The 54,852-nt window shown below is 73.4% G+C and carries 57 protein-coding genes, 1 pseudogene and 1 riboswitch (2 of these 59 cut by a window edge); of the genes and pseudogenes, 25 read left to right on the forward strand and 33 right to left on the reverse strand.

Annotated features, from left to right (window positions below; translation table 11 throughout):
* Together ABZ479_RS10290 and ABZ479_RS10295 are read right to left on the reverse strand one after the other, a co-directional pair.
* On the reverse strand, positions 1-219 hold the 5' end (the start) of the coding sequence (locus ABZ479_RS10290) for an HAD family hydrolase (RefSeq protein ID WP_500461121.1). It extends 426 nt beyond the left edge of the window; only the first 219 of its 645 coding nucleotides appear in the window; it begins with the start codon at positions 217-219; its stop codon lies off the left edge, out of view.
* A gap of 10 nt (positions 220-229) precedes the next feature.
* On the reverse strand, positions 230-1,078 hold the full coding sequence (locus tag ABZ479_RS10295) for an HAAS signaling domain-containing protein (protein ID WP_500461122.1): 849 nt from the start codon (positions 1,076-1,078) through the stop codon (positions 230-232).
* 763 nt (positions 1,079-1,841) lie between these two features.
* Between ABZ479_RS10295 and ABZ479_RS10300 the strand changes: the two genes are divergently transcribed.
* Both ABZ479_RS10300 and ABZ479_RS10305 read left to right on the forward strand, forming a co-directional pair.
* Complete coding sequence (locus ABZ479_RS10300; RefSeq protein ID WP_500461123.1) at positions 1,842-4,259, forward strand: helicase-associated domain-containing protein; 2,418 nt, start codon at positions 1,842-1,844, stop codon at positions 4,257-4,259.
* 140 nt (positions 4,260-4,399) lie between these two features.
* Positions 4,400-6,031, forward strand: a complete 1,632-nt coding sequence (locus ABZ479_RS10305) for a DNA repair helicase XPB (protein WP_499599851.1) — start codon at positions 4,400-4,402, stop codon at positions 6,029-6,031.
* Positions 6,032-6,050: 19 nt separating this feature from the next.
* Here ABZ479_RS10305 and ABZ479_RS10310 read toward each other — a convergent pair whose 3' ends face one another.
* Positions 6,051-6,224 carry a hypothetical protein gene (locus tag ABZ479_RS10310; RefSeq protein ID WP_499599849.1) on the reverse strand — a complete coding sequence of 58 codons (174 nt, stop codon included), beginning with the start codon at positions 6,222-6,224 and terminating at the stop codon, positions 6,051-6,053.
* A 261-nt stretch (positions 6,225-6,485) separates the two neighbouring features.
* On the opposite strand from ABZ479_RS10310, the gene ABZ479_RS10315 reads away from it, so the two are divergent.
* On the forward strand, positions 6,486-8,558 hold the full coding sequence (locus tag ABZ479_RS10315; RefSeq protein ID WP_500461125.1) for a HelD family protein: 2,073 nt from the start codon (positions 6,486-6,488) through the stop codon (positions 8,556-8,558).
* Positions 8,559-8,563: 5 nt separating this feature from the next.
* Positions 8,564-8,728: a type II toxin-antitoxin system VapB family antitoxin gene (locus ABZ479_RS10320; RefSeq protein WP_500461127.1), complete on the forward strand. Its 165-nt coding sequence runs from the start codon at positions 8,564-8,566 to the stop codon at positions 8,726-8,728.
* Positions 8,729-8,944: 216 nt separating this feature from the next.
* Here the strand turns inward: ABZ479_RS10320 and murQ are convergent, their stop codons facing one another.
* Complete coding sequence (murQ, locus tag ABZ479_RS10325) at positions 8,945-9,880, reverse strand: N-acetylmuramic acid 6-phosphate etherase (RefSeq protein WP_500461129.1); 936 nt, start codon at positions 9,878-9,880, stop codon at positions 8,945-8,947.
* Complete coding sequence (locus ABZ479_RS10330) at positions 9,877-10,773, reverse strand: MurR/RpiR family transcriptional regulator (protein ID WP_499600273.1); 897 nt, start codon at positions 10,771-10,773, stop codon at positions 9,877-9,879. The genes murQ and ABZ479_RS10330 overlap by 4 nt, the downstream gene beginning before the upstream one ends.
* Positions 10,774-10,856: 83 nt before the next feature.
* Here ABZ479_RS10330 and ABZ479_RS10335 point away from each other — a divergent pair, with 83 nt between their 5' ends.
* Together ABZ479_RS10335 and ABZ479_RS10340 are read left to right on the forward strand one after the other, a co-directional pair.
* Complete coding sequence (locus ABZ479_RS10335; protein WP_499599842.1) at positions 10,857-11,243, forward strand: DUF8819 family protein; 387 nt, start codon at positions 10,857-10,859, stop codon at positions 11,241-11,243.
* 1 nt (position 11,244) lies between these two features.
* The gene (locus ABZ479_RS10340; protein ID WP_499599841.1) at positions 11,245-11,517 is read left to right on the forward strand and encodes a DUF4031 domain-containing protein; all 273 of its coding nucleotides are present in this window, start codon (positions 11,245-11,247) and stop codon (positions 11,515-11,517) included.
* Positions 11,518-11,541: 24 nt separating this feature from the next.
* Here ABZ479_RS10340 and ABZ479_RS10345 read toward each other — a convergent pair whose 3' ends face one another.
* A complete protein-coding gene (locus ABZ479_RS10345) occupies positions 11,542-12,153 on the reverse strand; it encodes a maleylpyruvate isomerase family mycothiol-dependent enzyme (protein ID WP_500461130.1) in 612 nt (203 codons plus the stop codon).
* 105 nt (positions 12,154-12,258) lie between these two features.
* The gene (locus ABZ479_RS10350; protein WP_500461131.1) at positions 12,259-12,954 is read right to left on the reverse strand and encodes an HD domain-containing protein; all 696 of its coding nucleotides are present in this window, start codon (positions 12,952-12,954) and stop codon (positions 12,259-12,261) included.
* A 51-nt stretch (positions 12,955-13,005) separates the two neighbouring features.
* Between ABZ479_RS10350 and ABZ479_RS10355 the strand changes: the two genes are divergently transcribed.
* On the forward strand, positions 13,006-13,707 hold the full coding sequence (locus ABZ479_RS10355; RefSeq protein ID WP_500461132.1) for a copper homeostasis protein CutC: 702 nt from the start codon (positions 13,006-13,008) through the stop codon (positions 13,705-13,707).
* A 113-nt stretch (positions 13,708-13,820) separates the two neighbouring features.
* Here the strand turns inward: ABZ479_RS10355 and groL are convergent, their stop codons facing one another.
* From groL to thrC, 4 genes are all read right to left on the reverse strand, one after another.
* The gene (gene groL, locus ABZ479_RS10360; RefSeq protein ID WP_089222503.1) at positions 13,821-15,443 is read right to left on the reverse strand and encodes a chaperonin GroEL; all 1,623 of its coding nucleotides are present in this window, start codon (positions 15,441-15,443) and stop codon (positions 13,821-13,823) included.
* A gap of 360 nt (positions 15,444-15,803) precedes the next feature.
* Positions 15,804-16,010: a cold-shock protein gene (locus ABZ479_RS10365; RefSeq protein ID WP_005486335.1), complete on the reverse strand. Its 207-nt coding sequence runs from the start codon at positions 16,008-16,010 to the stop codon at positions 15,804-15,806.
* A 423-nt stretch (positions 16,011-16,433) separates the two neighbouring features.
* Positions 16,434-16,712, reverse strand: coding sequence for a MoaD/ThiS family protein (locus tag ABZ479_RS10370; RefSeq protein ID WP_499599834.1), 279 nt, complete (start codon positions 16,710-16,712; stop codon positions 16,434-16,436).
* A 44-nt stretch (positions 16,713-16,756) separates the two neighbouring features.
* Positions 16,757-18,043: a threonine synthase gene (thrC, locus tag ABZ479_RS10375; RefSeq protein WP_499599832.1), complete on the reverse strand. Its 1,287-nt coding sequence runs from the start codon at positions 18,041-18,043 to the stop codon at positions 16,757-16,759.
* A gap of 18 nt (positions 18,044-18,061) precedes the next feature.
* Positions 18,062-18,189, reverse strand: a riboswitch (SAM riboswitch).
* Between the two features lie 157 nt (positions 18,190-18,346).
* On the opposite strand from thrC, the gene ABZ479_RS10380 reads away from it, so the two are divergent.
* Positions 18,347-19,318 (forward strand): glucosyl-3-phosphoglycerate synthase, encoded by a 972-nt coding sequence (locus ABZ479_RS10380; RefSeq protein ID WP_500461133.1) that lies wholly within the window; start codon positions 18,347-18,349, stop codon positions 19,316-19,318.
* 103 nt (positions 19,319-19,421) lie between these two features.
* Positions 19,422-20,882 (forward strand): alpha,alpha-trehalose-phosphate synthase (UDP-forming), encoded by a 1,461-nt coding sequence (locus tag ABZ479_RS10385; RefSeq protein WP_500461135.1) that lies wholly within the window; start codon positions 19,422-19,424, stop codon positions 20,880-20,882.
* A gap of 116 nt (positions 20,883-20,998) precedes the next feature.
* Here the strand turns inward: ABZ479_RS10385 and ABZ479_RS10390 are convergent, their stop codons facing one another.
* Positions 20,999-21,403: a hypothetical protein gene (locus ABZ479_RS10390; RefSeq protein ID WP_500461136.1), complete on the reverse strand. Its 405-nt coding sequence runs from the start codon at positions 21,401-21,403 to the stop codon at positions 20,999-21,001.
* Positions 21,400-21,792, reverse strand: a complete 393-nt coding sequence (locus ABZ479_RS10395; protein ID WP_499599818.1) for an ATP-binding protein — start codon at positions 21,790-21,792, stop codon at positions 21,400-21,402. The genes ABZ479_RS10390 and ABZ479_RS10395 overlap by 4 nt, the downstream gene beginning before the upstream one ends.
* A 114-nt stretch (positions 21,793-21,906) precedes the next feature.
* On the opposite strand from ABZ479_RS10395, the gene ABZ479_RS10400 reads away from it, so the two are divergent.
* The 6 genes and pseudogenes from ABZ479_RS10400 (at position 21,907) to ABZ479_RS10425 (ending at position 25,119) form a co-directional block, all read left to right on the forward strand.
* Entirely contained in the window at positions 21,907-22,722 is an 816-nt protein-coding gene (locus ABZ479_RS10400) for a helix-turn-helix domain-containing protein (protein ID WP_500461137.1), read from the forward strand.
* Entirely contained in the window at positions 22,719-22,919 is a 201-nt protein-coding gene (locus ABZ479_RS10405; protein WP_500461139.1) for a DUF397 domain-containing protein, read from the forward strand. Before ABZ479_RS10400 ends, ABZ479_RS10405 begins: the two co-directional genes overlap by 4 nt.
* 108 nt (positions 22,920-23,027) lie before the next feature.
* The gene (locus ABZ479_RS10410; protein WP_500461141.1) at positions 23,028-23,936 is read left to right on the forward strand and encodes a hypothetical protein; all 909 of its coding nucleotides are present in this window, start codon (positions 23,028-23,030) and stop codon (positions 23,934-23,936) included.
* Between the two features lie 28 nt (positions 23,937-23,964).
* Positions 23,965-24,180, forward strand: a complete 216-nt coding sequence (locus ABZ479_RS10415) for a type II toxin-antitoxin system VapB family antitoxin (protein ID WP_500461142.1) — start codon at positions 23,965-23,967, stop codon at positions 24,178-24,180.
* Positions 24,177-24,483 (forward strand): annotated as a pseudogene (locus ABZ479_RS10420) (PIN domain-containing protein). Before ABZ479_RS10415 ends, ABZ479_RS10420 begins: the two are co-directional and overlap by 4 nt.
* A 222-nt stretch (positions 24,484-24,705) precedes the next feature.
* Positions 24,706-25,119 carry a hypothetical protein gene (locus tag ABZ479_RS10425; RefSeq protein WP_500461143.1) on the forward strand — a complete coding sequence of 138 codons (414 nt, stop codon included), beginning with the start codon at positions 24,706-24,708 and terminating at the stop codon, positions 25,117-25,119.
* Positions 25,120-25,201: 82 nt separating this feature from the next.
* On the opposite strand, the gene ABZ479_RS10430 is transcribed toward ABZ479_RS10425, so the two are convergent.
* Positions 25,202-25,414 carry a hypothetical protein gene (locus tag ABZ479_RS10430; protein WP_500461144.1) on the reverse strand — a complete coding sequence of 71 codons (213 nt, stop codon included), beginning with the start codon at positions 25,412-25,414 and terminating at the stop codon, positions 25,202-25,204.
* 134 nt (positions 25,415-25,548) lie between these two features.
* Here ABZ479_RS10430 and ABZ479_RS10435 point away from each other — a divergent pair, with 134 nt between their 5' ends.
* The 3 genes from ABZ479_RS10435 (at position 25,549) to ABZ479_RS10445 (ending at position 28,239) form a co-directional block, all read left to right on the forward strand.
* A complete protein-coding gene (locus ABZ479_RS10435) occupies positions 25,549-26,637 on the forward strand; it encodes a sensor histidine kinase (RefSeq protein WP_500461145.1) in 1,089 nt (362 codons plus the stop codon).
* Positions 26,638-26,639: 2 nt separating this feature from the next.
* Positions 26,640-27,314, forward strand: coding sequence for a response regulator (locus ABZ479_RS10440; RefSeq protein ID WP_500461288.1), 675 nt, complete (start codon positions 26,640-26,642; stop codon positions 27,312-27,314).
* A gap of 64 nt (positions 27,315-27,378) precedes the next feature.
* A complete protein-coding gene (locus ABZ479_RS10445; RefSeq protein WP_500461146.1) occupies positions 27,379-28,239 on the forward strand; it encodes an SDR family NAD(P)-dependent oxidoreductase in 861 nt (286 codons plus the stop codon).
* On the opposite strand, the gene otsB is transcribed toward ABZ479_RS10445, so the two are convergent.
* A complete protein-coding gene (otsB, locus tag ABZ479_RS10450) occupies positions 28,200-29,096 on the reverse strand; it encodes a trehalose-phosphatase (RefSeq protein WP_500461147.1) in 897 nt (298 codons plus the stop codon). The two genes, ABZ479_RS10445 and otsB, sit on opposite strands and share 40 nt — an antisense overlap.
* Positions 29,097-29,850: 754 nt before the next feature.
* Positions 29,851-30,159 (reverse strand): DUF3263 domain-containing protein, encoded by a 309-nt coding sequence (locus ABZ479_RS10455; RefSeq protein ID WP_500461148.1) that lies wholly within the window; start codon positions 30,157-30,159, stop codon positions 29,851-29,853.
* A gap of 147 nt (positions 30,160-30,306) precedes the next feature.
* Between ABZ479_RS10455 and ABZ479_RS10460 the strand changes: the two genes are divergently transcribed.
* The 3 genes from ABZ479_RS10460 to ABZ479_RS10470 all read left to right on the forward strand — a co-directional run bounded on the left by ABZ479_RS10460 (position 30,307) and on the right by ABZ479_RS10470 (position 33,388).
* Positions 30,307-31,221 (forward strand): ROK family protein, encoded by a 915-nt coding sequence (locus tag ABZ479_RS10460; RefSeq protein WP_500461150.1) that lies wholly within the window; start codon positions 30,307-30,309, stop codon positions 31,219-31,221.
* On the forward strand, positions 31,164-32,357 hold the full coding sequence (nagA, locus tag ABZ479_RS10465; RefSeq protein ID WP_500461151.1) for an N-acetylglucosamine-6-phosphate deacetylase: 1,194 nt from the start codon (positions 31,164-31,166) through the stop codon (positions 32,355-32,357). The genes ABZ479_RS10460 and nagA overlap by 58 nt, the downstream gene beginning before the upstream one ends.
* 89 nt (positions 32,358-32,446) lie before the next feature.
* Positions 32,447-33,388, forward strand: coding sequence for a 1-phosphofructokinase family hexose kinase (locus ABZ479_RS10470; RefSeq protein WP_500461153.1), 942 nt, complete (start codon positions 32,447-32,449; stop codon positions 33,386-33,388).
* Positions 33,389-33,424: 36 nt separating this feature from the next.
* Here the strand turns inward: ABZ479_RS10470 and ABZ479_RS10475 are convergent, their stop codons facing one another.
* Complete coding sequence (locus ABZ479_RS10475) at positions 33,425-34,417, reverse strand: carbohydrate-binding protein (RefSeq protein ID WP_500461154.1); 993 nt, start codon at positions 34,415-34,417, stop codon at positions 33,425-33,427.
* Between the two features lie 216 nt (positions 34,418-34,633).
* Between ABZ479_RS10475 and ABZ479_RS10480 the strand changes: the two genes are divergently transcribed.
* Both ABZ479_RS10480 and ABZ479_RS10485 read left to right on the forward strand, forming a co-directional pair.
* The gene (locus tag ABZ479_RS10480) at positions 34,634-35,647 is read left to right on the forward strand and encodes an SAM-dependent methyltransferase (protein ID WP_500461156.1); all 1,014 of its coding nucleotides are present in this window, start codon (positions 34,634-34,636) and stop codon (positions 35,645-35,647) included.
* 20 nt (positions 35,648-35,667) lie between these two features.
* Complete coding sequence (locus ABZ479_RS10485; RefSeq protein WP_499599796.1) at positions 35,668-36,810, forward strand: NADH-quinone oxidoreductase subunit D; 1,143 nt, start codon at positions 35,668-35,670, stop codon at positions 36,808-36,810.
* Between the two features lie 39 nt (positions 36,811-36,849).
* Here the strand turns inward: ABZ479_RS10485 and ABZ479_RS10490 are convergent, their stop codons facing one another.
* The 4 genes from ABZ479_RS10490 to ABZ479_RS10505 all read right to left on the reverse strand — a co-directional run bounded on the left by ABZ479_RS10490 (position 36,850) and on the right by ABZ479_RS10505 (position 40,347).
* The gene (locus ABZ479_RS10490; RefSeq protein ID WP_500461158.1) at positions 36,850-37,839 is read right to left on the reverse strand and encodes a hypothetical protein; all 990 of its coding nucleotides are present in this window, start codon (positions 37,837-37,839) and stop codon (positions 36,850-36,852) included.
* Between the two features lie 155 nt (positions 37,840-37,994).
* Positions 37,995-38,960, reverse strand: coding sequence for an ABC transporter substrate-binding protein (locus ABZ479_RS10495; RefSeq protein ID WP_500461159.1), 966 nt, complete (start codon positions 38,958-38,960; stop codon positions 37,995-37,997).
* Positions 38,957-39,667: an ABC transporter permease gene (locus tag ABZ479_RS10500; RefSeq protein WP_499599790.1), complete on the reverse strand. Its 711-nt coding sequence runs from the start codon at positions 39,665-39,667 to the stop codon at positions 38,957-38,959. The genes ABZ479_RS10495 and ABZ479_RS10500 overlap by 4 nt, the downstream gene beginning before the upstream one ends.
* A complete protein-coding gene (locus tag ABZ479_RS10505; RefSeq protein WP_499599788.1) occupies positions 39,667-40,347 on the reverse strand; it encodes an ABC transporter permease in 681 nt (226 codons plus the stop codon). Before ABZ479_RS10505 ends, ABZ479_RS10500 begins: the two co-directional genes overlap by 1 nt.
* A gap of 170 nt (positions 40,348-40,517) precedes the next feature.
* On the opposite strand from ABZ479_RS10505, the gene ABZ479_RS10510 reads away from it, so the two are divergent.
* Positions 40,518-41,702: an ABC transporter ATP-binding protein gene (locus ABZ479_RS10510; protein ID WP_500461290.1), complete on the forward strand. Its 1,185-nt coding sequence runs from the start codon at positions 40,518-40,520 to the stop codon at positions 41,700-41,702.
* 13 nt (positions 41,703-41,715) lie between these two features.
* A complete protein-coding gene (locus tag ABZ479_RS10515) occupies positions 41,716-42,330 on the forward strand; it encodes a GPP34 family phosphoprotein (protein ID WP_500461161.1) in 615 nt (204 codons plus the stop codon).
* A gap of 713 nt (positions 42,331-43,043) precedes the next feature.
* Here the strand turns inward: ABZ479_RS10515 and ABZ479_RS10520 are convergent.
* The 12 genes from ABZ479_RS10520 to dacB all read right to left on the reverse strand — a co-directional run.
* The gene (locus ABZ479_RS10520; protein WP_499600271.1) at positions 43,044-43,538 is read right to left on the reverse strand and encodes a DUF3180 domain-containing protein; all 495 of its coding nucleotides are present in this window, start codon (positions 43,536-43,538) and stop codon (positions 43,044-43,046) included.
* Between the two features lie 54 nt (positions 43,539-43,592).
* On the reverse strand, positions 43,593-44,183 hold the full coding sequence (folK, locus tag ABZ479_RS10525) for a 2-amino-4-hydroxy-6-hydroxymethyldihydropteridine diphosphokinase (protein WP_500461163.1): 591 nt from the start codon (positions 44,181-44,183) through the stop codon (positions 43,593-43,595).
* Positions 44,180-44,539, reverse strand: a complete 360-nt coding sequence (gene folB, locus ABZ479_RS10530; RefSeq protein ID WP_500461164.1) for a dihydroneopterin aldolase — start codon at positions 44,537-44,539, stop codon at positions 44,180-44,182. Before folB ends, folK begins: the two co-directional genes overlap by 4 nt.
* A 226-nt stretch (positions 44,540-44,765) precedes the next feature.
* Positions 44,766-45,251: a nuclear transport factor 2 family protein gene (locus ABZ479_RS10535; protein WP_499599779.1), complete on the reverse strand. Its 486-nt coding sequence runs from the start codon at positions 45,249-45,251 to the stop codon at positions 44,766-44,768.
* Positions 45,248-46,102, reverse strand: coding sequence for a dihydropteroate synthase (folP, locus tag ABZ479_RS10540; RefSeq protein WP_499599778.1), 855 nt, complete (start codon positions 46,100-46,102; stop codon positions 45,248-45,250). Before folP ends, ABZ479_RS10535 begins: the two co-directional genes overlap by 4 nt.
* A gap of 23 nt (positions 46,103-46,125) precedes the next feature.
* A complete protein-coding gene (locus ABZ479_RS10545) occupies positions 46,126-47,883 on the reverse strand; it encodes a phosphatidylglycerol lysyltransferase domain-containing protein (protein WP_500461165.1) in 1,758 nt (585 codons plus the stop codon).
* A 154-nt stretch (positions 47,884-48,037) separates the two neighbouring features.
* The gene (gene folE / locus ABZ479_RS10550; protein WP_499599774.1) at positions 48,038-48,646 is read right to left on the reverse strand and encodes a GTP cyclohydrolase I FolE; all 609 of its coding nucleotides are present in this window, start codon (positions 48,644-48,646) and stop codon (positions 48,038-48,040) included.
* Positions 48,647-48,779: 133 nt separating this feature from the next.
* Complete coding sequence (gene ftsH / locus ABZ479_RS10555; RefSeq protein WP_499599772.1) at positions 48,780-50,831, reverse strand: ATP-dependent zinc metalloprotease FtsH; 2,052 nt, start codon at positions 50,829-50,831, stop codon at positions 48,780-48,782.
* 192 nt (positions 50,832-51,023) lie between these two features.
* Positions 51,024-51,563, reverse strand: a complete 540-nt coding sequence (gene hpt / locus ABZ479_RS10560; protein WP_499516875.1) for a phosphoribosyltransferase — start codon at positions 51,561-51,563, stop codon at positions 51,024-51,026.
* A gap of 36 nt (positions 51,564-51,599) precedes the next feature.
* On the reverse strand, positions 51,600-52,586 hold the full coding sequence (tilS, locus tag ABZ479_RS10565; protein WP_499599771.1) for a tRNA lysidine(34) synthetase TilS: 987 nt from the start codon (positions 52,584-52,586) through the stop codon (positions 51,600-51,602).
* Positions 52,587-52,764: 178 nt separating this feature from the next.
* On the reverse strand, positions 52,765-53,943 hold the full coding sequence (locus ABZ479_RS10570) for a zinc-dependent metalloprotease (RefSeq protein WP_500461167.1): 1,179 nt from the start codon (positions 53,941-53,943) through the stop codon (positions 52,765-52,767).
* A 79-nt stretch (positions 53,944-54,022) separates the two neighbouring features.
* On the reverse strand, positions 54,023-54,852 hold the 3' portion of the coding sequence (dacB, locus tag ABZ479_RS10575) for a D-alanyl-D-alanine carboxypeptidase/D-alanyl-D-alanine endopeptidase (RefSeq protein WP_500461169.1). It continues 580 nt past the right edge of the window; only the last 830 of its 1,410 coding nucleotides appear in the window; its start codon lies beyond the right edge, outside the window; it ends in the stop codon at positions 54,023-54,025.

A 54,852-nucleotide genomic window follows, 5' to 3' on the forward strand; every position in this document is an offset into this window, starting at 1 on the left:
GTCGGCGGCCGCGGGGATGTCCGCCGCGGGGAACCAGTGCGCCAGCTCCCAGTCGAGCGGCGGCCCGAGACGGGTGACCGCGAGCGCGGCGTCGATGTGGACGCCGGTCTCCTCGGTGAGGCGCTCGTACGTGGCCCTGATGCCGGGCCGTGAGTCGATCAGGGTCATGTCGAGGTCGAAACCGACCGTTATCGGGGACGGCGGCAGGGAAGCGGGCATGGCAGCCACTCTAACGAGGCGGCCGGCGGGCCCTGCTCCCCCGCCAGAGCAGGAAGGCGGCGGAGGCGACCGCCGCGATCCGCACGACCGTGGGCAGCGCGTCGGCGATCGCGGAGTCCAGGCCCCCCTCGGGGATCGGCTCGCCCCACCGTCCGGCGAAGCGGCCCCATATCCAGGTGAGCGCGGCCGCCGCCGTCAGCCCGGGCAGGCCCAGCGCGGCGAAGCGGGACGCGCGGCGCGACAGGCGGCGTGAGCCGTACGCCACGGCCCAGCCGGCGAGGAGCGCGATCCAGGAGCCCAGGACGGCCCCGGCCAGCAGCAGCAGCGCGGCGGCGGTCTCCAGGACCCCGGCCCGCCACCGAAGCCGCGCCCGGGCCTTGGCCGGGGCGGCGGCTGCGGCCTCCGGTTCCGGCGCGGACCCCGGTTCCTCCTTCCCGTCGGCCGGGACGGCCTCCGGTTCCTCCTCCTCGGGATCGACGGGGATGATCAGGCCGCCGGTCATGCCGGGCAGCCCGGCCACTTCGTCCCCGGGCACGGGCCTCCGCGACGGGGACCGCGTGGGCTGCGTGCGCTGTTCGGGCAGCCGCCACCACTCCGGCTCCGCCGGTGCGGGCTCCTGCGGGGTGCGGGGCGCGGGCACCGCGGCGGCCTCCTGCACCACGGTGTCGGGCGCGCCCATGCGGCCCAGGATCCGCCGCACCACGGCGGGGTTGTCGCTGCCGTGCCGCTCCCGGTCGATGTCCTTGCGCAGCTGTGCCACGAGGTCCCGCCGGCGGTCCGCCGGCAGGGCCGTCTGCGCCAAGTCCCCCACCTTGCTGAGGTAGTCCAGAACCAGCCGGTCGCTCTCCTCCGCACCCATGCCCCGACGCTACCGCCCCCCGGCCCGACCCCGGGCACGGATGCGTCCCGCCCCCGCCCCGGACGCCGTTGCACGGAGGTACACCGCGACAGGTCACCGCCCAAGCCCGCACCCCACCCACCGGCACGGTCGCGTCCCGGCCGCCCACCGGAAGCCCGAGGCGGCCAGGCAGCAGGCCGCCACCACGTACCCCCAACGGAAGCCGCAGGCCGCGCCGACCGCACGCCGGAAACCGGGAGCGGGGGTGGCTCTGCCACCACGTAAGCCTCGCCACCAGGGCTCCGCCGCCCGGCGCACCGGCACGGTCGGGTGCCGACCGCCCACCGGAAGCCGCAGGCCGCGCCGGCCCGCGGCACGAGGCACGAGGCCGCAATGCCTCTACCGCCCACAGCCCGTCACGCCCACCCCCACCCCCACTGACGCCACCACCCTCGGGCCGGCCATGGGCACCGTTACGCGCCGACCGCCCGCGGGAGACGAGAGCGGCCCACACCCCGCGCACCCCTACTCACCCGTCGACGCCGTCACCCTCCGGGCCGGCCATGGGCACAGTGCGCACCGGCCGCCCACCGGAGGCCGGAGGCGTCGCCGTTGCGGTGGCGACCGGCTCATGGGGCCGCCGCCCTCCAATGCGGCCACCACCCACCCGCACGGTCGCGTGCCGAGCGCGCACCGGGAAGCCTCGGCGCAGCCGGTGAGGCTTGGGGAAAACCGGGGACGACGCCCACGTGGCTCGGGGGCGGGCAGGGCTAGTGTGGGGGAGATGAGCACTGACGGCCCTGCGGCGGCGCCGCGCACGCTCGCGGAGGACCTGCGCGCCCGCGGCGACGACGCGTTGACCGCACTGCTCCGGGCGCGCCCGGACCTGCTGAACCCGGTCCCGAACGACCTCTCACAGCTGGCGACCCGCGCCGGCACGCGTGCCTCCGTCGTCCGCGCCCTCGAACGCCTGGACCGGTTCACGCTGCAGACCGCCGAGGCACTGGCCGTCGCGGCGGACGGCGCCCCCTACGACGCGCTCGCCGCGCTGATGGGCCCGGAGGCGGCGGAGGCGCTGCCCGGCGCCGTGGAGAGGCTGCGGGCGCAGGCACTGCTGTGGGGCGGGGACGAGCGGCTGCGCCTGGTGCGCACCGCGCGCGACATCCTGGCCCCGGCCGCGGGGAGCCCGTCACCGACCGGTCTCGGGCCGTCGGTGGCGGAGGCGACGTCCGGCATGTCGCCGACGCGGTTGCAGCAGGTCCTCACCACGGCAGGGCTGCCGCCGACGCACGACCCGGTGAGCGCGGTGGGGGCGCTGACGGCGCTCTTCGCGGACCGCTCGCGGATGGCGGCGCTGCTCGACGGGGCGCCCCCCGAGGCCGTGGCGGTGCTGCGCCGGCTGACGTGGGGTCCGCCGTACGGGGAGGTGGCCGACGTGTCGGTGCCGCCGCCCCCGGTGGCCTGGCTGCTGGAGCGGGGGCTGCTGCTGCCGGCCGGGGCGCGCAACGTCGTGCTCCCCCGCGAGGTGGCCCTGCACCTGCGCGACGGCAGGGCGCACCAGGTTCCCGAGCCGGTCGCACCGGACGTGGCGCCGAAGGAACACGATCCACAGGCTGTGGACAACACCGCCGCGGGCCAGGCCTTCACGGCGGTCCGCACGGTCGAGGAACTGCTGAAGCAGTGGGAGACCGGCGGCCCGCCGATGCTGCGCGCCGGCGGGCTGAGCGTGCGGGACCTGAAGCGGGTGGCCACGGCGCTGGACGTGGCGGAGCCGCCGGCCGCGTTCTGGCTGGAGCTGGCCTACGCCGCGGGCCTGGTCGCCTCCGACGGGGAGGTGGACGAGGCGTACGCGCCGACCCCCGCGGCCGACGTGTGGCTGGCCATGCCCGCCGAGGACCGGTGGGCGGCCCTGGTCACGGCGTGGCTGGCCGCCACCCGTGTGCCCGGTGTCGTCGGCACGCGGGACGCGAAGGGCCGTGCGCTGGCCGCGCTCGGCCCCGACCTGGACCGTTCGCTCGCCCCCGAGGTGCGCCGGCGGACGCTGGAGCTGCTGGCCGCGCTCCCCGAGGGCGCGTCGGCGGACCAGGACGCGCTGCTGGCCCGGCTGCGCTGGGAGCGCCCGCTGCGGGGCGGTGCCGCGATGGACCCGCTCCGCGCCGACCTGGTGCGCTGGACGGTGTCGGAGGCGGAGCTGCTGGGGATCACCGGCCGCGGCGCGCTGTCGGCGCACGGCCGTGCGCTGCTGCGGCGTTCCGGGGACGTCGCAGCGGCGCTGCTCGGGCCGCTGCTGCCGGAGCCGCTGGACCATGTGCTGCTCCAGGCGGATCTGACCGCGGTCGCGCCGGGCCCGCTGCAGCCGCACCTGGCCGAGACGCTGCACGTGCTGGCGGACGTGGAGTCCAAGGGCGGCGCGACGGTCTTCCGCTTCACCCAGGGGTCGGTACGCCGGGCGCTGGACGCCGGGCGCACCGCCGCCGACCTGCACGCCTTCCTGGCCACGCACTCGCGCACCCCCGTGCCGCAACCACTGAGCTACCTCGTGGACGACGTCGCCCGCCGGCACGGCCGGCTGCGCGTGGGCGCGGCCTCGGCGTACGTGCGCTGCGACGACGACGCCCTGCTGAGCGAGCTGCTGGTCGACCGCCGGGCGGCCGGCCTCGGGCTGCGCAGGCTGGCGCCGACGGTGCTGGCGGCGCAGAGCGACCCGGCGACGCTGCTGGAGCGGCTGCGCGCGCTGGGCCACGCACCGGCCGCCGAGTCCGCCGAGGGCGATGTGCTGATCACCCGCGCGGACGCCCGGCGAACGCCGCCGCGCAGCGCGCCGGTGCCCGTGGTGGACGGTCCACCGACCCCTGACGGCACCCTGCTCGGGGCGGCCGTGAAGGCGATCCGGGCGGGTGACCGCGCCTCGACCGCGGTGCGCCGGGAGTCCGCGGACCGCCCGGGCGCGGGCGCCGACGGCCGGCTGCCGCGTACGGCGGCGGCCGAGACGCTGGCGACGATGCAGGCGGCGGTGCTGACCGGCGAGTCGGTGTGGATCGGCTACGTCAACGCGGAGGGCGCGGCGAGCCAGCGCGTGATCGGCCCGATGCGGGTGGAGGGCGGCTTCGTCACCGCGTACGACCACACCGCGGACGAGGTCCGCACCTTCGCGCTGCACCGGATAACGGGTGTCGCCGAGCTCGCCGACGACCTGGCCTGACCGGCCACCGGGGCGCCCGGCGGGCGGGCCCGCGGTATCGATCGCGGGGACCGGGGCGTTTCCACAGCGGGATGGGGGACCATGGATAGTTCAGCCCGGCCCCTCTCCCGGTCCCGGCCCGCCCATTCGCGGAGGTTTGCGTGTCCTGCCTGATCGTCCAGAGCGACAAGACCCTGCTCCTGGAGGTCGACCACGAGCTCGCCGACGAGTGCCGGCGTGCCATCGCCCCCTTCGCGGAACTGGAGCGGGCGCCCGAGCACATCCACACCTACCGGATCACGCCGCTGGGGCTGTGGAACGCCCGCGCCGCCGGGCACGACGCGGAGCAGGTCGTGGACGCGCTCGTGCAGTACTCCCGCTACCCGGTGCCGCACGCGCTGCTGGTGGACGTGGCCGAGACGATGGCCCGCTACGGCCGGCTGACGCTGAGCAAGCACCCGGCGCACGGCCTGGTGCTGACCACCACGGACCGTCCGGTGCTGGAGGAGATCCTCCGCTCGAAGAAGGTCGCGCCGCTGGTGGGCGCCCGGCTCGACCCCGACACGGTGGTCGTCCACCCCTCCGAGCGCGGCCAGATCAAGCAGGTGCTGCTGAAGCTGGGCTGGCCGGCCGAGGACCTCGCCGGGTACGTGGACGGCGAGGCGCACCCGATCGAGCTGGACCAGGACGGCTGGAAGCTGCGCCCCTACCAGGAGCAGGCGGTGGACGGCTTCTGGCACGGCGGCTCCGGCGTGGTCGTGCTGCCCTGCGGCGCCGGCAAGACGCTGGTGGGCGCGGGCGCGATGGCGCAGGCGAAGGCGACGACGCTGATCCTCGTGACGAACACGGTCTCGGCCCGGCAGTGGAAGCACGAGCTGGTGAAGCGGACCTCGCTGACCGAGGACGAGATCGGCGAGTACAGCGGCACCCGCAAGGAGATCCGCCCGGTCACCATCGCCACCTACCAGGTGCTGACGACCAAGCGGAAGGGCGTCTACCCGCACCTGGAGCTCTTCGACTCCCGCGACTGGGGCCTGATCGTCTACGACGAGGTGCACCTGCTGCCGGCGCCGGTCTTCAAGTTCACCGCGGATCTGCAGGCCCGCCGCCGGCTCGGCCTGACGGCGACGCTGGTGCGCGAGGACGGCCGCGAGTCGGACGTCTTCTCGCTGATCGGCCCCAAGCGTTTCGACGCCCCCTGGAAGGAGATCGAGGCGCAGGGCTACATCGCGCCCGCCGACTGCGTGGAGGTGCGGGTCAACCTGAGCGACTCCGAGCGGCTGGCGTACGCGACCGCCGAGCCGGAGGAGAAGTACCGCTACTGCGCGACGACGGAGACCAAGCGCAAGGTCACCGAGGCGCTGGTGGCCAAGCACCGCGGGCAGCAGACCCTGGTGATCGGCCAGTACATCGACCAGCTCGACGAGCTGGGCGAGCACCTGGCCGCGCCGGTGATCAAGGGCGAGACGACGAACGCACAGCGCGAGAAGCTCTTCGACGCGTTCCGGCGGGGCGAGATCTCGGTGCTCGTGGTCTCGAAGGTGGCCAACTTCTCGATCGACCTGCCGGAGGCGACGGTCGCCATCCAGGTGTCGGGCACCTTCGGCTCCCGCCAGGAGGAGGCGCAGCGCCTCGGCCGGGTGCTGCGGCCGAAGGCCGACGGCCACGAGGCCCGCTTCTACTCCGTGGTCGCCCGCGACACCATCGACCAGGACTTCGCCGCGCACCGGCAGCGCTTCCTGGCAGAGCAGGGGTACGCGTACCGCATCGTCGACGCGGACGAGCTGCTGTAGCGGCCGCGGGGCCGCCGCGTCAGTCGCGCGCGGCGGCGCCGTCCTGGCCCAGCACCACCACGCGGAAGGCCGTGGCGACGAAGACCCGGAAGGCGCGCAGGGCGTCCCCCACGGGGTGGACCGGATGCCGGTGCGCGCCGTCCTCGGCGATGGCGGTGCTGCCGCGGACGCGGGAGACCACTGGTCGTGCCATGCCCCCAATGTACGCATCCGTGACGCTTTGGGCAGAGGTCCGGACCACGGGCGGGTGGAATAACGGTTAGCGCCGCCCGTCGGCGAAGCGTAAGATCCTGCGTCTTGCCGCCCGCCCCCGAGGGGGACGGTGCCACCGGCCGGACGGAAACCGGTCGGCCCGAGTCGTGATCCGTATCAGGACAGCGCCCCGCCCCGCGCCCCCGTGCGCGCCGGTCAGGGGCCGGCTGAGCCATGCCCTACGTGCCGCCGGAGGCAACCCGTGCCAGGGGAACAGTCCCTCACCGCCGACAATCCGCTCGACCGCGAACGCTCCCACCTCGCCGAGTCCCGTTCCGCCCTGCGCGCGATGCGCGCCGACGTCGAGGCCCTCGACATCCGGGACGTGACCGCCAACTGGGTGAACGCGGAAGTGCTGCAGTCCGAGATCGACGCCCGCATCAAGGCGCTCGCCGATCTCGCGCACACCCCGCTCTTCTTCGGCCGCCTCGACTACGAGGAGGGCGAGGCCTTCGGCGGGGAGGAGGTCGGGCACCGCTTCTACATCGGCCGCCGCCACGTCCACGACGCGGACGGCGACCCCATGGTCATCGACTGGCGCGCGCCGGTCTCCCAGCCCTTCTACCGGGCCTCCCGCACCGACCCGCAGGACGTCGCGCTGCGCCGCCGCTTCGGCTACACCGGCGGGGAACTGACCGCGTACGAGGACGAGCACCTCACCGACCCGGCCGAGGCGCAGACCTCCAGCAAGCTGCTCCAGCAGGAGATCGAACGGCCGCGCGTCGGCCCGATGCGGGACATCGTCGCCACCATCCAGCCCGAGCAGGACGAGATCGTCCGTGCCGGGGTCGGCGGCACGGTCTGCGTGCAGGGGGCGCCCGGCACCGGGAAGACCGCCGTCGGCCTGCACCGGGTGGCGTACCTGCTCTACGCGCACCGCGAACGGCTGGCCCGCGCGGGCACCCTGGTCATCGGCCCCAACGCGTCCTTCCTGCACTACATCGAGCAGGTGCTGCCCGCCCTGGGCGAGCTGAGCGTCAAGCAGGCCACGGTCGACGACCTGGTCGCCCACGTCCCGGTCAGGGGCACCGACTCGGCGGCCGCCGCCGGCGTCAAGGGCGACGCGCGCATGGCCGAGGTGCTGCGGCGCGCGGTCCGCTCGGGCATCACGATGCCCACCGAGCCGGTGGTCGTGGTGCGCGGCTCGCGCCGCTGGCGCATCCCGGCCCACGAACTGGAGGAGCTGGTCCGCGAGCTCCAGGAGCGCGACATCCGCTACGGCGCCGCCCGCGAGGCGCTGCCGCAGCGGATCGCACACGCCGTGCTGGTCCTCATGGAGGCGGCCGGCGAGGCCCCCGACGACCGGGTGCAGGACGCGGTGGCGCGCAACGCGGCCGTCAAGGCGGCCGTCAAGGAGCTGTGGCCGCCGGTGGACCCGGCGAAGACGGTGCTGCGGCTGCTGTCCGACCCGGAGTTCCTGGCCGCGTGCGCGGAGGGCTTGCTGACCGCGGAGGAGCAGAAGGAGATCCTCTGGGAGAAGCCCGCCCGCTCGGTGGCCTCCGCGAAGTGGTCGGCCGCCGACGCGGTGCTGGTCGACGAGGCCAACGACCTGGTCCACCGCACGGCCTCGCTCGGCCACGTGGTGCTGGACGAGGCCCAGGACCTCTCCCCCATGCAGTACCGGGCGGTGGGCCGCCGCTGCTCCACCGGCTCCGCGACCGTGCTGGGCGACCTCGCCCAGGGCACCACCCCGTGGGCGACCGGGACGTGGGAGGAGGCGCTCACGCACCTCGGCAAGCCCGGTTCGCGGATCGAGGAGCTGACCCAGGGCTTCCGCGTCCCGCTGGAGGTCATCGCCTACGCGTCCCGGCTGCTGCCGGAGATCGCCCCCGGGCTCAAGGAGGCGACCTCCGTCCGGGAGAACCCGGGCGCCTTCTCGGTGACCGGGGTCCCGGCGGCGGAACTGACCGCGGCCGTGCTCGACGCCTGCCGGCAGGCGCTGGACCGCGAGGGCTCGATCGGCCTGATCGCCGCCGACGCGCGCCTGCCCGAACTGGCCGGGGCACTCGCGGCGGCGGGGCTGCCCTACCTCTCCCCCGGCGAGGAGACCACCACGGAGGTCCGCCTCACGCTGGTCCCGGCCTCGCTGGCCAAGGGCCTGGAGTACGACTACGTGGTCCTGGACGAGCCCGCCGCCGTCGTCGACGGCGAGCCCGACGAGCGCACCGGCCTGCGCCGCCTGTACGTCTCCCTCACCCGCGCGGTCTCGGGCCTCGCCGTCCTCCACGCGGCGCCCCTGCCGGAGGCGCTCCGGCCGGCCCCTGGCGCACGGTGACCGACGTGGACGACGCGCTGCCCCCTCCGGCCGCGGACGCACGGGGCAGCGCGCCGAAACAGGCGACGGTCAACGGAGCGCCGGCGGAATCCGTGGCCACCGGCGAACGGCGGCGGTTCATCGAAATGCTCGACGAGGGTGCCTTCGAGACCTCAGGGACGCCGAGGTAGCGGCGGACGCGTGGCGGTGACCCGGTATCCGGTCGGCAAGTGCGCCTGGGCGCGCGAAGCAACCGGTGGTGAGAACGGCTCTGGGCGAGACCGCGCCCGCGCGCTTCGCTCGCGGATCTGCTGATCGCCACCACCGCCGAGCAGTACCGGATCAGCGTCCTGCACTACGACGTACGCGGAGCGCCCGGGCGGCAGCCCGGCGCGGCCCGCGCCCGCTCAGCCGCGGGCGTCGGCGACCGCCACCAGCAACGCCGCGCGCAGATGGCCGTCGGCCTCCGCCAGGAGGCGGGCGGCCGTCGGGGCGTCCACGCCGCCGAGGACGACGAGGATCGCGTCCTTGACCTCGCCGCCGGTGGCGGTGAGCGCGGCCTCGATCTCGTCGTCGGGCGCGCCGGTGGCCAGCGCCACGATCCGCCGGGACCGGGCGCGCAGCTTGTCGTTGGAGGCGCGCACGTCGACCATCAGGTTCCCGTAGGTCTTGCCGAGCCTGATCATCGTGATCGTCGACAGCATGTTGAGGACGAGTTTCTGCGCCGTGCCGGCCTTGAGCCGGGTGGAGCCGGTCAGGAACTCCGGGCCGGTGACGACCTCGATGCCGTGGTCGGCCGCCGCGGCCAGCGGGGAGCCCGGGTTGCAGGACAGCCCGACGGTCAGGGCGCCCAGGGCGCGGGCGTGCTCCACGGCGCCGACGGCGTACGGGGTGCGGCCGGAGGCGGAGACGCCGACCACGGTGTCGTCCGGGCCGACCCCGAGCGCGTCGAGGTCGGCGGCGGCCAGCTCCCCGCTGTCCTCGGCGCCCTCGACCGCGTCCACGATCGCCGCGGGGCCGCCCGCGATGAGCCCGCTGACCCGGCCCGGCGCGGTGTTGAACGTGGGCGGGCACTCGCTGGCGTCGAGCACGCCGAGCCGTCCCGCGGTGCCCGCGCCCGCGTAGACCAGGCGGCCGCCGCGGGCCATGCGCGCGGCGATGCCGTCGACGGCGGCGGCGATGGCGGGCAGTTGCTCCGCGACGGCGGCCGGCACGGTGGCGTCCTCGGCGTTCATCAGCCGGGCGATGTCGAGCGTCGGGAGCCGGTCGACCTCGGCGAGCTCGGCGCGGAAGGCCTCGGTGGTGAGGTGGTCCAGCTCGCGCCGGAGCTCGGTGTGCGTCATCGCTGATGGTTCCTTCGCGGGCTGTGGCGGTGGGCGAGGGCCTCGTACGAGGCGGACAGGGCGGGGGCCGCGGTGTCGTACGTGTGCTGGGCGACCCCGACGAACAGGCAGTCCACCACCAGCAGCTGACTGGTGCGGCTGGCCATGGCGGCGGGGCGCAGTTCGCTCTCCCGGCCGCTGGAGGTGAGCAGCACGTGGTCGGCGTAGTGGGTGACGGTGCCGTCCGCCCGGCCGGTCACGGCGATCGTGGTGGCGCCCCGGTCGAAGGCGGCGCGCAGCGGTTCGACCACGTCGTGGGTGTGGCCGGAGTGCGTGATGGCCACGGCGACGTCGCCCTGGCGCAGCTGGACCGCGTTGGTGAGGGTGAGGTGCGGGTCGCCCAGGGCGTGCGCGACCAGGCCGATCCGCAGCAGTTTCTGCACCAGGTCCTGGGCGACCAGGCTGGACGCCCCTATCCCGTAGACGTCGATGCGGCGGGCCGCGGCCAGCGCGCCCACGGCGGCCTCCAGCTGGGCCACGTCCAGCTGGGCCGCGGTGTCGGCCAGGCAGCGCTGCTCGTCCAGCGCGAGCTTGGCGACCACGTCGGCCAGCGGGTCGTCCACCGCGATGTCGGGGGTGACGGCGGGCGGGGCCCCCGCCTCCTCGCGGGCGGCCAGCGCGGCCAGCGCGAGCCGCAGGTCCCGGTAGCCGGGGTAGCCCAGCAGCCGCGCGGTGCGCACCACGGTCGCCTCGCTCGTCCCGGTACGGGCCGCGAGCGCCGTCACGGTCAGCCGGGAACTGCCCGCCGGGTCGGCGGCCACGGCCTCCGCGACGCGCTGCATCGACCGCGTCATGGACGGTGCCAGGGTCCTGACCTTGGCGGCCAGCCCTCCGGCGTTGAAGGTTTCCTTCATCCTCTCGGCCACGGACGAAAGCTATTTTCAGCTCCGGACGACGTCAAGGACGCCCGCACGCCGGTTGGTCCACAATGGACGCCATGGATCCTGACGCACCCGGCTCCGCCGCCGGTCTGGAGGCGGCCCTGCACGGTGCCCGCGCGCTCGTCCTCGCCGACCTGACGGCGACCGGCGTCGCCGACGCGGACGTCGTCTCGCTGGTCGAGGAGGCCGTCTCCCAGCGCCGCTGGTGGGTGGAGCAGTGGCCCGACGGCGTCGCGTTCGTGCCGGGGCTGGTGGCCCAGGACGTCAAGGACGCGCTGCTGGAACGGATGGGCCGCTGGCCGCTCTGCCCGCGCTGCGAGGATCCCCACGCCCTCGACGTCGAGCCCGAACTCGGCCCCGACCCGCACTGGGTGTGCGAATCGCTCGGCGAGGCCGTCGCCCCCCTCGGCGGTCTGTCCGCCGTGCTCGGCGGGCCGCGCTGAGGTGACCGTCTACATCGACCCGCCGAGCTGGCCGGGCCACGGCCGCATGTGGTCGCACATGGTGAGCGACAGCTCGTACGAGGAACTCCACGCCTTCGCCGACACCATCGGCGCGCCCCGCCGCGCCTTCGACGGCGACCACTACGACGTGCCGAGCGAACGCTACGACTCGGCGGTCGCCGCGGGCGCCGTCCAGGTCGGCAGCAAGGAACTGCTGCGCCACCTCACCGAGGCCGGCCTGCGCCGCCCCAAGGGCCGCCCGCAGGGCGAGTAGCCCCCGGCGCCGGCCGCGCGACGGTCACAACGACGCGCCCTCCAGCCGCCCGGCGGGCAGCCGGCGCCCGCACATCGCCAGGGCCAGGTCCTCGCCGGTGCCCCGCAGTTCGGGACCCGAACCGTACGACCAGTCCAGGTCGGTGGCCCGCAGCCGGCGGCCCTCGACGGCCACACCGAAGTGCGCGTGCCCGCCGCCCGCGGTGAGGTCGTGGAGGAGGACGCCGAGGGTCTCCGCCGGGACGCGGCGCTCCGCTCCCAGCGGCACGGTCATGTCCAGCCCGTGGATCACCACGTGGTTGAGCGCGCCGTGGGCGCCGCCGCCCGGGGGCTGCCACCGCTGCATCACCTCGGAGCGCAGGGACCCGACGAGTTCCCCGGTGGGCAGGGCGCCGTCCCGCGCGGCGACGGCGTCGGACAGCCGCGTGAAGTCGTGGGCGTGCTCGGCGAGGAGTGCCATGAACTCCTCCCTCGAGTACCGCGCGGCCATCGTCATGTGCGCCACGACCTCGCGCACCCGCCAGCCCTCGCACAGCGAGGGGTGGTCCCACCATGCCGCGGGGGCCCCGTCGAGCAGGTCGGCCAGGGCCGTGAACTCCGCCGCGACGGCGGCCTGCACCTCGGTGTCGTCGGTCATCGCTGTCGTACCCCTCCGTCTCGCGCCGCGGGCGGCCGCCCGCACGGACAAGGACCGCCCGCGCACGCCGGACTCATCGGCGGGCGCCGGAGTCGTCGGCCGGCGTCACGGCCGGGCGTCGTCCGCGTCGTCCGCGTCGCCCGGGGCGAGCAGTTCCAGCTCGGTGCCGAGGTTGCGGCGGGCGGTGGCCTCCCAGCGCTCGTACGCCTCCGGGGTGCGGTACAGCCGGGGCAGCCGCAGGAGTTGGCGCAGGACGTCGGCGCGTCCGGCGCGGAAGGCGTCGTCGGGGACGAAGCCGTACTCCTCGCGGACGGCGGCCGCGTACTCGGCGTAGCCGGTGGGGTCTCCGGCGAGGACGGCCAGGTCGGCGTCGCAGAGGACCTCCCCGTCGCGGTCGCCCGCGGCGGGGTGGTGGGTGACGGTGAGCCGGACCAGGCGGGCGACCTCGGAGGTGATCGTGTCGGGAACCCCCGCCTCGGGCAGCGCGCGTTCGGCGAGCCGGGCGCTGCGCTCCTCGTTCTCGGAGCGGTCGGGACGGTAGACGGCGTCGTGGAACCAGGCGGCGAGGAGCACGGCGTCCGGGTCCTCGGCGTGCGCGGCCAGGGCCTCGACGTGGTCCAGGACGGCGACCAGGTGGGTGGTGGTGTGGTAGCGGCGGTGCGGCTCGGCCCAGCGGGCGATCAGGTCCTTGCCGTACGGCACCGGGTCGACGGACTCCGTCTGGCAGCGGCGCAGCAGGTCGCACCAGCGGGCGAGGAGGGCGGAGCCGGTTTCGGGTGCGGTGTCAGCCATGGAGGTCATTGTGGTGTACGGGGGTCGCGGGCACGCGGGGGCATGTGACACCCTGGAGATATGTCTAGACCAATTTTCGAAGTGATCGCGCTCGACGCCGACGACGCCCTCGCGGCCCGCACGGGCGGCGCGGACCGCCTCGAACTGGTCACCGACATGGCGGCGGACGGCCTGACGCCCTCCCGGGAGACCTTCGCCGCCGTCCGGGCCGCGGTGGACATCCCGGTCCGGGTGATGCTGCGGGCCCGCGCGGACTTCGGCGTGGGCGGCACCCGCGAGGCGGACGCGCTCTGCGTGGCCGCGGCGGCGCTGCGCGGCGAGGGCGCCGACGAGTTCGTGCTCGGTTTCCTCGACGGCTCGGGCGCGCCGGACATGGCCGCCGTGCGCCTGCTGGTCGACGCGATCGGCTCCGGTGCCCGCTGGACGTTCCACCGCGCCATCGACCACTCCGCCGACCGGGAGGCCGTGCGCTCGGCGGTGCACGGGCTGCCCGGGCTGGACACCTTCCTCACCGCGGGCTCCGCGCGCGGTGTCGACGACGGGCTCGGCCATCTGCTGGCGGAGGCGGGACGTCCCGGTGAGCCGCAGCTGATGGTGGGCGGCGGGCTGCGGGCCGAGCACCTGCCGCGGCTGCTCGCGGCCGGCATCGACGCCTTCCACGTCGGGGGCGCGGTACGCCCCGGCGGCTGGACCGGACCCGTCGACCCGGAGGCGGTGCGGGCCTGGCGCGACCTGCTGGACGCACCGGTGGCCGTCCCCTGACCCGACCCGACCTTGCCTGACGGGGCGGCGCCCGGAAACGCCCGAGGGCGGTACCCCGTGTGGGGTACCGCCCTCGGTCTTCTGCCGTGGTGCGGAGTCCTGGTCCCGGAGGCTCAGAAGTCCATGTCACCGCCGGGCATGCCGCCGCCGGCCGGCGCGGCGGCCTTCTCCGGCTTGTCGGCGATGACGGCCTCGGTGGTGAGGAAGAGCGCGGCGATGGAGGCCGCGTTCTGCAGCGCGGAGCGCGTGACCTTGGCCGGGTCGATGATGCCCTCACCGATCAGGTCGACGTACTCGCCCGTGGCGGCGTTGAGGCCGTGGCCGGGGGTCAGGTTGCGCACCTTCTCCACCACGACACCGCCCTCGAGGCCGGCGTTGACGGCGATCTGCTTCAGCGGGGCCTCGAGGGCCAGCTTCACGATCGACGCACCGGTGGCCTCGTCGCCGTCGAGCTCGAGCTTCTCGAACACGTTGGACGCCTGGAGCAGGGCCACGCCACCACCGGCGACGATGCCCTCCTCGACGGCGGCCTTGGCGTTGCGCACCGCGTCCTCGATGCGGTGCTTGCGCTCCTTGAGCTCGACCTCGGTGGCGGCACCGGCCTTGATGACGGCCACGCCGCCGGCCAGCTTCGCCAGACGCTCCTGGAGCTTCTCGCGGTCGTAGTCCGAGTCGCTGTTCTCGATCTCGGCACGGATCTGGTTGACGCGGCCCTGGATCTGGTCCTGGTCGCCGGCGCCGTCCACGATCGTGGTCTCGTCCTTGGTGACGACGACCTTGCGGGCGTGGCCGAGCAGGTCCACGCCGGCGTTCTCCAGCTTGAGGCCGACCTCCTCGGAGATGACGGTGCCACCGGTGAGGATGGCGATGTCACCGAGCATGGCCTTGCGGCGGTCGCCGAAGCCCGGGGCCTTGACCGCGACGGACTTGAAGGTGCCGCGGATCTTGTTGACGACCAGGGTCGACAGCGCCTCGCCGTCGACGTCCTCGGCGATGATCAGCAGCGGCTTGCCGGACTGCATGACCTTCTCCAGCAGCGGGAGCAGGTCCTTGACCGCGGAGATCTTGGAGTTGACGATCAGGATGTACGGGTCGTCGAAGGACGTCTCCATACGCTCCAGGTCGGTGGCGAAGTACGCCGAGATGTAGCCCTTGTCGAAGCGCATGCCCTCGGTGAGTTCCAGCTCCAGACCGAAGGTCTGGGACTCCTCGACGGTGATGACGCCTTCCTTGCCGACCTTGTCCATCGCCTCGGCGATGAGCTCGCCGATCTGCGGGTCGGCGGCGGAGATGGAGGCGGTGGAGGCGATCTGCTCCTTGGTCTCCACGTCCTTCGCCTGCTCGAGCAGGGCGGCGGAGACGGCCTCGACGGCCTTCTCGATGCCACGCTTCAGCGCCATCGGGTTGGCGCCGGCGGCGACGTTGCGCAGGCCCTCGCGGACCAGCGCCTGGGCGAGGACGGTCGCGGTCGTCGTGCCGTCACCGGCGACGTCGTCCGTCTTCTTCGCGACCTCCTTGACCAGCTCCGCGCCGATCTTCTCGTACGGGTCCTCGAGCTCGATCTCCTTGGCGATGGACACACCATCGTTGGTGATCGTGGGGGCGCCCCACTTCTTCTCGAGGACGACGTTGCGGCCCTTGGGGCCGAGGGTGACCTTGACGGCGTCGGCGAGCTGGTTCATCCCGCGCTCGAGACCGCGCCGTGCCTCCTCGTCGAACGCGATGATCTTGGCCATGTGAAGTGGTCCTCCCGGACTTGGGGTCCCCCCGCGGCGCACGGCTGCGGGGAAGGATTACTCCAGGACCGCGCCGGCGCCCGCGACGGACGGCCTGCCCTCCCGCCGGTTCCTTTCCGGCGTTCGAGCGGGCCTCACCCACTCGGTCCTTTGTCACTCTCAACGTCAGAGTGCTAACGCCAATGATTAGCACTCGCCCTAGGAGAGTGCAAGCCGCTTGGCCGGTGCCGTGGACAACCCGCAGGTCCCGGTCCGCGGGCCCCCGGACAGCACGAAGGCCCGCCCCTGTGCGGGGCGGGCCTCGACGCGTACGATTGAGCGGCCGTACGCGAAAGTGCTCCGTGGCCGATGCGCGGCGCGTCAGCCGGCTGCGAGACGGACCATGTCCGCCTGCGGCCCCTTCTGGCCCTGCGAGATCTCGAACTCGACCCGCTGACCTTCCTCGAGGGTGCGGTAGCCGTCCATCTGGATCGCGCTGTAGTGCACGAAGACGTCCGCACCACCGTCGACCGCGATGAAGCCGTAGCCCTTCTCCGCGTTGAACCACTTGACGGTGCCCTGAGCCATTCCTAACTCCCCTATTGCTGGCCCTTCGCAGACCCGCACCTCGCGGACCCGGGTCAGACCTCACCCCCTACAGCCAAGGGGGCGTGCGCCGGAACGCGTCGACCGCGGCTGAATGTATCTGCCCGGACGCTGTCTGCAACAGGTCAATCGGACGAGAATTCCGGGCACACGGAATCGGAAGAAGAGCCTGTTCGGCGAATAATCCGGGGCAACTCGGACCGGACATAAGGGGCCAACAAGACAAACGCCACGTGAATTTGGCGATAAATCGTCGACAAGACCGCCCCGGGAAGGGGGGTTGCGCAGAGCGTTGCAGGGAGTTGCGACCTGCTCAGGGCAACTGTACAGGCCTTCAACTACCCCTCACGCACACAGGGGTGCCGGGAGGTACCCGGCACCCCTGTCGCCCGCGGGCCGTGCGGCTCAGCAGCCTCCGGCCACCGCCGGGATGATCGAGACGGACGCGCCCTCGCCCACCGAGGTCTGCAGCCCCTCGGAGAAACGGACGTCGTCGTCGTTCACGTAGACGTTCACGAAACGGCGCAGCTTGCCCGTGTCGTCCAGGACCCGCGCGGAGATGCCGGGGTGGTTCCGCTCCAGGGAGTCGATGACCTGGGCCAGGGTGCCGCCCTCGGCCGGGACCTCGGCCAGGCCGCCGGTGTAGGTGCGGAGGATGGTGGGGATGCGGACGGTAGCGCTCATGATGCGGGGTTCACCTTCAGTCTGGGTCAGCCGGTGCGGTGGGGTCAGCCGGCCAGGCCGGCGGCGCGGAACGCGTCGAGGCTCGGGCGGATGGTGGCCGTGGGGCGGGAGGTCGGGGCGACGGCGTCCAGCGTCTTGAGGCCGTCGCCGGTGTTGAGGACGACGGTCTCCCCGGCCGGGTCGAGCTGCCCGGTCTCGATGAGCTTGCGCAGCACGCCGACGGTCACGCCGCCGGCCGTCTCGGCGAAGATGCCCTCGGTCCGGGCGAGCAGCTTGATGGCGTCCACGATCTGCTCGTCGGTGACGTCCTCCACCGCGCCGCCGGTGCGCCGGGCGATGTCCAGCACGTAGGGGCCGTCCGCCGGGTTGCCGATGGCGAGCGACTTGGCGATGGTGTTCGGCTTCTGCGGGCGCACGACGTCCTGCCCGGCCTTGTAGGCGGTGGACACCGGGGAGCACCCCTCCGCCTGGGCGCCGTAGATGCGGTACGGCTTGTCCTCGACCAGGCCGAGCTTGATCAGCTCCTGGAGCCCCTTGTCGATCTTCGTCAGCTGGGAGCCCGAGGCGATCGGGATGACGATGTTGTCCGGCAGGCGCCAGCCCAGCTGCTCGCAGATCTCGTACGCGAGCGTCTTGGAGCCCTCGCCGTAGTAGGGGCGCAGGTTGACGTTCACGAAGCCCCAGCCCTCGCCGATCGGGTCGCCGATCAGCTCGCTGCAGAAGCGGTTGACGTCGTCGTACGTGCCCTCGATGCCGACCAGCTCGCCGCCGTAGACCGCGGCCATGACGACCTTGCCCTCCTCCAGGTCGTGCGGGATGAACACGCAGGAGCGGAAGCCGGCCCGGGCGGCCGCGGCGCCCACGGCGCCGGCCAGGTTGCCGGTGGAGGAGCAGGACAGCGTGGTGAGGCCGAAGGTGCGGGCGGCCTCCAGGGCGATGGCGACGACCCGGTCCTTGAAGGAGTGCGTCGGGTTGCCGGAGTCGTCCTTGACGTACAGGCCGCCGGTGACGCCCAGTTCGCGGGCGAGGTTGTCGGCCTTGACCAGCTTGGTGAAGCCCGGGTTGAGGTTGGGCTTGGCGGCCACGTCCGCGGGGACGGGCAGCAGCGGCGCGTAGCGCCAGATGTTGTTCGGCCCGGACTCGATCCGCTTGCGGAGGGTCTCGGGGTCGCCGCTCGGGAGGTCGTACGCCACTTCGAGCGGCCCGAAACAGACCTCGCAGGCGAAGAGGGGGGCCAGCGGGAAGCGCTCGCCGCACTCGCGGCAGGAGAGCGCGGACGCGGGGCCGAAGGCGGAGTCGGTGGACGCGGGTGCAACGGTCTGCGCAGCCATGTCAGGCGAGGCCCTTTCTCCTCATCTTCCTCGCGGCGCATTTCGCCGCGAGACGGAATTGGCACCTTCCCCACCTGGACCTCGCGGTCGGCGGGAGGGTTGCCGGGGCTTCAACGGGCCGTTCCCTCTGCCCCTCTGGATGAGCGGTATGGCGCCGGGCGCAGGGCCCGGGCATTTGTCGGACGGGGCGCGATCACCGTGGACATACGATGGTCATGCCTCGTGTTCAAGACTGTAACCGACGACCTCGAACCTGGTCATAGGCCGTCCGTCCTTCGAGACGGGCAGAAACGGAGCGATCCAGTGCTCGACGAGGTGGCCCGCTGGCTGCGGCGGCGGTCCTGGACGGCGGACCACAGGCCACTGCCGCAACTGCTCGCCGCCAAGCGCGCGGCCGGTGCGCGCGGCACGGTCAGCGTGGTTCTGCCCGCCCTCGACGAGGAGGCCACGGTCGGGGCGATCGTCGCGACGATCCGCCGCGAGCTGATGAGCGAGGCGGTCCCGCTGGTCGACGAACTCGTCGTGCTGGACTCCGGTTCCACCGACCGCACGACCGAGGTCGCGGCCGCCGCGGGCGCGGTCGTCGTCCACCGGGACGAGGTGCTCCCCCGGCTGCCCGCACTGCCCGGCAAGGGCGAGGTGCTGTGGCGCTCGCTGCTCGTGACGCGCGGGGAGATCGTCTGCTTCGTCGACTCCGACCTGCGGGAGTTCGACGCCCGGTTCGTGTCGGGGATCGTCGGGCCGCTGCTCACGGACCCGGACCTGCAGCTGGTCAAGGCGATGTACGACCGGCCGCTGGAGACCGGGGGCACGGTCGTGCCGGCCGGCGGGGGCCGGGTGACGGAGCTGGTCGCGCGGCCGCTGCTCAACCTGCACTGGCCGCAGCTGGCGGGGTTCGTCCAGCCCCTCGGCGGCGAGTACGCGGCGCGGCGCTCGCTGCTGGAGCGGCTGCCGTTCCCCGTGGGGTACGGGGTGGAGCTGGGGCTGCTGGTGGACGCGCTCAACACCGTCGGGCTCGACGCGCTCGCCCAGGTCGACGTGGGCGTCCGGCACCACCGCCACCAGGACGGCCAGGCGCTGGGCCGCATGGCGGCGGCGATCTACCGGACCGCGCAGATCCGGCTGGCGCGCGGCCATCTCGTGCGGCCCGTCCTCACCCAGTTCGACCGGGCGCCGGGCGGCGGTTTCGAGCCGCACGTCCACGAGGTCGCGACGGAGGAGCGCCCCCCGATGCGCACGGTCCCCGAGTACGCCCACCGCCGCGCCGTGGCGTAGGCCCTCGGCCCGGGCGCCCCGGCCGGAGCCGGGGGAGGCCGGAAACCCCCGGCTGGGCTAGCTCGTACGTTTGCGGTCGGGGATGCGTGGCTAGGCTGGCCGCATGGTCGCTTCGCATGCCGCGCGCGTTCTGGTCGCGTCCAACCGCGGCCCCGTGTCGTACAGCCTCCGCGAGGACGGCACGCTCGACCCCCGCCGCGGCGGCGGCGGACTCGTCTCGGGCCTGAGCGCGATCGGGCCGGACGCGGACGCCGTCTGGGTCTGCGCGGCCCTGGGCGAGGGGGACCGGGCCGCCGTGCTGCGCAGCTCCGGGGGCACGGGCCGGCTGCCCACCACCGACACCGGCGGCCAGCACGTACGGATGCTGGACATCCCGGCGGACACCTTCGCCTCGGCGTACAACGGCATCGCCAACTCGGTCCTGTGGTTCGTCCACCACATGCTGTTCCAGACCCCGCTGGAGCCCGTCTTCGACGAGGACTTCCGCGAGCAGTGGGCGACGTACGTGGCGTACAACTCCGCCTTCGCCGACGCGCTCGCCGAGGAGGCGGGCCAGGGCGCGGCCGTGCTGGTGCAGGACTACCACCTGGTGCTGGTGCCGCAGCTGCTCCGCTCGCGCCGCCCCGACCTGCGGATCGGCCACTTCTCGCACACCCCGTGGGCCCCGCCGGACTACTTCCGCCTGCTGCCCGACGACGTCGCCGCGGAGGTGCTCAGCGGCATCCTCGGCGCCGACCGGGCCGCCTTCCTGACCCGCCGCTGGGCGGACGCCTTCGCCGCGTGCTGCGCCGACGTGCTGGGCGCCTCCGTCATCCGCGACGCGGGCAGCCTGACGATCACCCACCGGGGCCGCACGACCCGCATCGGGGTGCACGGCCTCGGCGCGGACGCCGACTTCCTGCGGGAGCGGGCGCACCGGCCGGACGTGGACGAGCGCCTGGCGGCGCTGCGGGAGACGGTGGGCGGCCCGGACCGCAAGGTCGTCGTGCGCGTGGACCGCACCGAGCTGTCGAAGAACATCGTGCGCGGCCTGCTCGCGTACGCGCAGCTGCTGCGCGACCGTCCCGAGTGGCACGGGCGCGTGGTGCACATCGCCTTCGCCTACCCCTCCCGTCACGACCTGGCCGTCTACCGGGAGTACACCGACGAGGTCTCCGACCTGGCCGAGGAGATCAACGAGGAGTTCGCCACGCCGGGCTGGCAGCCGGTGGTCCTGCACGTCAAGGACGACTTCGCGCGCTCCCTGGCCGCCTACCGCCTGGCGGACGTCGCGCTGGTCAACCCGATCCGCGACGGCATGAACCTGGTGGCCAAGGAGATCCCGGTCGTCTCGGACGACGGCGTGGCGCTGGTGCTCTCCCGCGAGGCGGGGGCGTACGAGGAGCTGGCGGACGACGCGTTCGTGGTCAACCCGTACGACATCCGGGCCACTGCCAACGCGCTCCACCAGGCGCTGTCCGTGTCGCACGGCGAGCGGGCCGAGGCCACCAAGCGGCTGGTGGCGGCCTCGACGGCGCTCCCCCCGCAGCAGTGGTTCCTGGACCAGCTGCGGGCACTGGGCTGAAACCGGGCGCGGTGGCGGAGGGGCGGGCACCGGATTGGGCCTGGCCTTCTCCGCGACGTCCGGTCCGGTCGCCGGTGCGGTCCCGCCGGACCGGCGTCGCCGGCCGCGCACCGCGGTCAGCGGGGAGGTGAGGGCGCCCGCCGGCTGATCCCCAGCCGGATGCGCCCGCAGGTCGTCCCCAGGGCCAGGTAGGCCTCCACCGCCGGCAGCGGCGCGCCGCGGGCGAGCGGGTCGAGCCCCACGACGAGCGCGACCGGTCCGCCGCCCGCGACGAAGGCGGACCACCGCTCCCCGGCCGCGACCTCCAGCAGGGCCACGCCGTCCGCGCCGCGCACCGTGGCCCGCCCGCAACCGCCGACGGTGACGCGGGCCCCGAGCTCCGGCAGCCGCCGCCCGGGTTCGGCGAGCCCGAGGAGCGCGGCGAGTTCCGCCGTCCCGCGCCCGTGCGGATGGGCCAGCAGCAGGAACGCCACCGGCCCGTAGGCCGTGTCGTCCAGCCAGGTCCACGAGGCGGGCCTCACCGCAGCACCACCCACACCTGCTTGCCGTCCGGGGTCGGCAGCACGCCCCAGCGGTGGGCGGCGGCCGCGATCAGGTGCAGGCCGCGGCCGCGTTCGGCCGCCCAGTCCGGCGGCCCGGGGGACGGGACCGGCAGGACGGGGGAACGGTCGCTGACCGCGGCCCGCACCCCCTCGGCGGCCAGGTCGTCCAGGGTCAGTTCGCACTCCGGGGAGCCCGCGTGCCGGTGCACGTTGGCGAGTATCTCCGTGACGCACAGCGCGGCGGCGGGCGCCAGGTCCTCGCGGCCCCAGGCGCGGAGCTGTTCGCGTACGGCCCTGCGGACCTCCGCGATGCGGGCGGGCTCGGCGACGACGCGCATCGCCGCCACGGGTGGTGATTCCTGCGTCATGGGTCCAACGGTTCCGTGCCGTGGCTAGCCTGACCAGGGCGGACCTGACCCCGGGTCAGTTGTGTCGGGACCGGTCCGCCGCTGTGTACGGCGTGTGTACCGGGAGGTGGTGCCGTGTCCGCGAAGGGCGAGGGCTCGGCCAGCATGCGGATGTTCGGTTCCGTCGCGCGGTCCCTGCGGGAGGCCCGCGGGGTGTCGACCGAGGAACTGGCCGCGCATGTCGGCTACTCGAAGTCGCTGGTGGTCAAGATCGAGCGCGGTGAGCGGATGCCGCCGCCGTCGTTCGTGGAGAGGGCCGGGACCCTGCTGGGCGACGGCGGCGGGGTGCTGCGGTCCGCGGCGTGCCATCTGGAACGGGCGGAGTTCCCCTCCTGGTTCGAGGAGTACGCGGAGCTGGAGCGCGCGGTGGTGAGCCTCTACACCTACGACACGCACGTCATCAACGGCCTGCTCCAGACCGAGGACTACGCCCGTGTCGTGCTCGGCGCCTACTGCCCGACGCTGGAGACGGAGGAGGTCGAGCGCCGGGTACGGGCCCGGCTGGCGCGGCAGTCGCTGCTGACCCGCGCCCCCGCCCCGCAGCTCGCCTTCGTCATCGAGGAGTGGGTGCTGCGCCGCCCCGTCGGCGGAACCACCGTCCACCGGCGCCAGTTGGAACGGCTGCTGGAGGCCGGGGCGCTGCGGCACGTCACGGTCCAGGTGATGCCGCTCTCCCACGAGGCGCACGCGGGCTTCGACGGCCCCATGCACCTGCTGGAGACCCCGGACCTGCGGCTGCTCGCGTATCTCGAAGTCCAGAGCCGCAGCGTGCTGGTGGACGGCCGGAACGAGGTCAGCAAGCTCCACCAGCGCTATGCGATGATCCGCTCACAGGCCCTCAGCGTGGGGGACTCCGCCAGAGTGATCGAGCAGATTGCGGGGGAGCTATGACATCCCGACTCGCCTGGTACACGAGCAGTTTCAGCGGTAGCGAGGGCGGCGCCTGTGTCGAGGTCGCCCAGGCCCCCGGCGTCGTGCACGTACGGGACTCCAAGGACCCCGCCGGGCCCGCGCTGGCCTTCACCGGCGAGGCGTGGACGGCGTTCGTCGCCTTCGTCGCGGACAACACCGTGACACCGGTAGAGTAATCGGCCGATCACGCTTCGTGCCCAGCGCATGAAGCGGCCCCCAGTGGTGCGCCAACACCGGCCGGGGGCCTACACGTACGAGGCTTAATCCACCAAGGAGCCCCGCAAATGATTCGACATGCTATCCCGCCGACCCGTTTCTTCTCCCAGACGCCGAACGACCTCATCCGCCATCCGCGCCTGAACGGCACCGCCGTACGGCTGTTGCAGTGGGCGCTCTCCCTGCCGGAGGGGTCCCGGGAGACCCTGCAGTCCATCGGCGAGAAGATGCCCGAGGGACGCATCGCCCTGCGCCGGGCCCGGCAGCAGCTGGAGGCGGAGGGCTATGTGCACACGCGCCGCACCCAGAGCCCCGAGACCGGCCACTGGACGACCCAGGTGCTCGTCTCCAACGTGCCGCTGCGCGACCCCGCCGAGATCGTTGCCGCCTTCGCGGCACCGGGCGGCAGCATCCCGACCGCCGGTGCGCCGTCCGTACGGGCCGTCGGCGCATCCCCCAAGGGGGAGAAGAGGGAGGAAGAGAACACCTCCCACCCCGAGCCGCCCGCCGACGCGTCGCTGGTCGCCCGCGCGGCGGCAGCGCTGCAGCGCCTCGGGCGGCGGGAGGCCCGGCTCGCCCTCGGCGTCGCCGAGGCCGCCCGGCTGGCGCCGCTCGCCGCGCGCTGGCTGGCCCACGGCGCGAGCGAGCTGGAACTGGGCACCGCCCTGTCCGCCGGGCTGCCGCGCGCCGTCCACTCCCCCGCCGGTTTCATCGCACGGCGCCTGCGCGACAAGCTCCCGGCGCCCCGGCCCACCCGCGACCCCGCCGCCCCGGCGATCCCGCTCCCCGAATGCCCCGCCTGCGGCGACCCGCTGCCCCCCGGCCGCACCGGCCCCTGCCCGCACTGCGCCGGAGCCGCTCCCGTCGCTCCGTCAGGCGGTCCGCGCGGCGCCGCCCTGGCCCGCGCGGGCATCGCCCGACAGCGGCCCCGTGTGGAGCCGTCGCCGGCCGCCGATGTCGTCTGCGGCCCATTTTGATATGGCATCCATGGCCGAGGAGGCTCGAATGACCCGCACCGTCATCGACGTCGACGACCGGATGCCGGCGGAGGCGGCCGAGATCCTCGGCACCACGACCAAGGTCGCCACGGTGAACGCCGCCCTGGAGGACGTGATCAAGCGCCGCAAGCGCACCTCGTTCCTCAACTGGCTGGCGGAAGGCGGTCTTCCGGGCCTCACCGGCGAGACCACGGCGGCGGACGATCCGAACCGAGCCGCATGAGGGACCGCTTCCTCATCGACGGGTCCGCCCTCGCCCGCTACCCGAAACCTCCGGTGAGGGCCGTGATCGAGCCTCTCCACAACGCGGGGTTGCTCGCCGTCTGCGGCGCCGTCGAGCTGGAAGTCCTGGAACCGTGCGCGGGACGTACAGACGTGCCTCATCGCCGCGGGCAACGGGAAGGCCCCCTCCCTCGCGGAGCGGCACGGCGCGACCGTCCTGCACTACGACGGCGACTTCGACATGATCGCCGGTGTCACCGGCCGGCCCGTGCGCTGGGTGGTCCCGCCGGGGACGGCCGACTGAGCGACCTGCCGCCGCTCCGTCAGATCGCGGCCCGCGCACCGTTCATCCTCTTTGGTCACCCAAAGTGCGGAACACCTCGCACAGGGTGACGATGAGCGCAATCGCTTCGACCCGGAGCGAGCTCCTTCCGTCATCTTCGAAGGCAGAGAGATGAACATACGAGCGAAGAAGACCATGTCCGGTCGACCCCGTCGTAAGGTGCTTTGGGGTGTCGCCGGAACCATGACGGTCGCCGCCGCGGTCGTCACGACCAGCGCATTCCTTGCCCCCCTGAACGCCTCCGCCACCGTGCGCCCCGCCGCGGTCGCCGACGACGCCGCCGGAAGCCCCCTCGCGGGCAACGGCAACAACCGTGACAACTTCGGGCGGCTGAGGACCGCCGAGTTCCTGGGTGTCTCCGTCACCGTCCCCTCGGGCGCCACGCAGACCGTCTCGGCGCGCTGCCCCTCGCGCACCGAGGTCACCGGCGGTGGCTTCGTCCTCAGCAACAGCGACCTGAGCGTGCTGACGAGCCAGCGGTCCGGCAACGGGTGGACGGTCACCGTCCGGAACAGGAACGGCATGACCACCCCCGTCCCCACCGCCCGCGCCGTCGTGGAGTGCGCGGCGATCGTCCGGGACAACAACAACTGGTGACCCCTCCCCTACCACCCGCCGGCGCCCCGGCCCCCCGTCACACAGGAACGGGGGACCGGGGCGGGCCGTGCGCGACCGGGCGTCAGGAGCGCTTGCCCGCCGAGTCCGACGCGAAGAGGACGGCGACGCCCAGCACGACCAGGAGGACGCACACGTAGATCTCGTAGCCGTCCAGGAAGCCGATCCGGTGCGTCAGCGCCCACACGCGGAACCAGCCGTCGGTGAGCTGGTAGACGATGCCGCCGATGCCCTGGGAGAGCAGCACGAAGCCGAGGAAGCCGAGGAATCCCTTCATGCCACGAGGCTAGGGAGCGGCCGACCGCCCCGGCTGTCGGCGAAAGTCGCCGATCGTGCGCGGTCTGTCGTCCTTAGGTCTCGACTTCGGGCGCGGGGGTGGTGCCGGCGCCCCGGGACCGTACATTCGGTGGAATGCGACGCGTACGGAAGGGCATCGTCGCCGACATCGCGGTCTTCCTCGGTGCGGCGGCCTTCTCCGTCCTGTCCGCGGACGGGGTGGGCGCCCCCGTCGGTCCCGTCGAGCAGGCGGTCGCCGCGGCCGCGTGCGCGGCCCTGTTCCTGCGGCACCGGTGGCCGGTGCAGCTGGCGGTGGTGCTGCTGGTGACGGGCTGGTTCGCGCACCTGGTGGGCGGCCCGACCGCGGTGGCGGTCTTCACCGTCGCCGCGTACCGGCCACTGCGCGGCACGGCCTGGGTGGCGGCGCTGGCGTTCGCGCCGCTGCCGGTGTTCGTGGCCCGCGGCCCCGACCCGGACCTGCCCGAGACCGGCTCGGCGATGACCTTCTTCGTGATCATGGCGGGCTCGATCGGCTGGGGGCTCTACGTACGCTCCCGGCGCCAACTGCTGGCCTCGTACGCCGAGCGGGGGCGGCGACAGGCGCGCGAGGAGATCGCACGGGAGATGCACGACGTGCTGGCGCACCGGCTGTCGCTGCTGAGCGTCCACGCGGGAGCGCTGGAGTTCCACCCGGGGGCGTCCCCCGCGGAGATCGAGCGGGCCGCCGGGGTGATCCGCGAGAGCGCCCACCAGGCGCTGGACGACCTGCGCGGCATCATCGGCGTGCTGCGCGAGCCGGCCGGGTCCGGCACGGCGGGCGGACGGCCGCAGCCCACGCTGGCGGACGTGCCGCGCCTGGTGGAGGAGTCCCGGGAGGCCGGGATGCGCATCGTGCTGGAGGCGGACGACGACGCCGTGTCCGCGGCGCCCACCGCCTCGGGGCGCACCGCCTACCGGATCGTGCAGGAAGGACTGACCAACGCCCGCAAGCACGCCCCCGGCACGGAGGTGACCGTGCGGCTCGCCGGCGGTCCCGCGCGGGGCCTGACGGTCGAGGTCAGCAACCCGGTGCCGGCCGCGGCGGCCGTGGTGCCCGCCATCCCCGGCGCGGGACAGGGGCTGATCGGGCTGACCGAGCGGGCCGCGCTCGCCGGGGGCGACCTGGAGCACGGCCGGTCCGGCGGGGACTTCCGGGTGCGCGCCTGGCTACCGTGGGCGGCGTGAGCATGGTGCGGCTGCTGCTGGTGGACGACGACCCGCTGGTGCGGGCCGGGCTGCGGATGATGCTCGGCGGCGCACCGGACGTCCAGGTCGTCGCCGAGGCCGCCGACGGGGGCGAGGTCGCGGAGCTGGTCCGGGAGCACTCCCCCGACGTCGTGCTCATGGACATCCGCATGCCCACCGTCGACGGTCTCGCGGCCACCGAGGCCCTGCGGGCGCTGCCGGGCGCACCGGAGGTCATCGTGCTCACCACCTTCAACACCGACGAGCACGTGCTGCGGGCGCTGCGCGCAGGCGCCGCCGGATTCGTCCTGAAGGACACCGCGCCGCGCGAGATCGTCGAGGCGGTACGGAAGGTGGCGGCCGGCGAACCGGTGCTGTCCCCCGCGGTGACACGGCAGTTGATCGCCCGGGTCGCCGGCTCCGAGCCCGGCGCCGCCGAAGGACGCGGCGCGCGGGCCACCGCCCGGCGCAGGCTCGCCTCGCTGGGCGAGCGGGAGCACGAGGTCGCCCTCGCCATCGGGGAGGGCCGGTCCAACGCGCAGATCGCGGCCGGGCTCCACATGAGCGTGCCGACGGTCAAGACCCACGTCTCCCGGATCCTCGGCAAGCTCGGCCTGAACAACCGGGTCCAGATCGCCCTCCTCGTCCACGACGCGGGCTCCCCGGACCGCGGCTGACGCGGTCACGGGCCGTGGGTGCTTAGGGTGCGTTCACCAGCACCCGCAGAGAGCGAGCCCTTCCATGACCACCGGCAACCGCAGGACCGTCCTCGTCACCGGCACCTCCTCCGGCATCGGCCTGGCCACCGCCGTCGCCGCCGCCCGCGCCGGCTGGGACGTCGTCGCGACCATGCGCGACCCCGGGAAGGCGGACCGCCTCCGCGAGACGGCGACCGCGGCGGGGGTCGCCGAGCACGTCCACGTCAGGCGGCTCGACGTGACCGACGCCCGGCTCGTCGCCGCGGTCGTGGAGGACGTCGTCGTGGAGTTCGGCGGCCTGGACGCGGTGGTCAACAACGCCGGTGCCGGGCACGTCGGCACCATCGAACTGGAGACGGTCGCGGACGTCCGCGCCACGATGGAGGTCAACTTCTTCGGCGTCGTCGAGGTCACCAAGGCCGCGATGCCCCACCTGCGCGCCTCGGGCGGGCGGCTGGTCACCGTCACCAGTGTCGGCGGCGTCGTCGGGCAGCCCTTCAACGAGGCCTACTGCGCAGCGAAGTTCGCCGTCGAGGGCTACATGGAGTCGCTCGCACCCGTGGCGGCCTCGGTCGGCGTCACCGTGAGCGTCGTCGAACCGGGCGCGGTCGGCAGCGAGTTCGTCGCGAACCTCGGCATCGACATCCCCGCGTACGCGGCGGCCGCGGGACCCTACACGCCCGCGCTCACCCACTACCTCGACCGCACCACGCAGGCGTTCAGCGCCGCCCAGACCGTCGACGAGGCGGCGGCGCCCATCGTCGAGGTCCTCACCGGCGAGCGGCCGCCCTTCCGCGTCCAGACCTCCGCGCGGGCCCGCGAGTTCACCGGGGTGAAGCTCGCGGACCTCGACGGGTCCGCGGTTCAGTCGCTGACCGGCGGGTGGGTCTCGGCGGCGTCCTGAGCGTCCCGCTCCTCCAGGGCGTCCGCGAGGGCGTCGACCAGCGCGACGACGCCCTCCGGGCCGTCCACGACGAGGTCGGCCCGGGCGGCCAGTTCGGCCACCTCCGCGCTGCCGCTGCACACCAGCACACCGGGGAAGCCGTCGGCCCGCCGCTTCTCCACGGCCCCGAAGGCGGCCAGGTCACCCAGGTCGTCACCGGCGTACAGCACGGGGCCGGCGCCGACCTCGCGCAGGTAGTCGTTGAGCGCCACGCCCTTGTCCATCCCGGGCGGCCGCAGTTCCAGCACCATCCGGCCCGGCTCCACGATCAGCCCGTGGCGGTCCGCCAGTTCGCGCAGCGGCCCGTTCAGCGCCTCGAACGCGGCCTGCGGATCCTCCGTGCGGCGCGTGTGGACGGCCACCGCGCGGCCCTTGTCCTCCACCCACGTGCCCCGCCACGCCCCGATCGCGTCCAGCACGCCCGGCAGTTCCGCGCGTACGGCGTTGACCCCGGGGTGCGAGCCGGGCGCCTTGACCTCGCCGGACCGGGCGTCCCAGCGCTCGGCGCCGTAGTGGCCCAGCACGACCATGTGCTCCAGCGCGGGCACGCCGGCGAAGCCCCCGTACCGTACGGCCACGCCCGCGGGGCGGCCCGTCACGACCACCACGGAACCGATCCGCGGGGCCAGCCGGGCCAGCGCGGCGGCGGCACGGGGGTGGGCCCGCGCGGCGTCCGGATCCGGCACGATCGGTGCCAGTGTCCCGTCGAAGTCCAGTGCCAGCACGGCCCTGCGGGGCTCCGCGAGCAGTGCGGCCAGGCCGTCCTTGCCCTCGGGCGTCGTGGGTACCGGCAGTTCGTCCCTGCGGCTGCGGCTCATGCCCCCGACCATACCGACCCCCGCGGGGGGCATGCCCGGCGTACGGGAGCATCCCGCCTCCGGCGGTGTTCCCGGGGGCCGCGTGAGGTGGGTGGTCGGGCTGTCGCGCCGTCTCGCGCCCTTCGGGCGCACAGCGGCTGGCTGCGGATGGGAGGGTGGGGGCCTGCCTTGTGTGCAGTGTGCGGCCCGGTGGTCGGTTGGGGTTCAGGCGCCGGAGCGGGGCCGGTTGTTCGTCCGGCTCGGGTCTCGTTGCCGTCCGCGGGTGCAGATGGCCGGTGACCACGCCCACTGTTCGTGGGTGGCGCGCCCGCCGTAACCGGCGTCTGCGGGTGCTTCCCCGATCCGAAGATCGGGCCCTGTTCCGACGGCTATACCGCTGAAAGCGAGCCCGATCTCGCCCGGCTCAAAGATCGGGCTCTGTTCCGACGTATATGCCGCTGAAAGCGGGCCCGATGTCCCGGCGACCCCGGCAGCACCCCGAAATACCCGCAGTCGCGGGTTACGGCGGGCGCGCCCACCACCGGCAGTAGGCGTGGCAACCGGCCATCTATACCCGCGGACGGCAACGAGACCTCCGCCACCGGAAAGGCAACCCGCTCCGGCGCCTGAACCCCAGCCACCCACCGACCCGCACACTGCAGAGAGGGCGGGCCCCCCACCCTCCCCTCCGCAGCCAGCCGCTTTGCGCCCGAAGGGCGCGAGACGGCGGGACAGCCGAACAACCAGCCCCGCACCCCACCCACGCCGCGTGGCGTCAGCGGGTGGTGCGGTGGGTGTCGCGCGTACGGCGGAGGCGGTTGACCGTGACGGGGTCGTGCGCGAGGGCGCGGGGGTCGTCGAGGAGGGCGTTGAGCAGCTGGTAGTAGCGCGTGGGGGAGATGCCGAGGCGCTCGCGGACGGCCCGTTCCTTCGCGCCGGGACCGGCCCAGGCGCGGCGGGCGATGTCGAGGACGGCGCGGTCCTGTTCCGTCAGCCCGTCCTCGGTGGCGTCCCCGGGGGCATCCTCGGATGCGTCCCCGGAAGCGTCCGTGGAGGCGTCCGCCCCGGTCTCGTCCCGTTCCATCCGACAACCATATCCGCGCCCGCCGCGTGACGCCCCGGTCACACTGCGCCCCCATGAGGTCTACACCACTCGCCCCGTACGCCGTAGGCGATCTCTTTCGACGAGTGGACTAGACCTTTTATGGGTTACCGCGCGACACTGTCCCCCGTGAGACACGTCATCGCCCTCGATGTGGGCGGCACCGGCATGAAGGCCGCGCTGGTCGCGACGGACGGCACGTTGCTGCACGAGGCACGCCGCCCGACCGGCCGGGAGCGCGGCCCGGACGCCGTGGTCGAGACCGTGCTCGACTTCGCCGCCGACCTCCGGGCCCACGGCGAGAGCGCCTACGGCGAGCCCGCCGCCGCGGCCGGGGTCGCCGTGCCCGGGCTGGTCGACGAGCGGGCCGGCGTCGCGGTGTACTCCGCGAACCTCGGCTGGCGCGACGCACCCCTGCGCGACCTGCTCACCCGCCGCCTCGACGGCACCCCCGTCGCCCTCGGCCACGACGTGCGCGCCGGCGGCCTCGCGGAGGGCCGGCTGGGCGCGGGGCGGGGCGCCGAACGCTTCCTGTTCGTGGCGCTCGGCACCGGCATCGCCGGAGCCATCGGCATCGAGGGCCGGGTCGAGGCCACCGAGCTCGGACACGTCGTCGTCCGCCCCGGCGGCCCGGTCTGCGGCTGCGGCCAGCGGGGCTGCCTGGAGACCGCGGCCTCCGCCGCCGCCGTGGCCCGCGCCTGGGAGGCCGCCGGCGGTGGCCCGGACGCCGGTGCCGCCGGCTGCGCCGCCGCCGTCGAGGCGGGCGACCCCCGTGCCGCGGCCGTGTGGGACGAGGTCGTCGCCGCCCTCGCCGACGGCCTGGTCACCGGGATCACCCTGCTGACCCCGGGCACGCTGATCGTGGGCGGCGGGCTCGCCGAGGCCGGCGACACCCTCTTCGCACCGCTGCGGGCCGCCGTCGAGCGGCGGCTGACCTTCCAGCAACTCCCCCTCATCGTGCCGGCGGCCCTCGGGGACACCGCCGGATGCCTGGGCGCAGGGCTGCTCGCCTGGGATCTTCTCTCCGTGGAGGTGACCGCTTGACTGCGGCAACTAGCGTGCTGACCGGTGCCCGTGTGGTGCTGCCGGACGGCGTGGTCGAGGACGGCCGGGTGACCGTCGAGGGCCGCTCGATCGTCGCGAACGACCCGCTCCAGGCGTCCACCCGCGACCTGACGGGGCACTGGGTCGTCCCCGGCTTCGTCGACATCCACGTGCACGGCGGCGGCGGCGCGTCCTTCTCCTCCGGCGACACCGAGGCCGTCCTCACCGGGATCGGGACCCACCGGCGGCACGGCACCACGACCCTGCTCGCCTCGACGGTGACCGGGGACCTGGACGACCTGTCCCGGCAGGCGGCGCTGCTGTCCGAGCTCGTCGAGCAGGGCGACCTGGCCGGCATCCACTTCGAGGGGCCGTTCATCTCCCCGCACCGGCGCGGCGCGCACAAGCCGTCGCTGCTGCGCGACCCGCACCCCTCGGACGTCCGCAAGCTGCTCGACGCCGCCCGGGGCACCGCGCGCATGGTCACCCTCGCCCCCGAACTGCCAGGCGGGCTCGACTCGGTGCGGATGCTGGCGGACCACGGCGTCATCGCCGCCGTCGGCCACACCGACGCCGCGTACGAGGCGACCCTGCAGGCCGTCGAGGCCGGCGCCACCGTGGCGACGCACCTGTTCAACGCCATGCCCTCGCTGCTGCACCGCGAACCCGGCCCGATCGCCGCGCTGCTGGAGGACGAGCGGGTCACCGTCGAGCTCATCAACGACGGCGTCCACCTCCACCCGGCCGTCCTGGAGATGGCGTTCCGCAGCGCCGGCGCCGACCGGGTCGCCTTCATCACCGACGCCATGGACGCGGCGGGCTTCGGCGACGGCCGCTACCTGCTGGGCCCGATGGAGGTCGACGTCGTCGACGGTGTCGCCCGGCTCGTGGAGGGCGGCTCCATCGCGGGGTCCACGCTCACCCTGGACACGGCGTTCAAGCGGGCGGTGACCGTGGACGGGCTGCCCGTGGGCGACGCGGTGCGCGCGCTGAGCGCCAACCCGGCGCGGCTGCTGGGCGCGTACGACCGGATCGGTTCGCTGGAACCGGGCAAGGACGCCGATCTGGTGGTCCTGGACGCGTCGTTCGACCTGGTCGGCGTGATGCGCAAGGGCAGCTGGGTCGTCGAGCCCTGAGCGGACCCCGGGCGGCGGGGTCTGTGCCTCCGGGCGTTCCTTTGGCATGATCCCTTCCCATCGCACACGCTGTTCGAAGGGATCATGCGGTGATCGTCACCGTCACGCTGAACGCCGCCATCGACGTGACCTACCGCGTCCCCCGGCTGCGGCCGCACACCACCCACCGGGTGTCGGAGGCCGCGGAACGTCCCGGCGGCAAGGGGCTGAACGTCGCCCGCGTCCTCGCCGCGCTCGGCCACGAGGCCGTCGCGACCGGCTTCGCGGGCGGCGCCACCGGGGACCGGCTGCGCGACTGGCTGTCGGGGACCGACGGCATCACCGACGCCCTCGTGCCCACGTCCGGGAGCACCCGGCGGACGGTGGGCGTCGTGGACGAGTCGGGCGGCGACACCACGATGTTCAACGAGCCCGGGCCGACGATCACTTCGGAGGAGTGGTCGGCCTTCCTCGGCACGTACCGCAAGTTCCTGGAGGGCGGCACGACGCGCGCCGTGGCGCTGTGCGGCAGCCTGCCGCCGGGGCTGCCCGTCGGCTGCTACGCCGACCTCGTACGGGACGCGCGCGCCGCGGGCGTCCCGGTCCTCCTCGACACCAGCGGTGAGCCCCTGCGGCGCGGACTGGCCGCCCGGCCCGACCTCGTCAAGCCCAACGCCACCGAACTGGCCGGGCTCACCGGCGCGACGGAGCCCATGCGGGCCGCCCGCGACGCCCGCCGGCGCGGCGCCCGGGCCGTCGCGGCCTCCCTCGGCCCCGACGGGATGCTCGCCCTCGCCGAGGACGCCACCGTGTGGACCGCCCGTCCCCCGGCCCCCGTCCCCGGCAATCCGGCCGGGGCCGGCGACTCCGCCGTCGCCGCCCTGCTGTCCGGGATCGTCGAGGGCCTCGACTGGCCACGGCGCCTCGCGCGCGCCGTCGCCCTCTCGGCGGCCACCGTGGCGGCACCGGTCGCGGGCGAGTTCGACCGCGGGGTGTACGAGGACCTGCTGGAGCGGGTCAACGTGATCCGGGAGGGCGACCCACGGCCGTAGCCCGCCCACCCGGGGCGGGCCGCGGCGGGATCAGCCTCACCAGCCTCCGGGCTTCTGACCCTTGTCCAGCAGCGCCAGCTGGTCGAGGTTGAAGTGGCAGGCATCGCCCTGACCGCAGGTCAGGGCGAGCGTGTTGCTCCCCTGCTTCAGGTCGAGGGTGGCGTAGGAGCGGTACCAGTGGTTCCAGTCGCCCTCCTTGCCCCAGTTCTTCAGGTCCGGCTTGTAGCTCTGGGGCGCCCCGTTGACCACGATCGTGGCGTTGGCCGAGTCCTTCTCCGCGTTGCCGTAGCGGATCCAGAAGTCGTACGAGCCGTCCTTCGGCACGTCGACCGTCCAGGTCACCGACGCGCCCACCGCGCTCATGTTCTCGACGTACTTGCCGCCCGCCGCCTTGGTGCCCTTGTACTGGGAACCGACGCGGGCACCGCCCGCCATGGCGAGCGAGGCCGCGTCGACGACGCCCGGATCGGTGGTGCTCGCGGAGGCCGAGGGCTCGCCCGAGCTGTCGCCCTTGCCGCCGTCGCTGCTCGCCGTCGGGGTCGGGGTGCTGCCCGCCTGCGGGTTGTCGTCGTCGCCGCCCGCCATGGCGACGCCGATGCCGATCGCGACGGCCGCCACCACGGCGACGGCGCCGATCAGCAGTCCCCTGTTGTTGGGGCCGCCGGATCGCGGGGCCGCCGCGCGGCGGCTGCCGCCGCCCGCCGGGCCCGCCGGACCTCCCGGGCCGCCCGGGCCCTGGGGGAACGCCTGCGTCGCCTGGGCGTGCTGGGGCTGCTGCTGGCCGTAGGCCGGCGGCTGCTGACCGTACCCGGGCTGCTGCTGCGGGTAGCCGTACCCGGGCTGCTGCTGTTGCTGCTGCGGCTGCTGCGGACGCCGCTCACCGACCCGCTGCACCTGGTTGTACGAGGTGCGGGGCACGCCGGGCTGGGCAGCAGGCGCCTGACCCGGCTCCTCGCCGTCCTGGCGGTACAGGTACGCGAAGGGGTCGTCACTCCCGGGCTCGGGGGCACCGTTGTTGCCGGCCGTCATCGCTCTTCACCTTCCACTGCCTGTCGCTTGCACAGCACCTATCAGTACCGGGGCATCCGGCAAAAGGCGTGCGCCCTGCACGATGGCGAATGTTCATGATCGATTCATCCGCGGCCGTCACGGGCGGACACACCTCTGACCACGGCACCCTACCTGGAACCGGTGACGGTCCGCTCAACCGTCCGAAGCCCCGGGTCCTGCGCATACGGTGGGATCGTGATCGACAGCACAGCCGCCTGGACGGGGTGGCGCGAGGGCACGGAGCGGGCCCTGTACGGCCCCGGAGGGTTCTTCCGGCGGGAACGCCCGGCCGCCCATTTCCGCACGTCGGTCCATGCCTCACCGCTGTTCGCGGGGGCCGTCGCCCGCCTCCTGGAACGCGTCGACGCAGACCTCGGGCACCCCGGCGAACTGGCCCTGGTGGACGTCGGCGCGGGGGCCGGGGAACTGCTCACGGGATTGCTCGATGTGGTTCCCGCCACGTTGCGCGACCGCCTGCGGCCGTGCGCGGTGGAGAAGGCCCCGCGACCGGACGGCCTGGACGCCCGGGTGACCTGGTCCGACGCGCTGCCGCGGGGCCTGCGGGGCCTGCTCTTCGCCAACGAATGGCTGGACAACGTGCCGGTCGACGTCGTGGAGACCGACGCGGCCGGGGTGCCCCGCCGGGTCCTGGTCCGCTCCCTCGACGGCGCCGAACGCCTCGGCGACCCGGTGGACGGGGAGGACGCCGCCTGGCTGCGCCGCTGGTGGCCCGTCGAGGGCGCGGAGCCGGGGACCCGGGCGGAGATCGGCCGCGGGCGGGAATCCGCCTGGGCCGCCGCCGTGGCCTCCCTGGAGGCCGGACTCGCCGTCGCCGTCGACTACGGGCACGTGGCCGGGGCCCGCCCGCCGTACGGGACGCTGACCGCGTTCCGGGCCGGCCGCGAGGTGTCGCCGCCGGTGCCCGACGGCTCCTGCGACATCACGGCACACGTGGCGCTGGACGCCTGCGCGGGCCCCGGGGCGGTCCTGCGCACCCAACGGGAGGCCCTGGGCGCCCTGGGGGTCACCGGGGCCCGCCCGCCCCTGTCGCTGGCCTCCTCCGACCCCGCCGGCTACGTACGCGCCCTGGCCCGCGCGAGTCAGGCGGCCGAACTCACCGACCCGTCCGGGCTCGGCGGCTTCCTCTGGCTGGAACAGCCCGTGCCGGCCGCCGGACGAGCCCCGGGGGGCACGCCCCCCGACGCGTAAAGGGATGGGAAACTGGGGCCATGACGGAGACCACGATCGGCATCGGCGGCGCGGCCGAGGGCACCGACATGGTGCTGAACATCGGCCCGCAGCACCCCTCGACGCACGGTGTGCTGCGTCTGCGGCTGAACCTGGACGGCGAGCGGATCGGCGCCGCCGAGCCGATCATCGGGTACATGCACCGCGGTGCCGAGAAGCTCTTCGAGGCCCGGGACTACCGCCAGATCATCATGCTGGCCAACCGGCACGACTGGCTCTCCGCCTTCTCAAACGAACTCGGCGTCGTGCTCGCCGTGGAGCGCATGCTCGGCATGGAGGTCCCCGAGCGCGCGGTGTGGACCCGCACGCTGCTCGCCGAACTCAACCGGGTGCTCAACCACCTGATGTTCCTCGGCTCCTACCCCCTCGAACTGGGCGGGATCACCCCGATCTTCCACGCGTTCCGCGAGCGCGAGGACCTGCAGGCGGTCATGGAGGAGGTCTCCGGCGGCCGCATGCACTACATGTTCAACCGCGTCGGCGGCCTCAAGGAGGACCTCCCCAACGGCTGGCACGGCCGGGTCCGGGCCGCCGTCGCCGCCGTGCGCTCACGCATGGGGACCTTCGACGACCTCGTCCTCGGCAACGAGATCTTCCGCGGCCGCACCCGCGGCGTCGGCGTCCTCTCCGCCGGGAACGTGCACGCCTACGGGGTGAGCGGGCCGATCGCCCGCGCCTCGGGCGTCGACTTCGACCTGCGCCGCGACGAGCCCTACCTGGCCTACGGGGAGCTGCGGGACACCCTGAAGGTCCCCACCCGCACCGCGGGCGACTGCCTGGCCCGCTTCGAGGTGCTGCTGGAGCAGACCCACAACGCCCTCGACCTCGCCGACGCGTGCCTGGACCGGCTGGCCGAGCTGCCCCCCGGCCCCATCAACCAGCGGCTGCCGAAGGTGCTCAAGGCCCCCGAGGGCCACACGTACGCCTGGACCGAGAACCCGCTCGGGCTCAACGGCTACTACCTGGTGTCCAAGGGCGAGAAGACGCCGTACCGGCTGAAGCTGCGCTCGGCGTCGTACAACAACGTCCAGGCACTGGCCGTGCTGCTGCCTGGCACGCTGGTCGCCGACATGGTGGCGATCCTGGGCTCGATGTTCTTCGTCGTCGGCGACATCGACAAGTGACGGGCGGGCCGCCCGCGGGCGGCCCGTCCCCGGCGGGTGTCAGGAGGAGCGGGCGCGCAGCTCGCTCAGGTCGAGCTGCTCGGTCTCGTCGTGCGCGGTCAGGTCGATGACCTCGGCCTGGTCCGCCACGGCCTCGTCCCCGACGACGTCGGCGAGGTCCGCCTCCGCGGGCGCCGCGGCGCCGTCCGCCTCCAGCTCCTGGGGGCGGGCCTTCTCGTTCTTCGTGCCGAAGAAGTCGAAGCCGCCCTGGGCTCGGCTGGCCTGGCGGTTGGGCTTGGCGTACGGCAGCACGGCCGCGGCGACCGCCGGGACGAGCTTGGGCTGGCGCACCGGCAGCGCCGGGGTGCTCCCGCTGCCGCCGGTGGTGGGGTCCGCCGGGCGGTCGCGCTCGGCCGGGTCCAGGGCGTGCCTGCCCTGCGGCTCGTCGGTGTCGGCGAGGTCGCGGCGGCGGGCCTCCTCGACGGTGAGCGCGGCCTGCTGGCGGGCCCCGTTGCGCGACAGGTCCCGCAGGGCGGCGGACGCCCGCAGGTACGCGGCCGGGGTGACCGGCGCCGTGTAGGGCACCGGGAGGGCGGAGACCGCCTTCTTCGCGACGCGGCCGTCCTCCAGCGCACGGGCCCGCTCGGACTCGGCGGTGGCGTAGCGGCGCAGCAGGTCCGCGTGCTCCGTACGGAGCCGGGCCAGTTCGGCGCGCTTGGCGCGCAGCTTGTTCTCCAGCTTGCCGCGCAGCTCGCGGGAGTCCTCGAGGTCCACCTCGAGCTCCGCGATCCGCTCGTCGGCACGCCATTCGTCGCGCACCCGCGCGGTCTTGAGGTCGGCGACCTGCTTGCCCGCGGCACGGTCCCAGCTGCGCAGCAGGAAGGCACCGCCACCGGCGACACCGGCCGCCGCGACGACGAACACACGGAGCAGCACCGGATCACCGATCACCAGTGCGCCGACGGCGAGGGCCGCGGCGGAGCCGGCGACCGTCACGGGCGGGAGCAGCCGGTGCAGCGGCTGTGAATGGCGGTGTCGTCCACGGGGCATGGTAGGGAACTTAGCGTGCCCGTGGGTCGTGTGGGGCCGCGGCATCCGATTTCTCACCGAACACACAACGACGAATACGGAGGGCGCCCACGCGTATGCGAAACGTCACGCGAACGCCCTCCCGTCACCATTTATTCGATCTTGTCGACCGGGCCTCAGCCCTTCAGCAGACCCTTCGACTTCAGGTAATCCGCGGCGACGTCCTCGGGCTTCTTGCGCTCCGAGTCCACCTGCTTGTTCAGCCCGGCGAGGTCGGCCGTGGTCAGCACCTGGGTGAGCTTGTCGAGGGCGGCGGCGACGTCCGCCCCGCCGGCCTCCTTCGCGTTGACGACGGGCAGCAGGTTGTCGGCGTTCTGCAGGCCCTTGTCGTCCTCCAGCAGCACCAGGCCGAACTGGTCCAGCGTGGCGTCCGTGGTCGTGGTGAGCACCAGCTGGTCGATGCCGTCCTTGACGGCCTGCTTGGACTGCACGGTGCCGACGCCCTTGGCGTCCACCGACGTGACGTCTATGCCGTAGATCTTCTTCAGGCCGGGCGAGCAGAAGGGGCGGATCGAGCATTCCTCGCCCGCGGCGAGCTTGACCTTGATCTTCGACTTGCCGAGGTCGGAAAGGGTCTTGAGGTCGTTCTTCTCGGCGAATTCCGTGGTGACCGCGAATGCGTTCTGGTCGACGGCCTCCCCGGCCGGCAGCACCTTCAGCCCGAGCGGGCCGGCGAGTTCGGTGAGCGCCGTGACGGTGGCGTCGACGTCGGAGGAGGCGACGGGCGGGGCGTCCTTGCCGTTCACCTTCGCGTTGAGGAACTCCGCGAGGGTGGCCGCGTACTCGGGGACGACGTCGATCTGCCCCTTCTCCAGGGCCGGTTCGTACAGCTCGCGGTTGTCGACGGTCTTGATCGTGGTCTTGTAGCCGGCGTCGGTCAGCAACTGCGCGTACAGCTGCGCGAGGACCGTGCTCTCGGTGAACCCGGCGGAGCCGACGGTCAGGGAGCCCTTGCCGCCGCCGGCCTGTGAGCTTCCCCCTCCCCCGCTCTTCTCCAGACTGTCGCCGCCGCAGGCCGCCAGGCCCGCGGAGAGGACCGCCACGGCGGCCAGGGCGGTGGCGGTGCGCAGGGCCTTGCTCATGTGAACTCCATCTGATGGGTGGGACGGGCAGGTCTTCGGGCGGGTCGGGACTTCCGTGCGGGGGACACCAGGCGTTGCAGCAACAGGAAGACTCCCTCCACGAGAAGGGCGAGGCAGGTCACGAGGGTCGCGCCGGCCACGACCTTGGCCGTGTCGTACTGGGCGTAGCCCGCGGTGATGATGCGGCCGAGGCCGCCCTCACCGGGCAGTGCGGCGAGCGTGGCGGTGGCGACGACCTGGACGGCGGCAGAGCGCACCCCGCTCATGACGAAGGGCAGCGCGAGCGGCAGTTCGATCCCGCGGAGCACCTGGCCCCCGGTCATCCCCATGCCGCGGGCGGCCTCCACCGCGTCCCGGTCCACCTGACGCATGCCGACGTAGGTGTTGGTGAGCAGCGGCGGCACGGCGAAGAGGACGAGCGCGAGGACCGTCGGCAAGTGGCTCGACGACCCCAGCGCGATGATCAGGAGCACGAGCACCGCGAAGGTGGGCACCGCGCGCCCGACGTTGGACAGGTTGACCGCCAGCGCGCCGCCCTTGCCGAGGTGGCCGAGGAGGATCGCGACGGGCAGCGCCACGGCGCAGGCGATGGCGAGGGAGACGAACGTCAGGGCGAGGTGCTCACCGAGCCGCTGCAGCACCCCGTCGGCACCGGTCCAGTTGGCGCCGTCGGTCAGCCAGGCCCACGCGTCGGGAACCACCCCCATCACGCCACCGCCTTCGAGGCGCGGCTCCAGGGCGAGAGGAGCCGCTGCAGCCCGAGCAGGAGCACGTCGGCGAGGATCGCGAGCACGACGCAGATCGCCGAGGCGGTGAACACCTCCGCCTTGAAGAAGCTGCGCATCCCGTCGTAGATGAGGTTGCCCAGCCCGCCGTAGCCGATGATCGCGCCGACCGTGGTCAGGGAGACGGTGGCGACCGTGGCGATGCGCACGCCCGCCATCACCGCCGGCAGCGCCAGCGGCAGCTCCACCTCGATGAGCAGCCGCAGCGGGCCGTACCCCATGCCGCGCGCGGCCTCCCGCGCGTCCTCGGGCACGGAGTCCAGTCCGGCGAGGAAGTTCCTGACGAGGATGGTCAGCGAGTACAGGGTCAGTCCACTGACGACCACGGCCGCGGAAATCCCGAAGAAGGGCACGAGCAGCGAGAAGAGCGCAAGGGACGGCACCGTGTAGAGGACGGTCGTGACCCCCAGCACAGGTCCCTCCGCCGCCCGCCAGCGCCGGGCCACAAGGGCCAGCGGCAGCGCGAGCAGCACACCGGCGGCCACCGACACCGCGGTGATCCACAGATGTTCCACCCCCGCGTCCAGCAACTCCTGGCTGCGCGTGCGCACGAACTCGCCGCATATCCAGTCGTTCGCCGCGAGACAGTCCTGTCCGGCCATGCGATGCCACCTCCCCCGCCCGGTTCAGATCATGCAGGTGAGCGTAAACCCGACCCCGGACATTCCCGGTGTCCCGCCACATCCTCGCAACACCCCCTTCACAACCATCGCCGAGCGTGTACCAAGCTGGAGGGGTGAGCCGCACCGCCGAGCGCCGACGAGAGGTCCCGATGATCCGCTTCGAGAACGTCACCAAGCGCTACCCCGACGGCACCACCGCCGTCGACGACCTGTCCTTCGACGTGCGCGAGGGCGAACTCGTGACCCTCGTCGGGCCGTCCGGCTGCGGCAAGACCACCACGATGAAGATGGTCAACCGGCTCATCGAGCCCACCGCCGGCCGCATCCTGCTGGACGGCGAGGACATCGCGCGCACCGACCCGGTACGGCTGCGCCGCCGCATCGGCTACGTCATCCAGAACGTCGGCCTGTTCCCGCACAAGACCGTGCTGGAGAACACCGAGACCGTGCCGCACCTGCTCGGCTGGACGCGCGCCAAGCGCCGGGCCCGCGCCGCCGAACTGCTGGAAATGGTCGGCCTGGACCCGTCCGTGCACGGCGCCCGCTACCCCGAGCAGCTCTCCGGCGGCCAGCGGCAGCGGGTCGGGGTGGCCCGGGCGCTGGCGGCCGACCCGCCGCTGCTGCTGATGGACGAGCCCTTCGGCGCCGTCGACCCGGTGGTGCGGGAGCGGTTGCAGTCGGAGTTCCTGCGGCTGCAGGAACAGGTCCGCAAGACCGTGCTGTTCGTCACACACGACATCGAGGAGGCGGTCCGGCTCGGCGACCGCATGGCGGTCTTCGGCCCCGGCCGGATCGAGCAGTACGACACCCCCGCGACCGTGCTCGGCTCCCCCGCCACCCCGTACGTCGCGGACTTCGTGGGCTCCGACCGCGGTCTGAAGCGGCTGTCCGTCACGCCGATCGAGACGACGGACCTGGAGCACCCGCCCGTCGTGCGCGCCGGATCGCCGGCCGCGGAGGCCGCGGCCGTCCTCGCGAAGCAGGGCGACCCCTACGCGGTCGTCCTCGACGACGACGGCGGGCTGCGCGGCTACGTGGCCGCGGGCACCCTCACGTCGGGCACCGTGGCCGACCACACGCGCCGCCTGGAGGCCTGGGTCCCGGTGGGCGCCCCCCTCAAGCGGGCGTTCAGCACGATGCTCCAGCACGACGCCGGCTGGATAGCCGTCGTGGACGGCGACCGCTTCGCCGGGGTGCTGACCCCCGCCACGCTCCACGCCGCGCTGCGCCGCTCGGTCAACGAGGACGGCGACGGCAAGGAGGCGGAGCCGGTGGCGGCCCCGGCCGGAGCGGGTGACAATCGCCGGGCGGAACCGGACGCCGATGCCTCGTGATGCGGAGCGTTCCATGACCACCCCGCGGGATCTGATCGTCACCGCCCTGGAACGGGCCCCCGAACACGCCGTGGAACCGGGCGACCTCTCGCTCGCGCTCGCCGCGGCCGAAGCCGTCGACCTGCTCGCCGCCCGGGCGGTGGCATTGGACGGTGACCGTCTGGTGCCGGGCGCGGAGCCGGCGATCAGCGACCCCCTGCTGGCCGGGGCCGCCGCCGCGCTGGTGCGCGAGGCGCCGTACGAGTCCCCCGGCGACTGGCTGTGGCGCAGGGGCCGCGGCCTCGCCGACGTCTACCTGACCGACCTGGCGGCCGAGGGCGAGGTCGTACGGGAACGGCACCGCAACTGGCTGGTCCGCGACACCCGGACCGTGCTCACCGACTCCCGCGCCCGGCGCCGCGCCGCGGACCGCCTGGCGGCGGACGAGCCCGTACTGGCCGCCCTCGCCAGGACGCTCGGCCTGCGCGAAGGCCCGGCCGCCGAAGCGGCACCCGAGGTGACCGACCCCTCCGCGGCCCGCATGCTGGCCGCCCTCGACGACGCGCTCGCCGAACTGGCCGCCGAGCGCCGTCGCCGCTCCCGGCGCCAGGCCGACGCCGCCGCCGAGAACGTCCGGCGGGGGTACTGAGCCTGCGCGTACCGGGGCGGTGGGTGGGGCCGGTGGGTGGGTGCGGGTTCGTCTCGCGCCCTTCGGGCGCACGGCGGCTGGCTGCGGAGGGGAGGGTGGGGGGGGCGCTCCAACTCGGCAGTGTGCGGCCCGGTGGTCGGCGGGGGTTCAGGCGCCGGAGCGGGGTGCCTTTCCGGCGGTGTCGGTCTCGTTGCCGTCCGCGGGTATAGATGGCCGCTTCCACGCCATCCGTGGGTGGTGGGCGCGCCCGCCGTAACCCGCGACTGCGGGTGCTTCGAGGTGCTGTCGGGGGTCGGCGAGATCGGGCCCGCTTTCGACGGTATGGACGTCGAAACAGAGCCCGATCTTTGGGCTGATGGAGATCGGGCTCTCTTTCAGCGGTATATCCGTCGGAACAGAGCCCGATGTCGGATCGGGGAAGCACCCGCAGACGCCGGTTACGGCGAGCGCGCCACCCACGAACGGTGGGCGTGGTCACCGGCCATCTGCACCCGCGGACGGCAACGAGACCCGAGCCGGACGAACAACCCACCCCGCTCCGGCGCCTGAACCCCAACCGACCACCAACCCGCACACTGCACACAAGGCGGACCCCCACCCTCCCACCCGCAGCCCGCATCTTTGCGCCCGCAGGGCGCGAGACGGCGCAACAGCCGAACAACCACGGCAGTCCGCGTAACGGCCGGCGCCGCCCCGCGCCCCGGCCCCCCGCGCTACGCGCGGCCCCCCACCGCGCCGGTGCGGTTGTCGTCCTCGTCCTCGGGGAGGCGGCAGACGCGCTCCAGGAAGATCGCGGCGGCGCAGACCGCGATGCCGGCGATCACCGCGACGCCCGCGTAGATCGCCTGGTCACGGCGGGGGTCGTTGTCCAGCTGGTACATGACGAGGAAGACGCACACGCCGCCGTACATCCCCGCGACCAGGGCGGCGACCAGGGCGCTGGCCTGGCCGAAGACCACCGCGCGGGCCGCGAGCAGCGGGTCGACGCCCTTGGCCCCCGGACGCCGCTCGCGCTGCGCGCGCAGCCGGGAGCGCAGCGACAGCGCCGTCGCCGCCAGGACGGCGGCGATCAGCGCCAGCACGATCGGCGCGGCCACGGGCACGCCCGGCAGGGTGCCGAGCGAGTCCCAGAGCTTCGCGCCCGCCCACGAGAGCACTCCGGCGACCACGAACAGTCCGACCAGGGTCCTGATGCGCAGCGCCTTCACCGAGTGCTCGCTCCCCACATCACATCGACGAACGTACTGACGGGATCGTAACGATTACTCCGGCAGCCTGAGTTCCACGTCGCCCCTGGCCCACACGCTGTCGCGGCCGACGCCCGCCAGCAGACCCGCCACCGGTCCCTGGCCCGGCAGCTCGGCCGCGGGGTCGATGTCGAGCCACGGCGCCAGCACGAAGGCCCGCTGGTGCGCCCGAGGATGCGGCAGCGTCAGCTCCGGGTCGTCGGAGACGACGCCCTGGTAGGCCACGATGTCGACGTCGATGGTGCGCGGACCCCAGCGCTCGGTGCGCGTCCTGGCGAAGGCGTCCTCGATCGCCCGGCCGCGCTCCAGGAGCGAGGAGGGCGGGAGCGTCGTCCTGACCAGGACCACGGCGTTGAAGTAGTTGGGCTGCGAGCCGGGCTCGACGCCCCAGGGCTCCGTCTCGTACACCGGGGAGACCTTCTTCACCCGCAGGCCCGGGGTGTCCTCCAGCGCGTCCACGGCGCCCTGCAGCGTCTCCAGGCGGTTGCCGAGGTTGCTGCCCAGCGAGATGACGGCGAACTTCGGGTTCTGCAGCGTCGAGTCCGCCGCGTCGACCTGCGCGACGACGGAGGCCGGGACCGGCTGCACGGTGGGGTCGTAGCTCACGGGCGCCTCCGGGTGATGGTGACGGACACATCGGTGAACGGGACGGTGATCGGGGCCTGTGGCTTGTGCACGGTGACCTCCACCTCCTGGACCAGGTCGTGCTTGAGCACCTGGTCGGCGATCCGCTGGGCCAAGGTCTCGATCAGGTCCACGGGCTCGCCCTCGACGACGGCGGTGACCTCCTCGGCCACGATGCCGTAGTGCACGGTCCTGGTCAGGTCGTCCGTGGCGGCGGCGGGAGCGGTGTCCAGGCCGAGGACGAGGTCCACGAAGAAGTCCTGGCCCTCGCGGCGCTCGTGTTCGAACACGCCGTGGTGCCCGCGGGCCTTCAGGCCACGCAGCGCGACTCGATCCACGATTCACTCCCGCTGGTCGACGTACGGACGGGTGGGCACGGTCCGCCCGCCCAGCGGGAGGGGAGGGCCGCACCGCCCTCACTCGAATCTACCTTCGACCGCCGACACTCCCCAGTACCGGGCAGCGAGCGAGCGACCGCCCCGCGCTTACCCCGGGACGGAACGGCCTACTCCGGCCTTCACCACTTCTTGCCACTTCTTGGCACGAACGGGTGGTCAGAAGGCCTCAGGCTGACCCCTCGCCGCCGTTGTCGGCGTCCTCCGCGGCGTCCTCGTCGATCCCGTCGGCCATCACCGGCGAGCCGTGGTGCACCCACAGCCGCCAGCCCTCCGGTGTGCGCCGAAACACATTCGTGGCGACCACCAGGCCGCCCACCAGGGAGCCCATCTCGCCCTCCTCCTCGGCGGGGCCGCCGGTGAGGATGTTCTCGGTGCAGGTCACCAGGGCGGTGTCGCCGTCGACCGCCACCTCGACGTCGGTCAGGAAGAACTGGATGTACTCGGTGTTCGCCATGATCAGGGCGTACGAGCGCATCACCTCGCGGCGCCCCCGCAGCACCGGCCAGCCCGGGTGCACGACGGACACCGTCTCCGCCAGCGGGCCCGTCAGGACCAGCTCCTCCAGCGCGTCCAGGTCGGACCGCTCCACGGCGTCGTAGAACGCCTGGTTCGCCTGTTCGACCCGTGCGGCCTCGGCCGTGCGCGGCGTCATCGTGCCCCCTCCAGTGCCCGTGCGACCCGCACGGCGTCGGCGCTGTCGTGCACCTCGTGCACCCGGACCGCCCAGGCGCCGCGCCCCGCCACGATGGCGGTGACGGCGGCCGTCGCGGCGTCACGCTCCCTGGCCGGGGGCGGATCGCCGCCCTCGCCGGCCAGCACCCGGCCCAGGAACCGCTTGCGGGAGGCCGCGATCAGCAGGGGGCGGCCCAGCGCCAGCAGGTCCTCGACGTGGGCGATCAGGGTCAGGTCGTGCTCGGCGTTCTTCGCGAAGCCCAGGCCCGGGTCGAGGACGATCCGCTCCGGGTCGACGCCGCCCGCCACCGCGTGGTCGAAGCTGCGCCGCAACTCGTCGGTGACCTCGGCCACGACGTCCCCGTAGACCGCCCGGTTGTTCATGTCGATGCTCTGGCCCCGCCAGTGCATCACGATGAACGGGCTGCCCGTCGCCGCGACGACGGGGATCATCGCCGGGTCCGCCTGGCCGCCGCTCACGTCGTTGACCAGGACCGCGCCCGCCTCCACGGCCTTCTCCGCAACCACGGCCCGCATCGTGTCCACGCTCACCACGACCCCGGCCCTGGTCAGCTCGCGGACGACCGGGACCACCCTGCGCAGCTCCTCCGCCTCGTCCACCCGCGCCGCGCCCGGCCGGGTGGACTCACCGCCCACGTCCACCAGGTCGGCACCGGCCGCCACGAGGTCCAGGCCGTGCTTGACCGCGAGCTCGGTGTCGAACCACTCGCCGCCGTCGGAGAACGAGTCCGGCGTGACGTTCACCACGCCCATGACCGCGCACCGGTCCCAGGACGGCAATCCGGCCACGTGGCCGCGCATCGTACCCATGGGCTCAGCCTAGAACGGGGTGCTCACCGCAGGCGCCGGGAGGCCCACGCGGGCAGGGCCAGGGTGACGAATCCCTCGGCCCGCATGGCGGCCAGGCCGATCCGGGGCAGGTCGCCGGTGGCCCGGAAGACCAGGAACCGCGGCAGCCACTCCGGCTGGAACTTGGCGTTGAACCGGTACAGCGACTCGATCTGGAACCACCGCGACAGGAAGACCAGCAGCCCCCGCCAGCTCCGCAGCACCGGCCCCGCGCCGAGCCGCTCCCCGCGGGCCAGCGCCGACCGGAACATCGCGAAGTTCAGCGAGACCCGCCGCACGCCCAGTCGCGGCGCCTCGCCCAGCGCGGCCACGATCAGCAGCTCGTTGAGCCCCGGATCGGCCGACTGGTCCCGTCGCATCAGGTCGAGCGACATGCCGTCCTCCCCCCAGGGCACGAAGTGCAGCACCGCCCGCAGCGCGTCCTGCGCGTCGTGCGCCGTCACCACCACGCACTCCTCGTCCGCCGGGTCGCCGAACCGGCCCAGCGCCATGGAGAAGCCCCGCTCGGTGTCCGTACCGCGCCAGGCGTCGGCCGCGCGGCGGACCGCCGCGCGTTCCTCCTCGCCCAGTTCCGCCACCCGCCGCACCCGGCACACGTATCCGGCGCGCTCGGTGCGCTTGACCATCTGCCGCACGTTGCGCATCGCGCGCCCCGACAGCGAGAAGCAGGAGGTCTCCACGACGGCCTCGTCGCCCAGCTCCAGGGCGTCGAGACCGGTCTCCCGGGTCCACACCTCGCCGCCGGTCTCGCTGCAGCCCATCACCGCCGGGATCCAGGCGTGCGCCCGGGCCTCGGCCATGAAGCGCTGTATCGCCCCGGGCCAGGCCTCCACGTCGCCGATCGGGTCGCCGCTGGCCAGCATCACCCCCGACACCACGCGGTAACAGACCGCCGCCTTGCCGCTCGGCGAGAAGACCACGCTCTTGTCCCGGCGCAGCGCGAAGTGCCCGAGGGAGTCGCGGGCCCCGTGGCGCCGCAGCAGCGCCCGCAGGCGCTCCTCGTCCGCGGCCGTCAGCTCGGCGACCGGGTGGGCCGGGCGAAGCGCCAGGTAGGCGGTGGTGGCGACGGTCAGGAAGCCCAGCCCGCCCAGCGAGTACGCGACGACGTCGGACGCCTGGCCGGTGGCGTAGCCGACCGGCCCGTCGAAGCCGAACAGCCCGTACAGCACCTCGGTGAACCGCTGCGCCCACGTCGGGTCGCCAGTCCCCGCCGCCGGGTGGGCACTGACGACGGCCAGCCCCACCACCAGGCTGAGCCCGCCCAGCCCCGCGAAGGCCGCGACCGCCCGCAGCCGGGTGTGCGGGTCGCCGAGCGCCGAGAACTCCGTCCGGTACCGGATCAGCAGGGTCAGCAGGACCGTCGACAGCAAGGCCCCGCCCGGCGAGTGCCGGTGCAGTACCTGCGCCACCGCGGCCGCCGGCAGCAGCAGCACGGCCGCCCGCCAGGCACGCCTCTTCCCCCGCTTGAGGGCGTGCGCCAGCATCAGCATCAGGATGCCGGTGACCACGCCGGCCGCCGCGGCCACCGAGGTGACCGTCCCCGGGACGACGCCGGCGAGCACGTGCACCCGGCTGTGCCGGAACCCGGGGAACACCGCCGCGGCGAGGTCCAGCAGCCCCACCAGCGCGCCGGCCGTCCCCACCACGCGGGGCGCGGCGGACGCCGGCATCGCCCACGGGAGCCGCCGCACCCTGTCCCGGGGAACCCGGACGGCGGGATCTTCCTCTGCCACGACAGACATCGCTCACCACGCCCCGGCGGTGCGGATCACCCCGCACGCCCCACTCTCGTCGGAGATTTGCGCCCTGTAGGACGTGAACTCCGCCGCGCGGGTTCCGTCGCCGGGCGGGAACGGGCACATGGGCCGGGACGGCCGGGGGCCGCGGCCCCTCAGGTCACTTGGCCATGATCAGGCTCATCGCCTCGGCGCGGGTCGCGGAGTCGCGCAGCTGGCCCCGCACCGCCGAGGTGATGGTCTTCGCGCCGGGCTTGCGGACCCCGCGCATCGTCATGCACATGTGCTCGCACTCGATGACCACGATCACGCCGCGCGGTTCGAGTATCCGCATGAGCGAGTCGGCGATCTGCGTGGTCAGCCGCTCCTGCACCTGCGGGCGGCGGGCGAAGACGTCGACCAGCCGGGCCAGCTTCGACAGACCGGTGATCTTGCCGTCCGTCGAGGGGATGTAGCCGACGTGGGCGACGCCCACGAACGGCACCAGGTGGTGCTCGCAGCTCGACAGCACCTCGATGTCCTTGACCAGCACCATCTCGTCGTGACCGAGGTCGAAGGTGGTCGTCAGGACGTCCTCGGGCTCCTGGTAGAGCCCGGCGAAGATCTCCCGGTACGCCCTGGCCACCCGCGCGGGGGTCTCCCGCAGCCCCTCGCGGTCGGGGTCCTCGCCGACCGCGATCAGCAGCTCACGGACCGCGTTCTCGGCACGCTTCTCGTCGAACTCACCGACGGGGCGCAGGTCGCCCTCAAGGGTCACCGGGTCGGTCATGTGTGCCTCGTTCCTCTTGCGTACCGGATGCGTGTGCCGCGGGAACCGCGGAAACGCAGCGCCCCCCAGGATAGGAAACCTGGGGGGCGCGGCACGCATTCCGATGTCCGTGACCAAGGCCACGTCCGAGGCGTCAGGCCTCGGGGTTGGGCTCCTCGGGGAGCTCCACCGTCTCGGCGGGCTTGCTCAGCGACGCGGTGGCGCTGCCGTTGGCCGTCGGCTGGGTGCCGTTGGTCAGGGCGAGCTCACGCGGCGAGAGCACCGGCGGGCGGGTCGACGGCGTACGCCGCGAGGAACCCGTCCAGGCCGGACGCGGCGGGCGCTTGACGATCGGCTTGAAGATCTCCGCGAGCTCCTCCTTGTTCAGCGTCTCCTTGTCCAGGAGGGCCAGAACCAGGTTGTCGAGGACGTCGCGGTTCTCGACCAGGATCTCCCACGCCTCGTTGTGCGCGGTCTCGATGAGCTTCTTGACCTCTTCGTCGACCAGCCCGGCGACCTCTTCCGAGTAGTCGCGCTGGTGGGACATCTCACGGCCGAGGAAGGGCTCCCCGTCGCTCGTCCCGAACTTGATCGCGCCCAGTCGCTCGGTCATGCCGTACTGCGTCACCATCGCGCGGGCCGTGGTGGTGGCCTTCTCGATGTCGTCCGCGGCACCCGTGGTCGGGTCGTGGAAGACCAGCTCCTCCGCCGCGCGGCCGCCCATGGTCATGGCGAGCCGGTCGAGCATCTCGTTGCGGGTGGTGGAGTACTTGTCCTCGTCCGGCAGGACCATCGTGTAGCCGAGGGCCCGGCCACGCGACAGGATCGTGATCTTGTGCACCGGGTCGCTGTTCGGAGAAGCCGCGGCGACCAGGGCGTGACCGCCCTCGTGGTACGCCGTGATCTTCTTCTCCTTGTCGGACATGATCCGGGTGCGCTTCTGCGGGCCGGCCACGACGCGGTCGATGGCCTCGTCCAGCATCGCGTTGTCGACCAGCTTCTTGTCGCTGCGCGCGGTGAGCAGCGCCGCCTCGTTGAGGACGTTCGCCAGGTCCGCACCGGTGAAGCCGGGGGTGCGGCGGGCGACGGCCTTGAGGTCGACGTCCGGGGCGACCGGCTTGCCCTTCTGGTGGACCTTGAGGATCTCCAGGCGGCCCTGCAGGTCGGGGCGGTCGACGGCGATCTGCCGGTCGAAACGGCCCGGGCGCAGCAGCGCCGGGTCCAGGATGTCCGGGCGGTTGGTGGCGGCGATCAGGATCACGCCGCCCTTGACGTCGAAGCCGTCCATCTCGACGAGCAGCTGGTTCAGCGTCTGCTCGCGCTCGTCGTGACCGCCGCCGAGGCCCGCGCCACGGTGCCGGCCGACGGCGTCGATCTCGTCGACGAAGACGATCGCCGGGGCGTTCGCCTTGGCCTGCTCGAACAGGTCGCGGACACGCGAGGCGCCGACACCCACGAACATCTCGACGAAGTCGGAACCCGAGATCGAGTAGAACGGGACGCCCGCCTCGCCGGCGACGGCGCGCGCGAGCAGGGTCTTGCCCGTTCCGGGCGGGCCGTAGAGCAGCACGCCCTTGGGGATCTTGGCGCCCACGGCCTGGAACTTCGCCGGCTCCTGCAGGAACTCCTTGATCTCCTGGAGCTCCTCGACGGCCTCGTCCGAGCCCGCGACGTCCGCGAAGGTGGTCTTCGGGGTGTCCTTGGTGATCAGCTTGGCCTTGGACTTCCCGAAGTTCATCACCCGGGAGCCGCCGCCCTGCATCTGATTCATCAGGAACAGGAAGACCACGACGATGAGGACGAAGGGCAGCAACGACAGCAGGATGCCGACGAAGGCGTTCTGCTTCGAAGGCGCCACGGTGTAGCCGTCGGGCAGCGTGGTCTTGTTGCCGTCGTCGACCTTGGCCTGAAGGATCTTGGCCACGTCGACGCCCTGGTCGCCGATGTAGCTCGCCTTGATCTTGGAGCCCAGGTCCTCGCCGCCTACCTTGGCGCCGTCCTTGAGCTCGACCTTGATCGTGTTCTCGTCGCCGGTGGTCAGCTCGGCGGACTTGGCCTGGTTGCTGTTGATGGCCTCAATGGCCTGGCCGGTGTCCACCGTCTTGTAGCCACCGGACGAGCCGACGACCTGCATCAAAACGACCACAGCGAGGACAGCCAGCACGATCCACATGACTGGCCCACGGAAATAGCGCTTCACGTCCATCCATGCGGGGCGATCACGCCCCGTCCCTCCTGCCACAGTGAGGCACCGCGGCCTGGGGGCCGCCGGTGCATCCGGTGTATGAACCGACCTTCGGACGGTACCCCAGCATTGTCACCCGAAGTCGCCGGAGACCGTAAACAAACAGCGTTACCACCCTCCAACGCGGAGGAGGGCGTCGGGGTTCCCGGAGCCTCAGCCGCCGTACACGTGCGGCGCAAGGGTGCCGATGAACGGCAGGTTCCGGTACTTCTCCGCGAAGTCCAGACCGTATCCGACCACGAACTCGTTGGGGATGTCGAAGCCGACGTACTTCACGTCGATCTCCACCTTGGCCGCGTCCGGCTTGCGCAGCAGCGTGCAGACCTCCAGCGAGGCCGGACGGCGCGAGCCGAGGTTGCTGATCAGCCAGGACAGCGTCAGACCGGAGTCGATGATGTCCTCGACGATCAGGACGTCCCGGCCGGCGATGTCGGTGTCCAGGTCCTTGAGGATCCGCACGACACCGGAGGACTTGGTGCCCGCGCCGTACGAGGACACCGCCATCCAGTCCATGGTGACCTGGGAGGACAGGGACCGCGCGAGGTCCGCCATCACCATGACGGCGCCCTTCAGGACGCCGACGATCAGCAGGTCCTTGCCCTCGTAGTCCTTGTCGATCTGCGCAGCCAGCTCCGCCAGCTTGGCGTCGATCTCTTGCTTGGAGATGAGCACCTTCTCGAGGTCGGTGCCCATGTCGTTCTCGTTCACCCGCACAACTTCCGGCTCGGTCTACAGCGCCTGGAAGAACAGTCTGCCATTCCGCCGGCCGACGACGACGCCGCCGGGTAGGTTGAGCGGTTTCTGCCCCCGCCACCCGGTGAGCAGGCGGTCGGTCTCCTCGATGTGCCGGGCGAAGAGCGAACCGGCGGGTGAGCCCGCCGCGACGGCCGCCCGGCGCAGCACCCGGCGGCGCACGGCGGCGGGAAGGGTCAGCAGCCGGGCGACGTCCAGCCCGCCGTCGGCGTCGGCGGCCGTCCGCTCGGCCTGCGCCGCCCACTGGTCGAGGGCGTCGGCGTCGTCCCGGGACAGCTGGGCGGTACGGGCCAGCGCCTCCACGACGCCCTTGCCCAGGGACTTCTCCAGCACCGGCAGCGCCTCGTGGCGGACCCGGGAGCGGGTGTAGGCGGGGTCGTGGTTGTGCGGGTCCTCCCACACGTCGATGCCCTGCACGAGGCAGGCCTTGCGCACGGTGTCCCGGTCCAGCAGCAGGAAGGGGCGGCGGTAGCGGCCGTTGACCGCGGGCATGCCGGACAGCGACCGGATGCCGGAGCCGCGGGCCAGCCCGAGCAGCACCGTTTCGGCTTGGTCGTCGCGGGTGTGGCCGAGCAGCACGGCGGCGGCGCCGGCCCGCTCCGCGGCGGAGTCGAGCGCCGCGTACCGGGCGTCGCGCGCGGCGGCCTCCGGGCCGCCCTGCCGGCCCACGGTGACCGCGACGGCGTCGACCGGGTCGAGGCCGAGGCCGCGCAGGCGGTCGGCGACGTCGACGGCGCGGGCGTCCGAGCCGTCCTGCAGGCCGTGGTCGACGGTGACGGCGCCGGCCCGGACGCCGAGCTTGGGCGCTTCGAAGACGAGGGCGGTGGCGAGGGCCATCGAGTCGGCTCCGCCGCTGCAGGCGGCGAGCACGAGCGGGCTGCCGCCGGGGTGGTCGGTCAGGACGTCCTGGAGTACGCGGCGGACCGCCAGGCGTATCGCCGCGACCGCGGGGTGGGGACCCATGTCCGGTTTCCCTCCTGGAGAGGCTGGGGGAGGCGTCGGGACGGAGAAGATGACGCAGGGTAGCTAGATGGTGACAGACAGCGTGCGATACTCGAGCATCGCACGCTTACCCTGCGCCCACGGTCCCTCGGACGGGTGAACCGGGAGGCCCCCGGGGCCTGCTGTGCCCCGGGTCGACTCAGGTTTCGCTCCGCCCGTGCACCCGTGCCACCCAGTCCGCGGGTTTGGCGATCTCCTGCTTGGTGGGCAGGGTGTTGGGCGAGGTCCAGATCCGGTTGAAGCCGTCCATCCCGGCATCGTCCACCACGGCCCGCACGAAACGCTCGCCGTCACGGTACTGCCGCAGCTTGGCGTCCAGCCCCAGCAGCTTGCGCAGCGCCATGTCCAGTCGCCCCGCGCCGCTCTGACGGCGGCGCTGGAACTTCTCGCGGATCTCCGCCACGGAGGGCACGACGTCCGGGCCCACGCCGTCCATCACGTAGTCGGCGTGCCCCTCCAGCAGGGACATCACCGCGGTCAGCCGGCCCAGGATCTCCCGCTGGTTCGGCGTCTGCACCAGGTCGATCAGGCTGCGGCCCTCGTCGCCGTCGGCGTCGACCGACGCCTCCTCCGCGTCCGGGCGGCTGCCGGAGGAGAACGCCTGGAACGCCTCGCGCAGCCGCTCGATCAGCGTCGACGGGTCGATCTCCGTCTCGCCGAGGAAGGCCTGGATCTCCTGCTCGATGTGGTCCCGCAGCCACGGCACGGCCGTGAACTGGGTGCGGTGGGTCTCCTCGTGGAGGCACACCCACAGCCGGAAGTCATGCGGGTCCACGTCGAGTTCGCGCTCCACGTGGACGATGTTGGGGGCCACCAGCAGGAGCCGCCCGGTGCGCGGCTCGCCCGGCCCGGGCGCCGCGGGACCGGCGGGCATGTCACGGCTCGCGGGGGCGAAGGTCTCGTACTGGCCCAGTACGCGCGAGGCCAGGAAGCTCAGCAGCATCCCGACCTCGACCCCGGTCACCTTCCCGCCGACGGTGCCCAGCACGGCACCGCCGGGACCGCCCGGCTTGCGGGCCTGCATCTTGTCCAGCAGCGGCTTCAGCACCTCGCGGAAGCCGGCGACGTTCGCCTTGATCCACCCCGGGCGGTCCACGATCAGCACCGGGGTCCCGGTGTCGGCCGGGTCCTCCTGGTCGCCGAACATCCTGGTGAACGCCCGGACGTGTGCCTCCGACTCCTTTGCGTGCCGCCGCAGTTCCGCCACGACCGCGCGTGCCTCGTCCCGGCTCACCTCGGGGCCGGGCCGCACGAAGCGGGTCGCGGTCGCGACCGCGAGGTTCCAGTCGACCATCTCCGCACCACCGATGCTCGTCATTCCTTCACGGTACGTGCTTGTCCCCTTCCCCGGGAGCGTTCCTCGCGGGGGCACGGGCAACGAACACTCCCCGCGGCCGCTACGTGCGGCAGCCGCACGTGGCGAGTTCCGCGGCGAGGCGGTCGAGGGCGGACTGCGCGGCCACGGTGTCGGTCGTGCCGTTGGTCAGGAAGGCGAACGTCAGCAGCCGGCCGTCCGCGTCCACCACGGTCCCGGCGAGGGCGTTGACCCCGGTGAGCGTCCCCGTCTTGGCGCGGACGAGGCCGGCGCCCCCGCCCGCCGTGGTGAAGCGTTCCCGCAGGGACCCGGTGAAGCCGGCGACGGGCAGCCCGGTGAGGACGGGGCGCAGCTCGGGGTGGTCGGGGTCGGCCGCCAGGGCCAGCATCCGCGCCAGTTGCTCCGCCGTGAGGTGGTCGGCGCGGTTGAGCCCGCTGCCGTCGGTGAAGCGGGCCCCCTTGAGCGGGAGCCCGAGCTCCCGCAGTGCCGAGCGGACGGCCTCGGCGCCGCCGGAGAAGGACCCCGGACGGTCCGCGGCGAGGGCGGTGTGCCGGGCCAGCGCCTCGGCGATGTCGTTGTCGCTGTTGGTCAGCATGCGCTCGACCAGGTCGGCGAGGGGCGCGGACCGCACCTCCGCCAGCCGGTCGGCCGCGTGCGCGCGCGAGGGCGCCTTGCCGGCCTTCACCGCGCCGTCGACCTTGACGCCGCGCTTGCGCAGCAGGTCCGCGAAGTCCGCCGCCGCCTTGGCCGCCGGGTCCCAGTGGCGGGCCACGGGGCCCTTGACGCTCTTGCCGTCGCTGCGGCCCTCGTCGGCCATCAGGGCGGTGACGGGCGCGATGTTGTCGTTGTGCCCGATCGGGTGGACGGCGGGGCCGGTGAAGAGCGAGGTGTCGTACGTGAGCTTCACCGAGC

Origin of the sequence: Streptomyces sp. NPDC005722, from assembly GCF_040630935.1 — a bacterium.
In the GTDB taxonomy this organism is placed as follows: domain Bacteria; phylum Actinomycetota; class Actinomycetes; order Streptomycetales; family Streptomycetaceae; genus Actinacidiphila.

Coding starts and splice junctions, on each gene's coding strand:
- ftsH (WP_499599772.1), bottom strand. CDS start 50,831: ATGGACGTGAAGCGCTATTTCCGTGGGCCAGTCATGTGGATCGTGCTG.
- ABZ479_RS10310 (WP_499599849.1), bottom strand. CDS start 6,224: ATGGCACGACCAGTGGTCTCCCGCGTCCGCGGCAGCACCGCCATCGCC.
- ABZ479_RS10445 (WP_500461146.1), top strand. CDS start 27,379: ATGACCACCGGCAACCGCAGGACCGTCCTCGTCACCGGCACCTCCTCC.
- groL (WP_089222503.1), bottom strand. CDS start 15,443: ATGGCCAAGATCATCGCGTTCGACGAGGAGGCACGGCGCGGTCTCGAG.
- ABZ479_RS10385 (WP_500461135.1), top strand. CDS start 19,422: ATGGTCGCTTCGCATGCCGCGCGCGTTCTGGTCGCGTCCAACCGCGGC.
- folE (WP_499599774.1), bottom strand. CDS start 48,646: ATGACCGACCCGGTGACCCTTGAGGGCGACCTGCGCCCCGTCGGTGAG.
- ABZ479_RS10425 (WP_500461143.1), top strand. CDS start 24,706: ATGACGGTCGCCGCCGCGGTCGTCACGACCAGCGCATTCCTTGCCCCC.
- nagA (WP_500461151.1), top strand. CDS start 31,164: ATGCCTGGGCGCAGGGCTGCTCGCCTGGGATCTTCTCTCCGTGGAGGT.
- ABZ479_RS10365 (WP_005486335.1), bottom strand. CDS start 16,010: ATGGCTCAGGGCACCGTCAAGTGGTTCAACGCGGAGAAGGGCTACGGC.
- ABZ479_RS10490 (WP_500461158.1), bottom strand. CDS start 37,839: ATGCCCCGTGGACGACACCGCCATTCACAGCCGCTGCACCGGCTGCTC.
- ABZ479_RS10345 (WP_500461130.1), bottom strand. CDS start 12,153: ATGACCGACGACACCGAGGTGCAGGCCGCCGTCGCGGCGGAGTTCACG.
- ABZ479_RS10495 (WP_500461159.1), bottom strand. CDS start 38,960: ATGAGCAAGGCCCTGCGCACCGCCACCGCCCTGGCCGCCGTGGCGGTC.
- ABZ479_RS10405 (WP_500461139.1), top strand. CDS start 22,719: ATGACATCCCGACTCGCCTGGTACACGAGCAGTTTCAGCGGTAGCGAG.
- ABZ479_RS10570 (WP_500461167.1), bottom strand. CDS start 53,943: ATGACGAGCATCGGTGGTGCGGAGATGGTCGACTGGAACCTCGCGGTC.
- ABZ479_RS10370 (WP_499599834.1), bottom strand. CDS start 16,712: ATGAGCGCTACCGTCCGCATCCCCACCATCCTCCGCACCTACACCGGC.
- ABZ479_RS10440 (WP_500461288.1), top strand. CDS start 26,640: ATGGTGCGGCTGCTGCTGGTGGACGACGACCCGCTGGTGCGGGCCGGG.
- ABZ479_RS10330 (WP_499600273.1), bottom strand. CDS start 10,773: ATGAAGGAAACCTTCAACGCCGGAGGGCTGGCCGCCAAGGTCAGGACC.
- folP (WP_499599778.1), bottom strand. CDS start 46,102: ATGGGTACGATGCGCGGCCACGTGGCCGGATTGCCGTCCTGGGACCGG.
- thrC (WP_499599832.1), bottom strand. CDS start 18,043: ATGGCTGCGCAGACCGTTGCACCCGCGTCCACCGACTCCGCCTTCGGC.
- otsB (WP_500461147.1), bottom strand. CDS start 29,096: ATGAGCCGCAGCCGCAGGGACGAACTGCCGGTACCCACGACGCCCGAG.
- ABZ479_RS10535 (WP_499599779.1), bottom strand. CDS start 45,251: ATGACGCCGCGCACGGCCGAGGCCGCACGGGTCGAACAGGCGAACCAG.
- ABZ479_RS10415 (WP_500461142.1), top strand. CDS start 23,965: ATGACCCGCACCGTCATCGACGTCGACGACCGGATGCCGGCGGAGGCG.
- ABZ479_RS10435 (WP_500461145.1), top strand. CDS start 25,549: ATGCGACGCGTACGGAAGGGCATCGTCGCCGACATCGCGGTCTTCCTC.
- ABZ479_RS10355 (WP_500461132.1), top strand. CDS start 13,006: ATGTCTAGACCAATTTTCGAAGTGATCGCGCTCGACGCCGACGACGCC.
- hpt (WP_499516875.1), bottom strand. CDS start 51,563: ATGGGCACCGACCTCGAGAAGGTGCTCATCTCCAAGCAAGAGATCGAC.
- ABZ479_RS10500 (WP_499599790.1), bottom strand. CDS start 39,667: ATGGGGGTGGTTCCCGACGCGTGGGCCTGGCTGACCGACGGCGCCAAC.
- ABZ479_RS10300 (WP_500461123.1), top strand. CDS start 1,842: ATGAGCACTGACGGCCCTGCGGCGGCGCCGCGCACGCTCGCGGAGGAC.
- ABZ479_RS10515 (WP_500461161.1), top strand. CDS start 41,716: ATGACCACCCCGCGGGATCTGATCGTCACCGCCCTGGAACGGGCCCCC.
- ABZ479_RS10410 (WP_500461141.1), top strand. CDS start 23,028: ATGATTCGACATGCTATCCCGCCGACCCGTTTCTTCTCCCAGACGCCG.
- ABZ479_RS10545 (WP_500461165.1), bottom strand. CDS start 47,883: ATGTCTGTCGTGGCAGAGGAAGATCCCGCCGTCCGGGTTCCCCGGGAC.
- ABZ479_RS10510 (WP_500461290.1), top strand. CDS start 40,518: ATGATCCGCTTCGAGAACGTCACCAAGCGCTACCCCGACGGCACCACC.
- murQ (WP_500461129.1), bottom strand. CDS start 9,880: ATGACGCACACCGAGCTCCGGCGCGAGCTGGACCACCTCACCACCGAG.
- ABZ479_RS10350 (WP_500461131.1), bottom strand. CDS start 12,954: ATGACCTCCATGGCTGACACCGCACCCGAAACCGGCTCCGCCCTCCTC.
- ABZ479_RS10485 (WP_499599796.1), top strand. CDS start 35,668: ATGACGGAGACCACGATCGGCATCGGCGGCGCGGCCGAGGGCACCGAC.
- ABZ479_RS10335 (WP_499599842.1), top strand. CDS start 10,857: ATGGATCCTGACGCACCCGGCTCCGCCGCCGGTCTGGAGGCGGCCCTG.
- ABZ479_RS10430 (WP_500461144.1), bottom strand. CDS start 25,414: ATGAAGGGATTCCTCGGCTTCCTCGGCTTCGTGCTGCTCTCCCAGGGC.
- ABZ479_RS10455 (WP_500461148.1), bottom strand. CDS start 30,159: ATGGAACGGGACGAGACCGGGGCGGACGCCTCCACGGACGCTTCCGGG.
- tilS (WP_499599771.1), bottom strand. CDS start 52,586: ATGGGTCCCCACCCCGCGGTCGCGGCGATACGCCTGGCGGTCCGCCGC.
- ABZ479_RS10475 (WP_500461154.1), bottom strand. CDS start 34,417: ATGACGGCCGGCAACAACGGTGCCCCCGAGCCCGGGAGTGACGACCCC.
- ABZ479_RS10395 (WP_499599818.1), bottom strand. CDS start 21,792: ATGACGCAGGAATCACCACCCGTGGCGGCGATGCGCGTCGTCGCCGAG.
- ABZ479_RS10295 (WP_500461122.1), bottom strand. CDS start 1,078: ATGGGTGCGGAGGAGAGCGACCGGCTGGTTCTGGACTACCTCAGCAAG.
- ABZ479_RS10505 (WP_499599788.1), bottom strand. CDS start 40,347: ATGGCCGGACAGGACTGTCTCGCGGCGAACGACTGGATATGCGGCGAG.